Annotated in this window: 49 protein-coding genes and 4 tRNA genes; 30 read left to right on the top strand and 23 right to left on the bottom strand. The window is 65.5% G+C overall.

The window, feature by feature from the left end; genetic code table 11:
* The first annotated feature begins 15 nt into the window (after nt 1-15).
* Nucleotides 16-747 (top strand): M90 family metallopeptidase, encoded by a 732-nt coding sequence (locus ISO4_RS11500; protein ID WP_267254092.1) that lies wholly within the window; start codon nt 16-18, stop codon nt 745-747.
* Between the two features lies 1 nt (nt 748).
* Here the strand turns inward: ISO4_RS11500 and ISO4_RS11495 are convergent, their stop codons facing one another.
* Both ISO4_RS11495 and ISO4_RS11490 read right to left on the bottom strand, forming a co-directional pair.
* Nucleotides 749-1,036 (bottom strand): chaperone modulator CbpM, encoded by a 288-nt coding sequence (locus ISO4_RS11495; RefSeq protein ID WP_194856307.1) that lies wholly within the window; start codon nt 1,034-1,036, stop codon nt 749-751.
* Nucleotides 1,033-1,947 carry a DnaJ C-terminal domain-containing protein gene (locus ISO4_RS11490; protein WP_194856306.1) on the bottom strand — a complete coding sequence of 305 codons (915 nt, stop codon included), beginning with the start codon at nt 1,945-1,947 and terminating at the stop codon, nt 1,033-1,035. Before ISO4_RS11490 ends, ISO4_RS11495 begins: the two co-directional genes overlap by 4 nt.
* 191 nt (nt 1,948-2,138) lie before the next feature.
* Between ISO4_RS11490 and ISO4_RS11485 the strand changes: the two genes are divergently transcribed.
* From ISO4_RS11485 to ISO4_RS11475, 3 genes are read left to right on the top strand one after another with little or no spacing between them, the layout of a single operon-like run.
* The gene (locus ISO4_RS11485; protein WP_194856305.1) at nt 2,139-3,272 is read left to right on the top strand and encodes a glycosyltransferase family 4 protein; all 1,134 of its coding nucleotides are present in this window, start codon (nt 2,139-2,141) and stop codon (nt 3,270-3,272) included.
* The gene (locus ISO4_RS11480) at nt 3,256-4,041 is read left to right on the top strand and encodes a DUF2334 domain-containing protein (protein WP_194856304.1); all 786 of its coding nucleotides are present in this window, start codon (nt 3,256-3,258) and stop codon (nt 4,039-4,041) included. Before ISO4_RS11485 ends, ISO4_RS11480 begins: the two co-directional genes overlap by 17 nt.
* Nucleotides 4,038-5,030, top strand: coding sequence for a lysylphosphatidylglycerol synthase transmembrane domain-containing protein (locus ISO4_RS11475; protein ID WP_194856303.1), 993 nt, complete (start codon nt 4,038-4,040; stop codon nt 5,028-5,030). The genes ISO4_RS11480 and ISO4_RS11475 overlap by 4 nt, the downstream gene beginning before the upstream one ends.
* A gap of 85 nt (nt 5,031-5,115) precedes the next feature.
* On the opposite strand, the gene ISO4_RS11470 is transcribed toward ISO4_RS11475, so the two are convergent.
* Nucleotides 5,116-6,825 carry a sulfatase-like hydrolase/transferase gene (locus ISO4_RS11470; protein WP_194856302.1) on the bottom strand — a complete coding sequence of 570 codons (1,710 nt, stop codon included), beginning with the start codon at nt 6,823-6,825 and terminating at the stop codon, nt 5,116-5,118.
* A gap of 134 nt (nt 6,826-6,959) precedes the next feature.
* Here ISO4_RS11470 and ISO4_RS11465 point away from each other — a divergent pair, with 134 nt between their 5' ends.
* On the top strand, nt 6,960-7,904 hold the full coding sequence (locus tag ISO4_RS11465) for a LysR family transcriptional regulator (protein ID WP_194856301.1): 945 nt from the start codon (nt 6,960-6,962) through the stop codon (nt 7,902-7,904).
* Here the strand turns inward: ISO4_RS11465 and thpD are convergent.
* The 4 genes from thpD to ISO4_RS11445 form a co-directional block, all read right to left on the bottom strand.
* A complete protein-coding gene (thpD, locus tag ISO4_RS11460) occupies nt 7,901-8,821 on the bottom strand; it encodes an ectoine hydroxylase (RefSeq protein WP_142949989.1) in 921 nt (306 codons plus the stop codon). The genes ISO4_RS11465 and thpD overlap by 4 nt on opposite strands.
* 160 nt (nt 8,822-8,981) lie before the next feature.
* Complete coding sequence (locus ISO4_RS11455; protein ID WP_194856300.1) at nt 8,982-9,509, bottom strand: isochorismatase family protein; 528 nt, start codon at nt 9,507-9,509, stop codon at nt 8,982-8,984.
* A 573-nt stretch (nt 9,510-10,082) separates the two neighbouring features.
* Nucleotides 10,083-12,677 carry a bifunctional aconitate hydratase 2/2-methylisocitrate dehydratase gene (gene acnB, locus ISO4_RS11450; protein WP_194856299.1) on the bottom strand — a complete coding sequence of 865 codons (2,595 nt, stop codon included), beginning with the start codon at nt 12,675-12,677 and terminating at the stop codon, nt 10,083-10,085.
* A 691-nt stretch (nt 12,678-13,368) separates the two neighbouring features.
* Complete coding sequence (locus tag ISO4_RS11445) at nt 13,369-14,271, bottom strand: lysophospholipid acyltransferase family protein (protein ID WP_194856298.1); 903 nt, start codon at nt 14,269-14,271, stop codon at nt 13,369-13,371.
* 75 nt (nt 14,272-14,346) lie between these two features.
* Here ISO4_RS11445 and miaE point away from each other — a divergent pair, with 75 nt between their 5' ends.
* Nucleotides 14,347-14,961, top strand: coding sequence for a tRNA-(ms[2]io[6]A)-hydroxylase (miaE, locus tag ISO4_RS11440; protein WP_194856297.1), 615 nt, complete (start codon nt 14,347-14,349; stop codon nt 14,959-14,961).
* Between the two features lie 150 nt (nt 14,962-15,111).
* Here the strand turns inward: miaE and ISO4_RS11435 are convergent, their stop codons facing one another.
* Genes ISO4_RS11435 through ISO4_RS11425 form a run of 3 tightly spaced genes read right to left on the bottom strand, consistent with a single transcriptional unit; the run spans nt 15,112 to nt 16,932 of the window.
* Nucleotides 15,112-15,840, bottom strand: coding sequence for a UDP-2,3-diacylglucosamine diphosphatase (locus ISO4_RS11435; RefSeq protein WP_194856296.1), 729 nt, complete (start codon nt 15,838-15,840; stop codon nt 15,112-15,114).
* 4 nt (nt 15,841-15,844) lie between these two features.
* Nucleotides 15,845-16,432 carry a peptidylprolyl isomerase gene (locus ISO4_RS11430; protein ID WP_194856295.1) on the bottom strand — a complete coding sequence of 196 codons (588 nt, stop codon included), beginning with the start codon at nt 16,430-16,432 and terminating at the stop codon, nt 15,845-15,847.
* 2 nt (nt 16,433-16,434) lie between these two features.
* The gene (locus ISO4_RS11425; RefSeq protein WP_142949995.1) at nt 16,435-16,932 is read right to left on the bottom strand and encodes a peptidylprolyl isomerase; all 498 of its coding nucleotides are present in this window, start codon (nt 16,930-16,932) and stop codon (nt 16,435-16,437) included.
* A gap of 85 nt (nt 16,933-17,017) precedes the next feature.
* On the opposite strand from ISO4_RS11425, the gene ISO4_RS11420 reads away from it, so the two are divergent.
* The 4 genes from ISO4_RS11420 to ISO4_RS11405 are packed head-to-tail and all read left to right on the top strand — an operon-like array spanning nt 17,018 to nt 21,907.
* Nucleotides 17,018-18,700 (top strand): glutamine--tRNA ligase/YqeY domain fusion protein, encoded by a 1,683-nt coding sequence (locus tag ISO4_RS11420; protein WP_194856294.1) that lies wholly within the window; start codon nt 17,018-17,020, stop codon nt 18,698-18,700.
* Nucleotides 18,701-18,706: 6 nt separating this feature from the next.
* Entirely contained in the window at nt 18,707-20,815 is a 2,109-nt protein-coding gene (locus ISO4_RS11415) for an FUSC family protein (protein ID WP_194856293.1), read from the top strand.
* On the top strand, nt 20,805-21,017 hold the full coding sequence (locus ISO4_RS11410) for a DUF1656 domain-containing protein (protein WP_142949998.1): 213 nt from the start codon (nt 20,805-20,807) through the stop codon (nt 21,015-21,017). Before ISO4_RS11415 ends, ISO4_RS11410 begins: the two co-directional genes overlap by 11 nt.
* Complete coding sequence (locus tag ISO4_RS11405; RefSeq protein WP_194856292.1) at nt 21,017-21,907, top strand: efflux RND transporter periplasmic adaptor subunit; 891 nt, start codon at nt 21,017-21,019, stop codon at nt 21,905-21,907. The genes ISO4_RS11410 and ISO4_RS11405 overlap by 1 nt, the downstream gene beginning before the upstream one ends.
* On the opposite strand, the gene folD is transcribed toward ISO4_RS11405, so the two are convergent.
* Nucleotides 21,904-22,752, bottom strand: coding sequence for a bifunctional methylenetetrahydrofolate dehydrogenase/methenyltetrahydrofolate cyclohydrolase FolD (gene folD / locus ISO4_RS11400; protein ID WP_142950000.1), 849 nt, complete (start codon nt 22,750-22,752; stop codon nt 21,904-21,906). The two genes, ISO4_RS11405 and folD, sit on opposite strands and share 4 nt — an antisense overlap.
* 189 nt (nt 22,753-22,941) lie before the next feature.
* Here folD and ISO4_RS11395 point away from each other — a divergent pair.
* From ISO4_RS11395 to ISO4_RS11350, 10 genes are all read left to right on the top strand, one after another.
* Nucleotides 22,942-23,018: transfer RNA gene (locus ISO4_RS11395), tRNA-Pro, on the top strand.
* Nucleotides 23,019-23,045: 27 nt separating this feature from the next.
* Nucleotides 23,046-23,122: transfer RNA gene (locus ISO4_RS11390), tRNA-Arg, on the top strand.
* A gap of 43 nt (nt 23,123-23,165) precedes the next feature.
* Nucleotides 23,166-23,241 (top strand) — tRNA-His (locus tag ISO4_RS11385).
* Nucleotides 23,242-23,392: 151 nt separating this feature from the next.
* Nucleotides 23,393-24,703 (top strand): trigger factor, encoded by a 1,311-nt coding sequence (gene tig, locus ISO4_RS11380; RefSeq protein ID WP_194856291.1) that lies wholly within the window; start codon nt 23,393-23,395, stop codon nt 24,701-24,703.
* A 313-nt stretch (nt 24,704-25,016) separates the two neighbouring features.
* Nucleotides 25,017-25,667 carry an ATP-dependent Clp endopeptidase proteolytic subunit ClpP gene (clpP, locus tag ISO4_RS11375; protein WP_083209708.1) on the top strand — a complete coding sequence of 217 codons (651 nt, stop codon included), beginning with the start codon at nt 25,017-25,019 and terminating at the stop codon, nt 25,665-25,667.
* Nucleotides 25,668-25,785: 118 nt separating this feature from the next.
* Nucleotides 25,786-27,066, top strand: a complete 1,281-nt coding sequence (clpX, locus tag ISO4_RS11370; RefSeq protein ID WP_142950002.1) for an ATP-dependent Clp protease ATP-binding subunit ClpX — start codon at nt 25,786-25,788, stop codon at nt 27,064-27,066.
* Nucleotides 27,067-27,111: 45 nt separating this feature from the next.
* On the top strand, nt 27,112-29,508 hold the full coding sequence (gene lon, locus ISO4_RS11365; protein WP_194856290.1) for an endopeptidase La: 2,397 nt from the start codon (nt 27,112-27,114) through the stop codon (nt 29,506-29,508).
* Between the two features lie 219 nt (nt 29,509-29,727).
* Nucleotides 29,728-30,000, top strand: a complete 273-nt coding sequence (locus tag ISO4_RS11360) for an HU family DNA-binding protein (RefSeq protein ID WP_142950004.1) — start codon at nt 29,728-29,730, stop codon at nt 29,998-30,000.
* A 10-nt stretch (nt 30,001-30,010) separates the two neighbouring features.
* Nucleotides 30,011-30,087 (top strand) — tRNA-Asp (locus tag ISO4_RS11355).
* An 82-nt stretch (nt 30,088-30,169) separates the two neighbouring features.
* Nucleotides 30,170-32,125 (top strand): SurA N-terminal domain-containing protein, encoded by a 1,956-nt coding sequence (locus ISO4_RS11350; protein WP_194856289.1) that lies wholly within the window; start codon nt 30,170-30,172, stop codon nt 32,123-32,125.
* Nucleotides 32,126-32,619: 494 nt separating this feature from the next.
* Here the strand turns inward: ISO4_RS11350 and ISO4_RS11345 are convergent, their stop codons facing one another.
* The 7 genes from ISO4_RS11345 to gloB all read right to left on the bottom strand — a co-directional run bounded on the left by ISO4_RS11345 (nt 32,620) and on the right by gloB (nt 41,641).
* Nucleotides 32,620-33,426: an enoyl-ACP reductase FabI gene (locus tag ISO4_RS11345; protein ID WP_142949887.1), complete on the bottom strand. Its 807-nt coding sequence runs from the start codon at nt 33,424-33,426 to the stop codon at nt 32,620-32,622.
* Between the two features lie 76 nt (nt 33,427-33,502).
* Nucleotides 33,503-35,140 carry an ABC transporter ATP-binding protein gene (locus ISO4_RS11340; RefSeq protein ID WP_194856288.1) on the bottom strand — a complete coding sequence of 546 codons (1,638 nt, stop codon included), beginning with the start codon at nt 35,138-35,140 and terminating at the stop codon, nt 33,503-33,505.
* Nucleotides 35,124-36,161 (bottom strand): ABC transporter permease, encoded by a 1,038-nt coding sequence (locus ISO4_RS11335; protein WP_142949885.1) that lies wholly within the window; start codon nt 36,159-36,161, stop codon nt 35,124-35,126. The genes ISO4_RS11340 and ISO4_RS11335 overlap by 17 nt, the downstream gene beginning before the upstream one ends.
* Nucleotides 36,161-37,243 carry a microcin C ABC transporter permease YejB gene (locus ISO4_RS11330; protein ID WP_142949884.1) on the bottom strand — a complete coding sequence of 361 codons (1,083 nt, stop codon included), beginning with the start codon at nt 37,241-37,243 and terminating at the stop codon, nt 36,161-36,163. Before ISO4_RS11330 ends, ISO4_RS11335 begins: the two co-directional genes overlap by 1 nt.
* A complete protein-coding gene (locus ISO4_RS11325; protein ID WP_228548077.1) occupies nt 37,243-39,039 on the bottom strand; it encodes an extracellular solute-binding protein in 1,797 nt (598 codons plus the stop codon). The genes ISO4_RS11330 and ISO4_RS11325 overlap by 1 nt, the downstream gene beginning before the upstream one ends.
* A gap of 150 nt (nt 39,040-39,189) precedes the next feature.
* Nucleotides 39,190-40,710 carry a lytic transglycosylase gene (locus tag ISO4_RS11320; protein ID WP_323745374.1) on the bottom strand — a complete coding sequence of 507 codons (1,521 nt, stop codon included), beginning with the start codon at nt 40,708-40,710 and terminating at the stop codon, nt 39,190-39,192.
* Nucleotides 40,711-40,867: 157 nt separating this feature from the next.
* A complete protein-coding gene (gene gloB / locus ISO4_RS11315) occupies nt 40,868-41,641 on the bottom strand; it encodes a hydroxyacylglutathione hydrolase (protein ID WP_194856285.1) in 774 nt (257 codons plus the stop codon).
* Between the two features lie 65 nt (nt 41,642-41,706).
* Here gloB and ISO4_RS11310 point away from each other — a divergent pair, with 65 nt between their 5' ends.
* From ISO4_RS11310 to dnaQ, 3 genes are read left to right on the top strand one after another with little or no spacing between them, the layout of a single operon-like run.
* Nucleotides 41,707-42,513 (top strand): class I SAM-dependent methyltransferase, encoded by an 807-nt coding sequence (locus ISO4_RS11310; RefSeq protein WP_142949880.1) that lies wholly within the window; start codon nt 41,707-41,709, stop codon nt 42,511-42,513.
* A gap of 6 nt (nt 42,514-42,519) precedes the next feature.
* Nucleotides 42,520-42,963, top strand: a complete 444-nt coding sequence (gene rnhA, locus ISO4_RS11305; RefSeq protein ID WP_142949879.1) for a ribonuclease HI — start codon at nt 42,520-42,522, stop codon at nt 42,961-42,963.
* Nucleotides 42,960-43,679: a DNA polymerase III subunit epsilon gene (dnaQ, locus tag ISO4_RS11300; protein WP_142949878.1), complete on the top strand. Its 720-nt coding sequence runs from the start codon at nt 42,960-42,962 to the stop codon at nt 43,677-43,679. The genes rnhA and dnaQ overlap by 4 nt, the downstream gene beginning before the upstream one ends.
* Nucleotides 43,680-43,704: 25 nt before the next feature.
* On the opposite strand, the gene nhaB is transcribed toward dnaQ, so the two are convergent.
* Nucleotides 43,705-45,297, bottom strand: a complete 1,593-nt coding sequence (gene nhaB / locus ISO4_RS11295) for a sodium/proton antiporter NhaB (RefSeq protein WP_142949877.1) — start codon at nt 45,295-45,297, stop codon at nt 43,705-43,707.
* 250 nt (nt 45,298-45,547) lie between these two features.
* Here nhaB and ISO4_RS11290 point away from each other — a divergent pair, with 250 nt between their 5' ends.
* Genes ISO4_RS11290 through ISO4_RS11265 form a run of 6 tightly spaced genes read left to right on the top strand, consistent with a single transcriptional unit; the run spans nt 45,548 to nt 51,832 of the window.
* Nucleotides 45,548-47,230 (top strand): hypothetical protein, encoded by a 1,683-nt coding sequence (locus ISO4_RS11290; protein WP_194856284.1) that lies wholly within the window; start codon nt 45,548-45,550, stop codon nt 47,228-47,230.
* Nucleotides 47,223-48,062, top strand: a complete 840-nt coding sequence (gene nudC / locus ISO4_RS11285; protein WP_194856283.1) for an NAD(+) diphosphatase — start codon at nt 47,223-47,225, stop codon at nt 48,060-48,062. The genes ISO4_RS11290 and nudC overlap by 8 nt, the downstream gene beginning before the upstream one ends.
* 14 nt (nt 48,063-48,076) lie before the next feature.
* The gene (locus ISO4_RS11280) at nt 48,077-48,727 is read left to right on the top strand and encodes a hypothetical protein (protein WP_142949874.1); all 651 of its coding nucleotides are present in this window, start codon (nt 48,077-48,079) and stop codon (nt 48,725-48,727) included.
* 40 nt (nt 48,728-48,767) lie between these two features.
* On the top strand, nt 48,768-49,820 hold the full coding sequence (gene sohB, locus ISO4_RS11275) for a protease SohB (RefSeq protein ID WP_221929778.1): 1,053 nt from the start codon (nt 48,768-48,770) through the stop codon (nt 49,818-49,820).
* Between the two features lie 41 nt (nt 49,821-49,861).
* Nucleotides 49,862-50,854, top strand: a complete 993-nt coding sequence (locus ISO4_RS11270) for a YhdH/YhfP family quinone oxidoreductase (RefSeq protein ID WP_142949873.1) — start codon at nt 49,862-49,864, stop codon at nt 50,852-50,854.
* Between the two features lie 15 nt (nt 50,855-50,869).
* Nucleotides 50,870-51,832, top strand: a complete 963-nt coding sequence (locus tag ISO4_RS11265) for a zinc transporter ZntB (protein ID WP_142949872.1) — start codon at nt 50,870-50,872, stop codon at nt 51,830-51,832.
* A gap of 13 nt (nt 51,833-51,845) precedes the next feature.
* On the opposite strand, the gene ISO4_RS11260 is transcribed toward ISO4_RS11265, so the two are convergent.
* The 4 genes from ISO4_RS11260 to ISO4_RS11245 form a co-directional block, all read right to left on the bottom strand.
* On the bottom strand, nt 51,846-52,370 hold the full coding sequence (locus ISO4_RS11260) for a DUF934 domain-containing protein (RefSeq protein ID WP_194856282.1): 525 nt from the start codon (nt 52,368-52,370) through the stop codon (nt 51,846-51,848).
* Nucleotides 52,363-54,012, bottom strand: coding sequence for a nitrite/sulfite reductase (locus ISO4_RS11255; RefSeq protein WP_194856281.1), 1,650 nt, complete (start codon nt 54,010-54,012; stop codon nt 52,363-52,365). The genes ISO4_RS11260 and ISO4_RS11255 overlap by 8 nt, the downstream gene beginning before the upstream one ends.
* A gap of 133 nt (nt 54,013-54,145) precedes the next feature.
* Nucleotides 54,146-54,397: a DUF2970 domain-containing protein gene (locus ISO4_RS11250; protein WP_142949869.1), complete on the bottom strand. Its 252-nt coding sequence runs from the start codon at nt 54,395-54,397 to the stop codon at nt 54,146-54,148.
* Between the two features lie 7 nt (nt 54,398-54,404).
* Nucleotides 54,405-55,730: an MATE family efflux transporter gene (locus ISO4_RS11245; protein WP_194856280.1), complete on the bottom strand. Its 1,326-nt coding sequence runs from the start codon at nt 55,728-55,730 to the stop codon at nt 54,405-54,407.
* 149 nt (nt 55,731-55,879) lie between these two features.
* Here ISO4_RS11245 and nfuA point away from each other — a divergent pair, with 149 nt between their 5' ends.
* Nucleotides 55,880-56,473: a Fe-S biogenesis protein NfuA gene (gene nfuA, locus ISO4_RS11240; RefSeq protein WP_142949867.1), complete on the top strand. Its 594-nt coding sequence runs from the start codon at nt 55,880-55,882 to the stop codon at nt 56,471-56,473.
* Nucleotides 56,474-56,533 lie beyond the last annotated feature (60 nt).

The following is a 56,533-nucleotide window of genomic DNA, read 5'->3' as shown; positions in this document are numbered from 1 at the left end:
CGGGTTCGAGACTGGTTGGAAGATCGCAAGCTGGCGCGTTTGCCGGTGACGCGGGCGCAATGGGAAAACGCCATTGCCGGCTGGCCGGTGGCGGCCCGGTATCAGGGCGCCGACCGGGAGCGGTTGTTCGATCTCACCCGCCGTTTTCTGGTGCGCAAGGAGTTCGCCGCCGGCGGCGAGTTCACCGTCACCGACGACATGCAGCTTCTGATCGCCACCATGGCGGTGGTGCCGGTGTTCGGGCTGGGCCTGGACTGGTACGACGGCTGGTACACGTTGATCGTTTACGAGGACACCTTCGTCACCCCGGACAACGAAATGGACGAGTTCGGTATCGTGCACGACGCCGGGCGGGAACTGGCCGGTGAAGCCTGGCTGCAGGGGCCGGTGATTCTGTCCTGGGGCGACGTGCTCGAGTCCGGCGGCGAGGACGGCTACAACGTGGTGCTGCACGAGCTGGCCCATAAGCTGGATATGCGCCGCGAGGGGCCCAACGGCGCGCCGCCGCTGCACGCCGGCATGGATCCGCAGCGCTGGCACGATGTCTTCACCGAGGCCTGGCAGGCTTTGGAGCGGGCGGAGCAGGGCGGTGAACCTTTTATCGACCCTTATGCGCTGGAAGATCCCGGCGAGTTTTTTGCCGTGGCCACGGAAAGTTTTTTTGAATCCCCCGCGCATCTGCGCCAGGTGCTGCCGGCGCTGTACGAGCAGCTGAGTCTGTTTTACCGGCAGGATCCGGCCGCCTGAGTCAGTCCAGAAAGCGGTTTAACCGTTGTCGCAATTGTTCGTTCTCGCGGCGCAGGGTGTCGATTTCCTCAAGCAGTTCCAGGGCCAGGGCGACGCCGTGCCAATCCAGGGCCAGGTCCTCGTGCAGGCGCGCCGCGCGGCTGAGCACAATCAGGGTTTGATCGTCGAAACGCCAGGCGCGCGCCGAACCGGCCACCGGTGTAACGATACCCACTTCAACGATTTCAATGACCGCGTGCTCCGGCAAGGACACCCGGCGGCACACTTCGGTGAGGGTCAGCGTGTTCATTTTCGGGGCTCCTTGTCATGGCGCCGGCCGTCGCCGGCCCAGTTCGCCCGCGGATCAAAATCGGACTGCTCGGCCAGCGCCCGCCACAGTTCACGGTCCCGATCGGAAATCCGCTCGGGCATGACGATTTTGATAATTGCGTAAAGATCACCCTGCGTCTTCTTGCCGGCGAGACCCTTGCCCTTGACCCGAAGGCGGCGGCCGGTCTGGCTGCCCGCCGGCAGGGTCAGGCTGATGCGTCCGCTGAGCGTGGGCACCTGCAGTTTGGCGCCCAGGGCTGCTTCCCAGGGCGCCACCGGCACGGTGACGAGCAGATCGTGGCCCTCCACATCGAATACCGGGTGGGGCACCAGTCGCACGCGCAGGTAGAGGTCGCCGGAGGGCGCGCCGTCGCTACCCGGTTCCCCTTTGCCTTTCAGACGAATGCGCTCGTTGTCCGCGGTGCCGGCGGGAATCGTGACATTGAGGGTGCGACCGTGGACGCTGATCGGTTTACGGGTATCCGCCACCGTGTCTTCAAGGAACAACGGCAGATCCATTTCCAGATCACGGCCGGGGCGCGGACCGCCGCGTCGGGAGAATCCGCCACCGAACAGGGATTCAAAAAAGTCGGAGAAATCCGCTTCCCGGCCGCCACCGGACGCGGCGCCGGCACTCTGCCAGCCCGGCGGTGGCTGGAAGCCGCCGCGGGCGTCACGGAACTGGCGCAGCTGATCGTACTCGGCGCGCTTTTCGGCGTCCTTGAGCACCTTGTAGGCTTCCGCTACTTCCTTGAATTTACTTTCCGCGTCGGCGTCGGCATTGACGTCCGGATGATACTTGCGCGCCAGCTTCCGGTAGGCGGCTTTGATCTCTTTATCGTCCGCTTCCGGTGGTACGCCGAGAATCTTGTAATAGTCCTTGAATTCCATTGCTGCCGTGCTCCCGTTGGCGGCCTTTCTGACCGCTTAATGGCGGCGGGCCGCGCTTTTACAAGCCTTTACCAAGGTCGGCGGTGAGCTTTCCGTTGCCAATGCTATCTTAGGCTTATTCACCCGCTATTGACGATGATCAGGGTCGTCGGTAACGGCGGCACCGCACCAAGTGGGAAAGGGAGAACCGCTTGAGAATTCTTGATACCACGCTTTTTTACACCCAGGCCAGCGGTGGCGTGCGTACCTACATTGACGGCAAGCGCCAGGCGTTGCTGCGACGTGGGGACACCAGCCACAAAGTGGTGATGCCCGGCTCGCGCGTGTTCTTCGACGGCGACTTCGTGTCCCTGCCGGCGATGCCCCTGCCGTTGGCGCCGGGCTTTCGTTTCCCGCTGCGTCTGGGTTTGTGGAGCAGCATCATCGCCGGCCTGCAGCCGGACGTGATCGAAGCCGGCGACCCGTACACGCCCGCCTGGGCGGCCCAGCGGGCGGCCAGATTGCTGGACGTGCCGTCGGTGGGTTTCTACCACTCCGATCTGTTCACTCTGGTTCATCATCGCGTCGGCCGCTTTCTCGATCCGGGCACCCGGGCCTATATAAAACGCCTCTACGAAGGCTTTGATATGGTCCTCAGCCCGAGCCGGGTGATGGCGGAGCAGTTGCACCGCTGCGGTATCGGTGAGGTCGAGGTGCAGCCGCTGGGCGTGGACCTGGAAGCCTTCCAGCCACAGCGCGCCAAGCCCAACGCCCGCCGCGCGCTGGGCCTCTCCGAGGACCAGCACCTGCTGGTGTTCGCCGGACGCGGCACCCAGGAGAAGAATATTCCGGTGTTGCTCGAAGCGATGCGCAGGCTGGGGCCCGACTACCATCTGCTGCTGATCGGTACCGGCCTGCAACCGGACGCGCCGTCCAATGTGTCGGTGATCCATGAGTTTTGCCAGACGCCGGAAGTGGCCGGCTGGATGGCGGCCGCCGACGCGCTTGTGCACGCCGGCGATCAGGAGACCTTCGGCCTGGTCGCGCTGGAAGGCATGGCCAGCGGCCTGCCGGTGGTGTGCGTGGACGCCGGCGCCTTGCCGGAAGTGGTGCCCGGTGACTGTGGGCGCCATGTGCGCCCCAACGACGGCGCCGCCATGGCCGCCGGTGTGCGCGACCTGTTTGAACATGACGATCCCGCGGCCCTGGGACGGCGCGCCCGTGCCCATGTGGAAACGCGGCACAGTTGGGATGCGGTGGCGGAGAGCCTGGTCGGTCACTACCGGCGCGTCCTTGGCGATCACGAGCAGCCGGTATTAGCATCCACCCATGAATCGCATTCCTGATACCCAACGGGCCTTTATATTATCGCTGCACGATGTGGCCCCGCACAGCTGGCCGCTGTACCAGTCGTTTCTGCGCGAGTTGCAACGCCCGGCGTCGCTGGTCAGCACCCTGCTGGTGGTGCCGGATTTCCACCGCCATGATGCCGCCGAGCGTTCACCGGCGTTTTGCCGGGCCATGGCCGAGCGCCAGGCCGCCGGTGACGAGCTGGTGCTGCACGGCTGGTCGCACAGCGACGACGGCCCCACCCCCAGGGGCCCGCGGGAATGGGTCCGCCGCCGGATACTGACCCACGAAGGGGAATTCTCCGCCCTCAACGAGGCTGCCGCCTACGCCCGCATACGCGACGGCCTGGCGCTTTGCCGCCGCCAGGATTGGCGGGTCAGCGGCTTCGTGCCGCCGGGCTGGCTGAGCAATGAAGCCAGCCGCCGCGCGATCCGTGACGCCGGTTTCGACTACCGCACCGACGCCGGCGCCCTGTACCGCCTGGCCGACGGCGAGCGGCTGCCGCTGCCCACGGTGGTGATGTCGTCCCGTTCGTCCTGGCGCCGGCGCTGGTTCGAGCGCTTGAACCAGGCCCGGCTGCGCCGCTTCCAGCACCGTCCGGTGATCCGGCTGGCGTTGCATCCGGTGGACCTGCGTCACCCGGAAAGCCGCGCTTTCTGGCGGCGCACCATCGATGCACTCAGCGAACAGCGCCGTTGTGTCAGCAAGGCCCAGTGGCTGATGGAGAATGAGCGCCTGCCGGCGAGCGGATCCGAATCGCTATGACGCGGCATTGGCGCTGGTTGTTCGCGGTGGCATTGCTGGTCGGCGCGGCGGTGCCGTTTGTGCTGGGCGGCCAGCAGGTGCTGGCACGGCTGGTAACCGTGCCGGTGGGCTGGCTGGCGCTGCTGGTGGCGATGATCGCGGTGTGCTGGAACCTCAACGCCTGGCGGCTGCGGCTGATGCTCAATGGCCGGGCGCCGGGCCTGGGCCACGGCGCCGCCGTGGCCACGGTGATGGCCACCGAGTTCACCCTGAACGCCACGCCCGGCGGCAGCGGCGCGCCTTTCACCCTGGCCGCGCTGCTGCGCCGGCACGGTGTGGCACCGGCGCAGGCCACGGCGGTCCTGGCGGTGGATCAGCTCACCGACTTGCTGGTGTTCGCGGCCCTGTTGCCCACCGTGGCCCTGTACGGGCTGGCCCGCTATCTGGATCTGGCCGCCTGGTGGCAGGTGGCGGTGCCGTTCGCGCTGATGCTGGCCGCCCTGGTCGGGGTCGGGCTTTTGGCCCGTTTCCAGCGCCGGGTGCTGATCGGGTCCGGGGACTTTCTTGCCTGGCTGGGGCTGCGCCGGCGCCGGCGTCTGCGTCTGGCGCGGGCGGTGCTGCGTTTCCGGCGCGGCCTGGAAGAAACCCTGGCGGTGCCGCGCCGCCGCCTGTTGCTGATGTTTTCCCTCTGCCTCTGCCACTGGCTGCTGCGCTATTCGGTGATCTACGTCGCGGTGCTGGCGCTGGGCGAGCATCTGGATTGGGTGTACGGCTTCTTCGTGCAGATGGTGGCGATGGGGGCCGGCCATTTGACCCTGCTGCCCGGTGGCGCCGGCGGCGCCGAGGTGGCCGGCGCGGCCCTGTTGAACCCCTGGCTGACGTCGGTGACCACCGCCACCACCATCGTGGTGTGGCGGTTTTTCACCTTCTACTGGTATCTGCTCGCCGGTGGCGCGGTGATGCTGTGGCTGGCGGCCCGCACCGGGGAGCCGCTGCTCGACGGCAAATAGCCCGAACAGGTGGTGAATAAGGTGCCCCGGACACCGGCGTCGCCGGGCCGGGGCGGATTGCCCCCCAAGGGCAAAGCAAAAAGGGTTACAGCCGGTACATGAACTCCGGCCCGGGGTATTCGCCGCCGTAGTCGTCGCCGATTTCCTGCTCGATCAGCTGGTTGGTCCGGTCGTTGAGGGCCAGCAGGCGCTCTTTCGCCGCCTCCGGGCCCTCCGGGCGCGCCGCCAGGTTGACCAGTTCGTCCGGGTCCTGGTGGGTGTCGTAGAGCTCCAGGTCGTTGTGGGCGAGCAGGGTGTCCCAGTCCCGGGGCAGGTGATGGCTGTCCGGGCTGAAGTAGCGGGTGAACTTGTAGCGGCCGTCAAAGACACCCCGGTGCAGGCCGCGGTTGCCCAGCTCCGGGCCCAGCCGCAGCTGCTTGAGGAAATCGCCCATCAGTTTCACCGGCGTGATCTCGTCGCCTTCCCGGGCCAGCCGCTGGGTGGCTTCCGGGTCGGTGTAGAGCAGCACGCCGTAGGCGAACAGGATGCCGTCCCGGTCGCGCTGCGTGGTCTGCCCGCTGAGCGCCGGGCTCAGGTCCACGCCGGGGGTGTCGGTGGTGGTTTTACCCTCGGTGGCCAGGCCCACCAGGGTCGGCACCAGGTCCAGCGCCGAGCCCAGGTTGTCCACGGTGCGGCCGCCGCTCACGTCCGGGTGGCTGACGATCAGCGGCACCCGGCTGTTTTCCTTGTAGGTCACCGGGCCTTTTTGCCGCAGGCCGTGGGCGCCGGCCATTTCGCCGTGGTCGGCGGTGTAGACGATGATGGTGTTGTCGAGCTGGCCGCTGTCCTCCAGGGCCTGCAGCACATGGTCCACCTGCCGTGACACATCGCGGATGCAGTTGAAATAGTAGCTCTGGTTGGCCAGCCAGGCGGCTTCGTCGTTCTTGTCCATGTGGCCGTAGATGCTGTCGATCACCTGGGCGTAGGAGCGGTGGCACCAGGGCTTGTCGCGCAGCGTTTCCTTGGCGAAGGAGGCGGGCAGCGGCAGGTGCGACCAGTCTTTCCTGTAGATCGGATCGTTCGGCGGCGGCCGCAGCGGCGCCATGAAACGCGGGTTGGCCCGTGACTGCTCCTGCTTCTCGCCGGAGGAGAAGAACATGATGTCGTGGGGGTTCACGAAGTTCACCGCCAGCAGCCAGGGCTTGTCCAGCTTCTGGCTGTCGCGCACCAGCCACTGGCTGGCTTCGCCGGCCACCATGCGGTCGGCGATGTAGCCCTGCCACACCGAGCCGTGCACGTCGCCGGTCAGGTTGTAGTCGCTGAAGCCGTAGGGCTCCAGCGCCTTGCCCCGGCTGGGGTAGCTGCCGTACATCAGACCCGGGCCGTCCTCGATATCCGACAGATGCCATTTGCCCTTGTAGGCGGTGTGGTAGCCCAGCTCCTGGAACAGGTGGCCGAGGGTCGGCAATGCCTGATTGAAGCTGGGAAACGGCGGCGCGTGCAGATTGGCGGTCATGCCGGTGCGCATGGTGTGCTGGCCGCTGTACATCACCGAGCGCGAGGGCGAGCAGGGCGAGGTATTCACATAGTACTGGTTGAAGCCGGTGCCGCGATTCAGCAGCTTGTCATGGGCCGGCAGATCCAGGCTGCCGGGCAGGTCCATCCAGGAGCGTTCCTGGTCGGACACCAGCAGCAGCACATTCGGCCGGCCCTGCTTGCGCAGGTTGATCCTGGCGTTCAATGAAGGCGCGGTGGCCAGGGCGGCGCCGCCCAGGGCCAGGTTTTTCAGCACGGTGCGCCGGGTCATTTCGGTCATCGGGGCTCTCCGGTGGTAGGCGGTTTTTGTTGTTGGCCGGTCATGGCGGGAAGTATGCGCCGGGGATTCATTACTGTGTTGCATGAGTCTATGCTTAATGGGTTGATGATCCCGACCGAGTCAAGGAGCCCGCCGTGTGGCAATTACAGGAGCTGACCCGTTTCCGGGCAGTGTATGAGCACGGCAGCCTGTCGGCGGCGGCGCGCGCCTTGGGGCTGTCGCAGCCGGCGTTGACCCGCAGCCTGCAGCGGCTGGAGCAGAGCGCCGGGGCACCGCTTTTCGAGCGCCATACCCGTTCGTTGCGTCCCACCGAGCTGGCGCGGACCCTGCACCGCCAGGTAAATCGGATTCTTGATGAGGCCGCCGGCCTGGACCGCCTGGTGGAGGCGTTCCACGACGGCCGCAGCGGGCTGGTGCGCATCGGCTGCGGGCCGTTCGTGCCGGACCTGCTGGCCCAGCGCCTGGCCGGGCCGCTGCAACGGTCCCGGGCCACCATGGACGCCGGCGTGCGGCTGGAGATGCACAGCGATCACTTCCAATCACTGTGCGAAGGGTTGTACGCCTACCGCTATGATTTTCTGGTGTACGACGGGCGCAAAGGCTCGGCGTTGCCGGACCGGGACGACGTGGAGGAACTGCCGCTGGTGGAGCTGCCTTTGCAAGTGGTGGCGCCGGCCTCCTGGCTGGTGGGTAAGGCGGCGGCCGCCCTTGAGGACGGCGACGCCGCCGTTGCGTTTATGAGGGGCCGGCCCCTGGCGCTGCCCCGGGTGCCCCCGGAGTACCGCCGTCAGATCGCGCCCTGGTTCCGTGAGTTGCTGCTGGCCCGTCGCGGCGCCGAGTTTCAGATGGCCACCATCAGCTCTTGTCTGGCGTTGTGCCGGGAGGGGCGGGCGGTGACGGTGGCACCGCGCAACCTGCTTGAGGACGACCTGCGAGCAGGCCGCCTCAAGCCGTTGCCGCTGGATCCGGGGGTGACGGTGTCGGCGTGCGCGTACCGATTGCGCTCGCATCCGCTGTCGCAGGCCGCCAGCGAAGTGTGGCGGCTGCTCAGGCGGGGCGCGCTGCGGCAACCGGGTTAGAGCGGTTCCAGGTGGTCGTGCATGGCGAGCGCCTCGGTGTTGTCTCGGTTGGCGAGAAAATCCGGGCGCGGCTGATGGCCGCAGTAGGGGTCTTCCAGGGTGTTGTCCACGCTGTTGTAAACGAAGAACAGGTTGGAGCGCGGCCAGGGCGACAGGTTCTTGTTGGACGCGTGCAGGGTGTTGCACTCGAACAACAGCAATGAACCCGGCGGGCCCTTGGGCGCCTGGATACCACCCTGTTCGACCAGCTCGGCCAGGTTCTCCTGGCTGGGCACGCCCAGGCGCTGGCTTTTCAGCGAGTCCTTCCAGTTGTCCTTGGGCGTGACCCCCTGGCAAGGCACGAAGTAATGGTGCGAGCCGGGTATCAGCATCAGCGGCCCGTTGAACTCGTTGTTGTCGGTGAGCATGATCGAGGCGCTGATGGCCCGCATGCGCGGCATGCCGTCCTCGGAGTGCCAGGTTTCAAAGTCGGAATGCCAGTTGAAACCGCTGCCCTGGAAACCGAACTTGTCGTTGATGCGCGACTGATGAATATAGACGTCGCCACCCAACAGCTGACGCACCATGCCGAGGATGCGCGGGTCCCGGGTCAGTTCATCGAACCGGCGGGAAATCTCATGCATCTGAAACACCGAGCGCAGATCGCCGGAATCCGGGTCCGTGATCGACTGGTCGGATTTCATCAGCTCGCTGTCCTTGGCCATTTCCTTGAGTTCATCGAAGAACGGCCGCATCCGCTCCTGGGAAAAGAACCCCTCGAACCAGAGAAAGCCGTCGCGCTCGTAATGCGACAGGGCCACTTCGTCCAGGGGGCCGTCCCAGCGCGCCTGGTTGCGGGCATGGACCACCGGGTCCAGTCGGGGGAAGCGGTCATGATGCTGTTCATGCCGCGTCGGGAAAAGATCTTCACTGGTCATGTTGTGCTCCTGCGAGAATCCATTTTCGAAGGTACTGCCACGACGTGACCGGCTCGGCCGGGGCGCGGCGGGCATCGGCGGCATTGTCTCGACCACCGGCGTCCGCCGTCATCCGCATTCAATGTTTCTTTACAGCGAGGATGTAAAAATCAGGTGAAGGCTATTTGATCAGGGCCTGGACCTCCCGGAAGCGCGGGTGATCCGCGTCACGGAGCCATTCGAAAGCAACCATCTCAAGCGTTACCAGGGTGACGCCGGCCTGACTCAGGCGCGCGAGCGCCGCGCTCTTGTCGCCCTGGCGGCGGGCGCCGACCGCGTCTTCCACCACGAACACCTGGAAGCCCAGCGCGTGCAGGCCAAGCGCGGTCTGCAGCACGCACACGTGCGCCTCGCAGCCGCACAGCACCACCTGGCGGCGCTCGGCCAGCGCCGTGGCGCGTAGCGCCTCGCTGGCGTCGAAACGGCGCTTGGCCACCGTTTCCGCGCACAGCCGTCGGATCGACGGCACGTTCTCGCCCAGTTTGTCCGGGCTCTGCTCGGTGCCGATCACGGGTACGCCGAGCAGCGCGGCGATACGACCCAGCGTCACCGACCGCGCCACCAGCTTCTGACCGTGGCGGATCGCCGGCAGCAGCCGTGGCTGATAATCGATCATCACCAGGGAGGCGTTCTTCGCATCCATCATCATGGTGGTCTCCGCTTGTGGGAGCGGGCCCAGCCCGCGAAAGGGTGGCTCTAGCCACCCGGCAGGATACCAGAGACCCGATTGGTCAGGTGTTCGGTGCTTCCGGGACATGGTGGATCCCTCCATCCGGGGGCGCGGGTCTGTGTTATGCCCTTCCGGGAACGCCGCGAGTACGTCCCTGTAGGCTCCCTGTCGAACGTCCTGTTCTCCAGGGTCCCGGAAGGACATAACACAGACCCGCTCCGGTGGAAGATTCCAGCGCCTCGGGTTATCGCTGGCGCCGAACCTTTCTGCGAGCCTTGGCGGCTTGCCCCCAAGGGAGGTTAGGTCTCGGTGCCAGTGTCCAGGACTGTGTGAGGCAGGGAGCCGAACACAAGGCTCCAGGGATGGATTCACGGCGGGTCCTGGGCACTGGCACCGAGACCTAACCGGGCTACGGAGTCACAGCACTGGCCGTCCCGGAAGGCACCACCATTGCACCACGTCTCGGATACGGAGCGCCGAACATCGGAACAAAAAAAGCCCCGCCGAAGCGGGGCTTTTTATCGCCGTGCGCCGGGAGGCGCCGACACCGGATCAGCTCGCTTGAGCCACCGGAATCTTCACGGTATCCGCCACGTTCTGATATTCGTCCATGCGGTCGAAGTTCAGGTAGCGGTAGATCTCACCGGACATGGCGTCGATGGTGCCGGCGTACTCCATGTACTCCTCGGCGGTGGGCAGCCGGCCGATCACCGCGGCGATGGCCGCCAGTTCCGCCGACGCCAGGTAGACGTCCGCGCCCTGGCCGAGGCGGTTGGGGAAGTTCCGGGTGGAGGTGGAGACCACCGTGGACTTCGCCGCCACCCGTGCCTGGTTACCCATGCACAGGGAGCAGCCCGGCATTTCGGTGCGCGCACCGGCGCGGCCGAAGATGTTGTAGTAACCCTCTTCGGTGAGCTGGTGCTGGTCCATCTTGGTGGGCGGTGCCACCCACAGACGGGTGGTCAGGCCTTCCACTTTCTCCAGCAGCTTGCCGGCGGCGCGGAAGTGACCGATGTTGGTCATGCAGGAGCCGATGAACACCTCGTCGATGTTGGCGCCGGCCACCTCGGACAGGGTCTTGGCATCGTCCGGGTCGTTCGGGCAGCACAGTACCGGTTCCTTGATCTGATCCATGTCGATCTCGATCACGGTGTGGTACTCGGCGTCCGCGTCGGCGCGCATCAGGCTGGGGTTGGCGAGCCACTCTTCCATGCCCTGAATGCGGCGCTCCAGGGTACGGGCGTCGCCGTAGCCGTTGCCGATCATCCACTTGAGCAGGGTGATGTTGGACTTCAGGTACTCGCTGACGCTGTCCTCGGACAGGGTGATGGTGCAGCCGGCGGCGGAGCGCTCGGCGGAGGCGTCGGACAGTTCGAACGCCTGCTCCACGGTCAGATCGTCGAGGCCTTCGATCTCCAGCACGCGGCCGGAGAAGACGTTCTTCTTGCCGGCCTTGGCGACGGTCAGGTGATCGTCCTTGATCGCCTGCATCGGGATGGCGTGCACCAGGTCACGCAGGGTGACGCCGGGCTGGCGCTTGCCCTTGAAGCGCACCAGCACGGATTCCGGCATGTCCAGCGGCATCACGCCGGTGGCGGCGGCGAACGCCACCAGGCCGGAGCCCGCCGGGAAGGAGATGCCCATCGGGAAGCGGGTGTGGGAGTCGCCGCCGGTGCCCACGGTGTCGGGCAGCAGCATGCGGTTCAGCCAGGAGTGGATGATGCCGTCACCCGGACGCAGGGAGACGCCGCCGCGGTTCATGATGAAGTCGGGCAGGGTGTGCTGGGTTTCCACGTCCACCGGCTTGGGGTACGCGGCGGTGTGGCAGAACGACTGCATCACCAGGTCCGCCTGGAAGCCCAGGCAGGCCAGGTCCTTCAGCTCGTCGCGGGTCATCGGGCCGGTGGTGTCCTGGGAGCCGACGGTGGTCATCTTCGGTTCGCAGTACATGCCCGGGCGCACACCTTCCAGGCCGCAGGCCTTGCCGACCATCTTCTGCGCCAGGGTGAAACCGGCGTTGGAATCGCCCGGCTGCTCCGGCTTACGGAACAGGGTGGACTCTTCCAGGCCCAGGGCGGTGCGCGCCTTGGTGGTCAGGCCACGGCCGATGATCAGGTTGATGCGGCCGCCGGCGCGGACTTCGTCCAGCAGCACCTGGGAGCGCAGCTCGAACTCGGCGATCACTTCGCCGTCTTTCTCCACGCGGCCTTCGAACGGGTAGATGTCGATCACATCACCGGTGTTCATTTTTTCCACGTCGCACTCGAAGGGCAGGGCGCCGGAGTCTTCCATGGTGTTGAAGAAGATCGGTGCGATCTTGCCGCCGATGCAGACGCCGCCGGCGCGCTTGTTGGGCACGTAGGGGATGTCTTCGCCGAAGTGCCAGAGCACGGAGTTGGTGGCGGACTTACGGCTGGAGCCGGTGCCGACCACGTCGCCCACGTAGGCCACCGGGTGGCCTTTGGCCTTGAGCTCTTCCATCTGCTTGAGCGGGCCGATCTCGCCGTCCTTCTCGGGCACGATGCCTTCGCGGGCGTTCTTCAGCATGGCGTTGCCGTGCAGCGGAATGTCCGGGCGGCTCCAGGCGTCCTGGGCCGGGGACAGGTCGTCGGTGTTGGTCTCGCCGGGCACCTTGAACACGGTCACGGTGAACTTCTCGGAGAGGTCCTTGCGGTTGGTGAACCACTCGCCCTCGGCCCAGGATTCGATCACTTCCTTGGCCTTGGCGTTGCCGGCTTTCATTTTGTCTTCCACGTCGTGGAAGGCATCGAACACCAGCAGGGTGTGCTTGAGTTCCTGGGCGGCCACGTCGGCCAGCTCTTCATCGTCGAGCAGCTCGATCAGCGGCGCCACGTTGTAACCGCCCTGCATAGTGCCGAGCAGTTCGGTGGCACGCTTGCGGTCGATCAGAGGGGAGCTGGCTTCGCCTTTCACGATGGCGGTGAGGAAGGCGGCCTTCACGTAGGCGGCCTGGTCCACGCCCGGCGGGACCCGGTTCACGAACAGGTCCTGAATGAATTCTTCTTCGCCAGCGGGCGGGTTCTTCAGCAGTTCCACCAGTTCGGCGGTCTGCACTTCGTCCAGCGGCTTGGGCGGAACGCCCTGGGCGGCGCGCTCTTCTACGTGTTTGCGATAGGCTTCTAGCACAGCGAATCCCTCGTTTCGTCTGACTGATTTCTTTTGGAAATCAGTTGTTTGGGGTATGTCTGGGGGTGGAAATGCGCGCGGAGTATAGCGGAAACGGTATCCACTGTTAAATCAAACAGGCCTCACAGTCATTCATGACATGAATGTTCGTAATAACGAAGGCTGCAGACCGTGGGCTTTAGCAAGGTTCATAGCGCTTTAGCGGGAACGGTCTCTCCAGCCGGGTCTGTGTTCTGCCCTTCCGGGACCCTGGAGAACAGGACGTTCGACAGGGAGCGTACAGGGACGTATTCACAGCGTTCCCGGAAGGGCAGAACACAGACTCGCTCACTGGGTAGATTCCAATGCCCCGGGTTATCGCTGACGCCCAACCTTTCTTCAGAGCTTTGCTGGGCAGCTGGCACCTTCGGGAGGTTCGGTCTCGGTGCCCAGGACCCGCCGTGAATCCGTCCCTGGAGGATTGTGGGAGCGGGCCATGCCTGCGAAAGGGTGGCTTTAGCCACCCGGCAGGATCCCAGAGACCTTGTTGGTGCTGCCGTTTGAAATGTCTCTGGAATCCTGCCGGCCGGCTTTGCCGGCCTTTCGCTTGCAAGGCAAGCTCCCACAATCCGAGCTTCATCGACAGGTTCAGCGCCATCTATAACCCGCGTCCCGGCTGGAGAGAACGTTTCGGCTAAAGCGAGATGCGCCTTTAATAGGGCAGGGTGCCGCCGGGCGGCTGGCGGCGGAAGCGCTTGTAGCTCCAGAGGTACTGGCTCGGGTCCTCGAGGATCAGCGCTTCGATGGAGCGGTTCATCGCTTTCAGGGCGTGGTCCAGGTCCTCGTCGTGGATGTCCGGGTCGGCGGGCCGCACGCGGATCTCGAAGCCTTCGTCGCCGGGCAGCCGGCGCGCCCAGGCCATGAACACCCGGGCGTTGGTCTGCTTGACCAGCTTGCAGCTCAGCGTGCCGGTGTAGGCGGGCTGGCCGAAGAAGGGCGCGAAGCGGCCGCTGCGCCGGTCCGCCACCTGGTCCGGCAGGATCGCGGTGAGCGCGCCCTTGCGCATGGCGCGCACCAGGCCGGCGACGCCGCGGGCGGTGGCCGGGTACATGGTGGTGCCGAAGTGTTCCCGGCCCTGCTTCACCAGCGCGTCCAGTTCCGGCAGGCCGGAGGGCGCGAACATGGCGTGCAGGCCGAATTCGCGGGCCAGCCAGAAGTTGAGCACCTCCCAGCAGCCCAGGTGCGGCGCCAGGATCAGGATCGGTTCCTTGTTGGCCACCGCCTCGCGCAGCGGCCCGTCGCCCTGTTCGGACACCACCCGTTGCAGGCCGTCTTCCGGTTTGCTCCAGAAGCGGGCGATTTCGAAGGTGTTCTTGACGCTTTCCACCAGGGATTCGCGCACCAGGGCTTCCCGGTCCGGATGGTCGGGCAGGCACAGAGACAGGTTGATCCGCGTCACTTCACGGGCTTCGGTGGAGAGCCGTGCCAGCAGCCCGCCCAGCGCGGTGGCCAGCGCCCGGTTCAGCCGGAACGGCAGCAGGCCGAGCAGGCGCAGCGCGCCCACGGCGGCGCGGCCTTTCAGCGTTTGGATATAAGGATTGGTTCGACGACCCATGGCCGGCGATTATACGGGGGTGTGGGTATAACGCCAGCCGTCGCCTATAATGGCCGCCCGATTTTCGAGGTGCCCATGACCGACATTGCCCCGCTGCTCGAGTTTTTACCCTGCCGGACGCCGCAAGCGTGGATCGGCTGGGCGCTGGACAACGAGACGCTGCTGCTGATCGACCACGCGCACTGCGAGAAGAAAGCGGCCTCCACCGCGCTCAACCTGATGTTCCGCTACGTGGACCGCCCGGAACTGCTCGACAACCTGAGCCAGCTGGCCCGGGAAGAACTGCTGCACTTCGAACAGGTGGTCGGCCTGATGCGCGAGCGCGGCATCCGCTACGACCATTTATCGCCGTCCCGCTACGCCGGCGCCCTGCGCGCCGAGGTCCGCACCTCGGAACCGCAGCGCTTGGTGGACACCCTGATCGTCGGCGCCCTGATCGAAGCCCGCTCCTGCGAACGCTTCGCCGCGCTCGCGCCCCACGTCGACGCCGAACTGGGCCTCTACTACCGCTACCTGCTGAAAAGCGAATCCCGCCACTTCGAGGACTACCTGAACCTCGCCCGGCGCTACGCCGAGGAACCCATCGACGCACGTGTGGCGTTCTTCAAGGAAAAGGAGAGGGCGTTGATCGAGTCACCGGACAGCGAATTCCGGTTTCACTCCGGAACACCGGAAGCAGTTAATAGTTAACAGTTAATAGTTAATAGTTAACAGCGGAAGAGGGGGCGGGGTTGCGGGAACGCAAGGGCTCCGTTGCGATACCGCAAGAAGCGCGGGCAGCAAGGCCGACGAATCCACCAAGCCCTCCCCGCGCAACTATTAACTGTTCACTGTTAACTATTAACTGATTTCCCAGTTTTCGAGGCGGAGCCCATCGCTATCCGCCACGATCCACCAACCTAGTTCCCCCCAATCGCCGAGCACCCAGCGGGTGCCTGTGCCGTCTTTGAGGGCCACGTCGTGGACGGCGGGGCGGTGGGTGTGGCCGTGGATCAGGTGGCGGACGCCGGCCTCTTCCATGACGCGCACCACCTCCGCCGGGGTCACGTCCATGATGTTTTCCGGTTTGTTGGCGTTGTTGCCCTGGCTCTGCATGCGCATGCCCTGGGCGAGGGCGCGGCGTTCTTCCAGGGGTTTGGCGAGCATGCCTTGCTGCCATTGGGGGTCGCGGGCCATGGCGCGGAATTGCTGGTAGGCGTGGTCTTCGGTGCACAGGCTGTCGCCGTGCATCAGCAGGGCGCGGGTGCCGTACAGGTCGGCCACGGTGCCTTCGTCCAGCAGCACGCCGCCGCAGTCGTCGGCGAACTTGTCGCCGAGCAGAAAGTCCCGGTTGCCGTGCATGAAGAACAGTTCGGACCCGGCGTCGGAAAAGCGTCGGAAGGCGTCGATCGCCTGGCGGTTGAAGGGGCTGTCATCGTCGTCGCCGATCCAGGCTTCGAACAGATCCCCCAACACATAGAGGCGGTCGGCCTTGCCGGCGTGGTTGTCGAGCAGGGTTTCCAGCGCGGCCAGGTGTTCCGGGCGGGCCGGATCCAGATGCAGATCGGAAATAAGCAGGCTGTAAGTCATAGGCTTAGGGGTTGTCAGCACGGCGGGCGGTTTCGATCACCACCGGTTCCTTGGGCACGTCCCGGGCGGGCTGCCCGTTCAGGCGCTGGCTGCCGGTGGCGACGCCGGCGATCCGGTCCACGGTGTCCATGCCTTCGACCACTTCGCCGAACACCGTATAGCCCCAGCCGCGCGGGGTTTTGCCGCTGTGGTTGAGGCTGCGGTTGTCGACCAGGTTAATAAAGAACTGGGCGGTGGCGGAGTGCGGGTTGCCGGTGCGGGCCATGGCGATGGTGCCGCGCCGGTTCTCCAGGCCGTTGTCCGCCTCGTTGCGGATCGGGGCGCGGGTCTTTTTCTGTTGTAGACCGTTCCGTTCGCCGTCCAGGGTGAAACCGCCGCCCTGGATCATGAAGCCGCGGATCACCCGGTGGAACACGGTGCCGTCATAAAAGCCGGCGTCCACGTACTCGAGGAAGTTGGCGGTGGTGGCCGGCGCCTGTTCCTGGTTGAGCTCGATGACGATCTCGCCCTGGGAGGTGTTCAGGGTCACGCGCGGCCCTTCGGCCAGCGCCAGCGCCGGCAACAGCGCCAGCAGGGGAAGCAGCCAGCGCATCCTTACTCCTCCAGCACTTGGGCGGATTCGATCATCACGTCTTCACGGGGCACGTCCTGGTGGAAGCCCTTGTTGCCGGTGGGCACGCCCTTGATGCGCTCCACGGTTTCCATGCCTTCCACCACCTTGCCGAACACCGCGTAGCCCCAACCGTCCGGGGAGCGGGCCTGGTCCAGGAAGTGGTTATCGGCCACGTTGACGAAGAACTGGGCACTGGCGGAGTGCGGGTCCGAGGTGCGGGCCATGGCCACGGTACCGGTCTCGTTGGAGAGGCCGTTGCCGGCTTCGTTCTCGATCGGGGGGCGGGTCGGTTTCTGCTCCATGTCCGGGGTGAAACCACCACCCTGGATCATGAAGTTACTGATCACCCGGTGAAAAATGGTGCCGTCATAATGCCCGTCCCTGACGTATTGCACGAAGTTCTCGGTGGTGGCGGGGGCGCGCACCGTATCCAGTTGCAGAACGATCTTTCCATAGGTGGTGGTCAACAGCACTTTCATGGGGTCTCCGGGTCCTGGGAGTCTTTGACTTTAGGGGGGCGCACTTTACACTAGCCAACCCCGTATTTCAGCCGCAGGCGGCTCAATGAGTGAAGCAAAAGCGCCCAGTAACTTTATCAGACAGATCATCGATCGTGACCTGGCCGAAGGAAAAAACAATGGCCGGGTGGTGACCCGGTTCCCGCCGGAGCCGAACGGCTACCTGCATATCGGTCACGCCAAGTCGATTTGCCTGAATTTCGGCATCGCCGAATCCTACGGCGGCGCCTGTCATCTGCGCTTTGACGACACCAACCCGGAAAAGGAAGAGGACGAGTACATCCACTCCATCAAGAAGGACGTGGAATGGCTCGGCTTCCAGTGGGCCGGCCCGGTGCGCTTCGCCAGCGACTATTTCGACCAGCTTTACGATCTGGCGGTGGCCCTGATCCGCAAGGGCCTGGCCTATGTGGACACCCAGTCGCCGGAGCAGATCGCGGAGATGCGCGGTAACTTCACCACCCCGGGGCGTAACAGCCCGCACCGGGACCGCTCCGTGGAAGAGAACCTGGCGCTGTTCGCCGACATGCGCGACAACAAGTTCGACGAGGGCGCCGCGGTGCTGCGCGCCCGCATCGACATGCAGAGCCCCAACCTGAACATGCGCGACCCGGTGCTCTACCGGATACGCAAAAAGGCGCATCACCAGACCGGTGACAAGTGGGTGATCTACCCGATGTACGATTTCACCCATCCGCTCTCGGACGCGCTGGAAGGCATCACCCACAGTCTCTGCACCCTGGAGTTCGAGGATCACCGGCCGCTGTACGACTGGCTGGTGGAGAACGTGGACCTCCCTGATGAGCCGCGCCAGTACGAGTTCGCCCGCCTCAATCTGAATTTTACCGTGACCAGCAAACGCCGCCTCAAGCTGCTGGTGGACGAAGGCCACGTGGACGGCTGGGACGATCCGCGCCTGCCCACCCTGAGCGGCCTGCGCCGGCGCGGCTACACGCCCGCCGCGATCCGCCATTTCTGCGAGAACCTGGGCGTCAGCCGCGCAGACTCGGTGATCGACATGAGCATCCTGGAAGCCTCGGTGCGCGATGATCTTAACCACAACGCGCCGCGCGCCTTCTGCGTGCTCAACCCACTCAAGCTGGTGATCGAGAACTGGCCGGAAGACCGGGAAGAGTGGCTGGACGCGCCCGTGCACCCGCAGAACGAAGACATGGGCACCCGCCGCATGCCGCTCACCCGCGAGGTGTACATCGACCGGGAGGACTTCCGCGAGGAGGCCAACAAAAAGTACAAGCGGCTGGTGCTCGGCGACCGGGTGCGGCTGCGCTACGGCTATGTGATCCAGGCGGAGGACATCGTCCGCGACGCCGACGGTGAGATCGTCGAAGTGCGCTGCAGCTACGACCCGGACACCCTGGGCAAGAACCCGGAGCCGGCGGAAGGGCAGGGCAAAATGCGCGGCGTCATCCACTGGGTCAGCGCCGATCGGGGCCTGCCCTGCGAGGTGCGCCTGTACGACCGCCTGTTCCAGACCGCCAACCCGTCGAAAGTGGCCGAGGGCGAGAGCTTCCTGGACAACATCAACCCGGAGTCGCTGCGCGTGCTGCAAGGCTGCGTGGTGGAGCCGGGCCTGCGCGACGCCGGGCCGGAAAGCCGCTTTCAGTTCGAGCGCGAAGGCTACTTCTGCGTCGACCGGGACAGCGTTGACGGCCGGCTGGTGTTCAACCGCACCGTGGGTCTGCGCGAGTCCTGGCCCCGCGAGGCCTGAGCCACGATGGTCTTCGCCGCCGTCAGGCTCCCCGCGTTCCTGCGCGAGGCCGGGCGGCGGGAGTGGCAATTCACCCTGCGTACCTTCAGCGCCGGCATGCTGGCGCTCTATATTGCTCTGGCCCTGGGCCTGGACGAGCCCAAATGGGCCTTGATGACGGTCTATATCGTCGCCCAGCCGCTGGGCGGCATGGTGCTGGCCAAGGGCATTTACCGCTTGCTCGGCACCCTGGCCGGCGCCGCCATGGCGGTGGTGCTGGTGGCCACCCTGGCCCAGTTGCATACCCTGTTTTTCGTCGCCCTGGCGGTGTGGCTGGGGCTTTGCACCCTGTGCGCCAGCCTGCTGCGTAACTTCCGCTCCTACGCCTTCGTGCTGGCCGGTTACAGCGCCCTGATCGTGGGCGTGCCGGCGGTGCTGCAGCCGGACCAGGCGTTCACCATGGCGGTGGCGCGGGTCACCGAGATCGGCCTGGGCATTCTCTGCGTGAGCCTGATGAGCGTGCTGGTGTGGCCCCGGTCCGCCGGGCGCAGCTACCTACAACAGAGCCGCGAACAGCTGGTGGGACTGATCCGCCTGGTGGCGGACAGCGCCGGCGGCCGGCTCGACGCGCCGGCGCTGCAGCGGCGCCGCCAGGCGCTGATCACCAGCGGCATGGCGCTGGAGGCCCAGCGCGAGCACGCCCTGTTCGATTCCGCCCGGCTGCGCCGCCACGCCGGTCTTTGCCGCCGGCTGGGCCACGAGATGCTGGCGCTGATCTCCTCGGTGGGGCCGCTGAACACCTATGTGAACCGCTACGCGGAGCGCCACCACCAGGACCAGGTGGCGCTGCTGCTCGCCGACATCGCGCGCCTGGATCCGGAGGCGTCCCCGGCGGCCCTTCGGGAGACCCTGTCGGCGCTCTACCAGCGCGCCCGGGAACTGGCCCGCTCGCTGCGCGGCGAACTGCTCAGCCATGACGAGCAACGCTTCTACGCGCTGCAACTGGTGCTGGAGCACAGCGCCGAATTGTGCGACCGGCTGCGCTCCAGCGTGGCGCTCTACGCCATGCTCACCGATCAGGCCACGCCGGTGCGCTGGCGCGCCGGTACCTCGCGCCTGCATCTGGATTATGGGCAGGCCTGGCGCAACGGCGCCCGGGCGGCGCTGGCGCTGGGCGCCACGGTGGCGCTGTGGTTCTGGAGCGCGGCGCCCCAGGGGGCGGCCATGGAGATCCAGGTGGGGGTGATCTGCGCGCTGTTTTCCACCCGCGACGACCCGCTGGCGGCGGTGAAAGGCTTTATCAAGGGCGCCTTGCTGGCCACCGTGCTGGCCACGCTCTACCGGCTGGTGCTGTTGCCCGCCAGCGACGGCTTTCCGGCCCTGGTGCTGTGGCTGGCGCCGCTGTATCTGCTGGCCGGGCTGGCGATGGCGCGGCCGGCCACGGTGGCCACCGGCACCGCGCTGACCATCTTCTTCCCGCTGTTGCTGGACCTGCGCCCGGTGCAGGACTTTTCCGCCGCGCCGCTGTTCAACAATATGATCGGTCTGGGGCTGGGCATGGGCTTCGCGGTGTTGGCGTTCCTGTTGCTGTGGCCCGGCGACGACGCCGCCCGGGCCCGGTGCCGGCTGTGCCGGGATCTGTGCCGGACCCTGGGGCGCTGGCCGATCCGGCGGCGGCGCCCCCGCCATGAAATGGAAAGCCAGCTCTACGACCGCATCAGCCGTACGCTGCCCAGGCTCGATCCGGACCACCCCCGCGACGGCGAGCTGCTGCAGGGCGCGCTGGCCGCGGTGACCCTGGGGCTCGGGCTGCTTTATATGGACGCGCTGTGCCGGCGCGGCGTGCCGGCCCCGGTGCGGCTGGCGCTGGCCCGCCTGATCCGCGACACCCAGCGCGCCCTGCGGGATGGCGACCAGGACCGCTGGCTGGCCTTGGCGGCCCGCGCCGACACCGTGGCCGGCCAGTGCCGGCGCGCCTACGACAGCGCCGCCAGCGACGGCGAGCGCCGCCGGCTGGTGCGGGCGGTGGTGCGCCTGCGCATGCAGATCAATATTATCCGTGGCAACGCGGGCTTTTTCCTGAGCGGGTCCGGCGACGGCCCCTGGCGGGGACTGGAGGCGAACGGTGCTGCATGAGATCAATCTGGCCGGTGTGCTGCTGCCGCCGCTGATTCCGGTGGTGGTGTTGGGGTTGCTGATATTCTGGCCCGTTAACGGGCTGATCAGCCGCTACGACGGCTACCGGTTTGTCTGGCATCCGGCCCTGGCGGGCCTGTGTGTGCTGGTGATGAGTCTGGCCCTGGCGCTGGGCCTGCTGATGCTTATAGGGAGAGTGTGATGGCTGAATCCCGCGCGGACGAAGGCCGGCGCCGCCGCTGGCGCCCGTTTTTAATCACCCTGGTGCTGGTGGCCGGCGCGGCCCTGGCGGTGTGGTTTTTCTGGCATCAGTACATGCACACCCTGTGGACCCGCGACGCCCGGGTGCGCGCGGCGGTGATTCAGGTGGCGCCGGATGTGTCCGGGCCGATTACCGGGCTGAACGTGAGCAACAACGCCCGGGTGGCGCAGGGCGACCCGCTGTTCGTGGTGGATCCGGAACGCTACCGGCTGGCCCTGCACCAGGCCCGGGCCGAACTGGAGCACCGCCGGCTGGAGTCGAAACTGCGCAGCGACGAAGCCGCCCGCCGTGACCGCCTGGGGCGGGCAGTGTCCGCCGAGGAGCGCGAGGAGGCCACCAGCCTGGCGGACGTGGCGCGGGCCGACCTGCAGGCCGCCCAGGCGGCGCTGCAAAAAGCCGAGCTGGACCTGGCGCGCACCCGGGTGAGCGCGCCCGCCGACGGCCATGTGACCCATCTTCTGGCCCACGCCGGCGATTACGCCCGTGCCGGCGAGCCGGTGCTGACCCTGGTGGACGGCGATTCGTTCTGGGTGGAGGCGTATTTTCGGGAAACCCAGGTGCACCGGATCCGGGTGGGCGACCCGGCGCGGGTGCGATTGCTGGGCGTGGATCGGCCGCTGGAAGGGCGGGTGGCCGGCATCGCCCGGGGCATCGGCAACGCTAACGCGGTGGCCGGTGGCGACCAGGGTCTGGCGGAGGTGGCGCCGACCTTTGAATGGGTGCGGCTGGCCCAGCGGATTCCGGTGCAGATCGAGCTGCGGGCGGTGCCCGAGTCGCTGACGCTGGCGGCGGGCATGACCGCCAGCGTCAGGATCCTGGACCGCGATTAGACGCCGAACGCCTTTTCGCCCGCTTCCAGGGTCTGGAAGATCAGGGTGTTGATGGTCATCGGCCCGACGCCGCCGGGCACCGGCGTGTAGGCGGCCACCCGGTCGGCGAGCGGCGCCAGTTCGATGTCGCCGCATTTTTCCGGGTGGAAGCCGGCGTCCACCACCACGGCGCCGTCCTTGATCCAGTCCGCCTTGATGAATTCCGGGCGGCCCACGGCGCCCACCACGATGTCCGCCTGCTTGACCAACTCCGGCAGGTTTTGGGTGCGGCTGTGGCAGATGGTGACGGTGGCGTTGGCGCCCAGCAGCATCAGCGCCATGGGTTTGCCGAGAATGGCGCTGCGGCCCACCACCACGGCGTGCTTGCCCTCCAGCGGAATCTGGTAGTGCTCCAGGATGCGCATGATGCCCTTGGGGGTGGCGCAGCCGTAGGCCGGCTCGCCCATGGCCATGCGGCCGAAGCCCAGGCAGGTGACGCCGTCCACGTCCTTCTCCAGGCTGATGGCGTCGAAACAGCGGCGCTCGTCGATCTGCTCCGGCACCGGGTGCTGCAGGAGAATGCCGTGCACGTCCGGGTTGTTGTTGAGCTCTTCGATCTGCGCGAGCAACTGCTCGGTGGTGGTGTCCTCGGGCAGTTCGATGGCCCGGGAGTCCATGCCGACCCGGCGGCAGGCGTTGCCCTTCATCTTTACGTAGGTGGCGGAAGCCGGGTCGGCGCCCACCAGCAGGGTCGCCAAAATAGGGGTGCGTCCGTCGGCTTTCGCCTTGAGAGCGTCCACGCGACGGCGCATTTCCTCTTCGAAATGCTGGGCCAGTGCCTTGCCATCCAGAATCTGCGCGCTCATTGAGTGTCTCTTGGTCGGGAATCGGGAGGCGCGGATTTTCGCACGCCGGCCGCGGTGGGGCAAAGGGGCGCGCGGACCGGTTCGCGGCGCGGCTGGCGAATAATCCAGCGAACGGTTCCGGCGCCGGGCGCGCGGCGTTGACGCTCCCGGGGGCGGCGAGTATTATGCCGCCTCGCTCGACCTGCTCGGCGGGGTGTAGCGCAGCCTGGTAGCGCGCCTGCTTTGGGAGCAGGATGTCGGGGGTTCGAATCCCTCCACCCCGACCAGTCAAGCGAAGACGTTTTACCGGTTCAGCGCCTGTAGCTCAATTGGATAGAGCAACGGCCTTCTAAGCCGTAGGTTGCAGGTTCGAGCCCTGCCAGGCGCGCCAAAGCGCGCCGACAGGCACACAAAGTACCAAACCAGTTTTGCTGGTGGCTGTAGCTCAGTTGGTAGAGCCCCGGATTGTGACTCCGGTGGTCGTGGGTTCAAATCCCATCAGCCACCCCAACATTGAAGCCTCCGGGGGTAATCCCCGGGGGCTTTTTTCGTATCGGTGTTCATGGCGGCGGGCATTGACTATAATTGCCGCCCTTCAAAGTATGCGGTCCGGGCCGGCACGGTCGGCCGTGGACCAAAAAGTCTTTATAAAGAGGATGTTATGCAGGTTTCCGTAGAAACGACATCAGGTCTGGAACGGCGTTTGACCGTGGGCGTACCCGCGGAAAAAGTGGATTCGGCGGTCGACACCAAGCTGCGCGAGGCCCAGAAAAGCGTCCGCCTGAACGGCTTCCGCCCGGGCAAGGTGCCGATGCGGGAAGTGAAACGTCGCTTCGGTGATGCGGTGCGTAACGAGGTCCTCGCCGACGTGATGCGCGAATCCTTTATTGAGGCGGTGGAGCAGGAATCCCTGCAGCCGGCCGGCATGCCCGGTTTCGAGGCCACCAAGAACGAGGCCGGCCAGGATCTGGAGTTCGTCGCCACCTTCGAGGTGTACCCGGACGTGGAACTGGCGCCGCTGGACAGCGTGGAAGTGGAAAAGCCGGTGGCCGAGATCAGCGACGCCGACGTGGAGCAGATGATCGAGACGCTGCGCGAGCAGCGCTCCGAGTACGAAGCCGTGGAGCGCGCCGCGCAGACCGGCGACCGCGTCAACATCGACTTCAAGGGCCTGAAGGACGGTGAAGCCTTCGAAGGCGGCAGCGCCGAAGGCCAGAACCTGGAGCTGGGCTCCGGCCAGATGATCCCCGGTTTCGAGGACGGCATCGTCGGCATGAAGCCCGGCGAAGAGAAGGACATCGAGGTGACCTTCCCGGAGGACTACCAGTCCGAGGAGCTGAAAGGCCAGGCGGTGGTGTTCCAGATCAAGGTGAACAGCGTCGAAGCCAAGCAGCTGCCGGAAGTGGACGCCGAGTTCATGAAGGCGTTCGGCGTCGAGGACGGCGACCTGGAGCAGTTCAAGGCGGAAGTGCGCAAGAACATGGAGCGCGAGCTGAAGAACGCGGTGTCCGGCAAGGTGAAGGAACAGGTCATGGACGGTCTTGCCCAGGCCCACGACTTCGATCTGCCGGAAGCGCTGGTGAAGCAGGAAATCGACCGCATGCGTCAGCAGATGATGCAGCAGTTCGGTGGCGGCCAGCAGTTCGACGCGTCGATGCTGCCCGAAGAGCTGTTCCGCGAGCAGGCGCAGCGCTCCGCGCGGCTCGGCCTGGTGGTGCGCGCGATCCTCGAGAAGCACGAGATCAAGCCGGACGCGGATCGCGTCAAGGCGCGGGTGGAAGAGATCGCCTCTCAGTACGAGCAGCCCGAGGAACTGGTTAACTGGGTGTACAGCAACCCGCAGCAACTTCAGCAGATCGAAGGCGCGGTGCTGGAAGACCAGGTGGTGGACTTCGTACTGGAATCCGCCAAGGTGGAAGAGAAGAGCATGTCCTACCAGGACGCGGTCAAGCCGCGCGACCAGCAGGGCTGATCACAACGCCAGGCGTTGCCCCGGACCCGCCGACAGGGTCCGGGCGGAAGACCTCCGACGTACCGGAAAACGGTATTTCGGAGGTTTTTTTGTTCTAAAAGGCCGCTTTTGTGCAACTTTTGCGCAGTTGAACGCCATATTGCCCCGCCTTTATAGACGCCCCACGGGGGCCACCTTACTATCAGGTGACCGCTATCGGGCGAACACCTTGTAACAGGGCCGGTTCGCCCCAATACCCGTTCACAGGCCGCGGCGCCGGAACAGCAGGTTGCGGACACGCCGGAGCGGGACACGCAGATATAGGAAGCGCTAGATGATAGACCTGAGCCGGATCACCTCCGTAACGCCGGAGATGAAGACTTTGATGCAGGACCCGACCAACGTGGGTCTGGTGCCCGTGGTGATCGAGCAGACCTCACGGGGCGAGCGTTCCTTCGACATTTATTCCCGTCTGCTGAAAGAGCGGGTTATTTTCATGGTCGGCCAGGTTGAGGACTACATGGCCAACCTGATCGTCGCCCAGATGTTGTTCCTGGAGTCGGAAAACCCGGACAAGGACATCAACCTGTACATCAACAGCCCGGGCGGTTCGGTGACCGCCGGCATGTCGATCTACGACACCATGCAGTTCGTGAAGCCCGCGGTGTCCACCATGTGCATCGGCCAGGCGGCCAGCATGGGCGCCTTCCTGCTCGCCGCCGGCGAGAAGGGCAAGCGCTACGCGCTGCCCAACGCCCGGGTGATGATCCACCAGCCGCTGGGCGGCTTCCAGGGTCAGGCTTCCGACATCGAGATCCATGCCCGCGAAATCCTCAAGATCAAAGAGGATCTCAACCGCATGCTCTCCCACCACACCGGCCAGCCGCTGGAAGTGGTGGAGCGCGACACCGATCGCGATAACTTCATGGACGCCACCCAGGCCAAGGAATACGGTCTGGTCGACGAGGTGCTCAGCCGCCGCTGAGCCCGCCGGAACGGCGTATGAAAGCGGCCGAATGGCGGTCGCCGGGGCCTGAGCGGGCTTGAAAAAGCCGCGCTCTCCCTGCATCTTCAAAGTGACTACCAGGTTCAGAGGCGATTCGATGACCGATAACACCGGAAAGGGCGACGACGGCAAACTGCTGTACTGCTCGTTCTGCGGCAAGAGCCAGCACGAAGTTCGCAAACTGATCGCGGGCCCGTCGGTCTTTATCTGCGACGAGTGTGTGGATCTCTGTAACGACATCATCCGCGAAGAGGTCCAGGAAGAGACCGGTGACAGCGGCGACGAGCGTCTGCCCAAGCCCCAGGAAATCAAGACCACGCTGGATGATTACGTGATCGGTCAGGAGCGCGCCAAGCGGGTGCTTTCCGTGGCCGTGTACAACCACTACAAGCGCCTGGGCAGCCAGGGCCGCAGCCGCGAGGAAGTGGAACTGGGCAAGAGCAACATCTTGCTTATCGGTCCCACCGGCAGTGGTAAAACGCTGCTCGCGGAAACGCTGGCGCGCCTGCTCAACGTGCCGTTCACGATCGCCGACGCCACCACGCTCACCGAAGCGGGCTATGTGGGCGAGGACGTGGAAAACATAATCCAGAAGCTGTTGCAGAAGTGTGACTACGACGTGGACAAGGCCCAGCGCGGCATCGTCTACATCGACGAAATCGACAAGATTTCCCGCAAGTCGGACAACCCGTCGATCACCCGCGACGTGAGCGGCGAGGGTGTGCAGCAGGCGCTGCTCAAGCTGATCGAGGGCACCGTGGCCTCGGTGCCGCCCCAGGGCGGCCGCAAGCATCCGCAACAGGAGTTCCTGCAGGTCGACACCTCCAACATTCTGTTCATCTGCGGCGGCGCCTTCGCCGGTCTGGACAAGGTGATCCGCGACCGTTCCGACAAGGGCGGCATCGGCTTCTCCGCCGAGGTGAAGAGCAAGGAAACCGTGCTGTCCATGGGCGAAACCCTGGCCGGCGTGGAGCCGGAGGATCTGGTCAAGTACGGCCTGATTCCCGAATTCATCGGCCGCTTGCCGGTGATCGCCACCCTGGAGGAGCTCTCCGAGGAGGCGCTGGTACAGATTCTTACCGAACCGCGCAACGCACTGACCAAACAGTACGTCCGCCTGTTCGAGATGGAAGGCGTGGAACTCGACTTCCGCGACGACGCCCTGCGAGCGGTGGCGCGCAAGGCCATGGAGCGCAAATCCGGCGCCCGGGGCCTGCGTTCGATCCTCGAGGCGGTGCTGCTGGATACCATGTATCAGGTGCCGTCGCTGGATGGCGTCGCCAAGGTGGTGATCGACAGTGCCACCATCGACGGTGAGTCCGAACCGCTTCTGATTTACGAGAACAGCGAGCAAACGTCCAGGGTCGCGCCGGATTGATCCGCGCGACCGGTTGATGGTCGTAAACCAACAAAGGGGCGATACGTGCTGAAAGATATTCCGTTGCTGCCACTGCGTGACGTGGTGGTCTACCCGCATATGGTGATCCCGCTGTTCGTCGGCCGGGAGAAGTCCATTGCGGCCCTGGAAGCCGCCATGGCCAGCGACAAGCAGATCATGCTGGTGGCGCAGCGCAACGCGTCCGATGACGATCCCGCGGAAAGCGATATTTACCGGGTGGGCACCGTGTCCACCATCCTGCAGATGCTCAAGCTCCCCGACGGCACCGTCAAAGTGCTGGTCGAGGGCGGCGCCCGCGGCCACATCAGCAAGGCCCGCTTCGGCGAGGAGGGCGGCGTCGCCGATGTCCGCGAACTGGACAATCAGATGCCGTCGGAAAGCGAGCAGGACGCCTTGTCCCGCTCGTTGCTCGCCAAGTTCGAGGAATACGTCAAGCTGTCCAAAAAAGTGGCGCCGGAGATCATGAATTCGGTGTCCTCCATCGACGAGGTCAGCCGCCTGGCCGACACCATCTCCGCCCACCTCCAGCTCAAGCTCGAAGAGAAGCAGGACGTCCTGGAAATGGTCGACGTGCGCGAGCGTGTCGAGCATCTGGTGGCGCTGATGGAATCCGACATGGATGTGCTGAAGGTGGAAAAGCGCATCCGTGGCCGGGTCAAGAAACAGATGGAGAAGAGCCAGCGCGAGTACTATCTGAATGAGCAGATGAAGGCGATTCAGAAAGAACTCGGCGACCTGGACGACAGCGGCAACGAGCTGGAGGATCTGGAAAAAAAGATCGACAACTCCGGCATGCCCAAGGACGCCAAGGAAAAGTCCAAGAACGAATTGAACAAGCTGCGCATGATGTCGCCGATGTCCGCCGAGGCGACGGTGGTGCGCAGTTACCTGGATTGGATGACCTCGGTGCCGTGGAAGAAGCGCAGCCGGGTGCGTCACGATCTGGCCCACGCCAAGGAAATTCTCGACCAGGATCACTACGGCCTGGAAGAAGTGAAAGAGCGCATTCTGGAATTTCTCGCCGTGCAAAGCCGGGTCGGCAAGGTAAAAGGTCCGGTACTGTGTCTGGTGGGCCCGCCCGGGGTGGGCAAAACCTCCCTGGGGCAGTCGGTGGCGCGCGCCACCAACCGCAAGTTCGTGCGCATGGCCCTGGGCGGCGTCCGTGATGAGGCGGAGATTCGCGGTCACCGGCGCACCTACATCGGCTCGCTGCCGGGCAAGGTGATTCAGAAGCTGTCCAAGGTGGGCGTGCGCAACCCGCTGTTCCTGCTCGACGAAGTCGACAAGATGGGCATGGACATGCGTGGCGACCCGGCGTCGGCGTTGCTGGAAGTGCTGGATCCGGAACAGAACCACACCTTCAGCGATCACTACCTGGAAGTGGACTACAACCTGTCCGAAACCCTGTTTATCTGCACCTCCAATTCCATGAATATTCCGGCGCCGTTGCTGGACCGCATGGAAGTGATTCGTCTGCCCGGTTACACCGAGGACGAGAAGATCAACATCGCCTCCCAGTACCTGATTCCCAAGCAGATCAAGTCCAACGGTCTGCGCGAGAACGAACTGGTGCTGGATGACAAGGCGCTGCAGTTCATCGTGCGTCATTACACCCGGGAATCCGGGGTGCGTGGCCTGGAGCGGGAAATCAGCAAGATCTGCCGTAAGGTGGTGAAGGAAAATCTGCTGGAAAAAGAGAACCGCACCATTACCCTTACGCCGGAAAACATTGATCATTATCTGGGCGTGCGCAAGTACGATTACGGGCGCGCCGAAGAGAAGGATCAGATCGGTCAGGTCACCGGCCTGGCGTGGACTTCGGTGGGCGGTGAACTGCTCACCATCGAAGGCGTGTCCACCCCCGGCAAGGGCCGTGTCACCACCACCGGCTCGCTCGGTGATGTGATGCAGGAGTCCATCCAGGCGGCCTGGACGGTGGTGAAAAGCCGCTCCGGCAACCTGGGTATCCGCCGCCGGCAACTGGAACGCAACGACGTCCATATCCACGTGCCCGAGGGCGCCACGCCGAAGGATGGGCCCAGTGCCGGCATCGGCATGTGCACCGCCATGGTGTCGGTACTGACCGGCATTCCGGTGCGCGCCGACGTGGCGATGACCGGTGAGATCACCCTGCGCGGCCAGGTGCTGGCCATCGGTGGGCTCAAGGAAAAACTGCTCGCCGCCCATCGCGGCGGCATTAAAACCGTGCTGATTCCGCAGGAAAATGAGCGGGACCTCAAGGAAATTCCGGACAAGATCAAAGAGGCTCTGGATATCCGGCCGGTAAAATGGATCGACCAGGTGTTGGAGTTGGCGTTAACGCACACTCCCACGCCGCTGAGCGAGGCGGAAGTGGAAGAAGACCTCGCTCTGGCCGAAGAAAAAGCGCGGAAAGGTTCGGAACGGCCCAGCACCCATTGAACCAAATGGGTGGCGGGCCGTCTCAAGAGCTCTTCCGTGACTTTGTTGTTCGTCTTTAAATGATTGATCAAAAAGGTTTTTTACTTTTATCCAAGCTGGTGTGACTGCACTTATCCTTCCTTGACGCCCCCTAGGCCCATTGGTATAAAGGCGGCTTCGTCATACGGAGAGTGCATCGCGCCTCGACCATAAAACCGGGAAATAGAAAAGGGGAATTTTGTGAATAAATCCGAACTGATTGACGCCATCGCCGCGGCTTCCGATATCTCCAAGGCCGATGCGGGCCGCGCGCTGGACGCCACTCTGGATGCCGTGACCGGCGCTCTGAAGAAAGGCGACAGCGTTTCTCTGGTGGGCTTCGGTACTTTTTCCGTGAAGCAGCGCGCTGCGCGCGAAGGTCGCAATCCGCAGACCGGCGAAACCATCAAGATCGCCGCTGCCAACGTACCGGGCTTCAAGGCGGGCAAGGCGTTGAAAGACGCCGTGAACTGATCTGGCTTCAGGAGCGGTAGTTCAGCTGGTTAGAATACCGGCCTGTCACGCCGGGGGTCGCGGGTTCGAGTCCCGTCCGCTCCGCCAGCGCATAAGCGTATCCGTCTTGGGTGCGCTTTTTTGCTTTCCGGTACCCTATAAAAAGATTAGAGATTCCTTGGAGTAAACCATGCAGGAGTTCAGACGATTTGTCCGCGGGCCCGTGGGCAAGGTTCTGCTCGCCGCGATCATTCTTCCCTTTATCATTTCCGGGTTTTACGGGTATTTCACCGGAGGGGGTAGTGACAGCGCTGTTGCCGAAGTGGAAGGCAACAAAATCAGCCGCGGGTACGTCAGTTCGCGCACTCAGCAACTGCGTCAGATGCTGCGCCAGCAGAGCCCGGATATTAATGAATCAATGCTCGATTCGTTTATTCGCCCTGAGATGGTGCTGCAGGGAATCGTGAACGAGCAATTGATGATCGCCGCCGCGCGCAACGCGGACATGGCGTTCAGCGACGCCCAGGCGGCCGTGTTGATCCGCAATAACGACATGTTCTACGAGAACGGTCGCTTTTCGGAAACCCAGTTCGAGCGCATGGTGCGCGCCCAGGGCATGACCCCGCAGGGCTATCTGGAATCGCTGCGCCAGGAGCGCATCAGCCAGCAGTACCGCAACGCGTTCGCGGCCACCGATTTCGCCCTGGAAGGCGAGCTCGCCGAGCAACGCCGCCTGGGTGAACAGCGCCGCGACATTCGCTATGTGCGCCTCAGCGTGGACAGCCTGCGTGGCGATACCCAGGTTTCCGATCAGGAAGTGTCGGATTTCTACGACCAGAACACGTCCGAGTTCATGCGCCCCGAACAGCTGCGCGTGCGCTATATCGAGTTGACCCCGGAGCGCTACCGGGATCGCGTGGAGATCTCCGACGAGCAGATCCGCGCCGAATACGAAGCGCGCAAGCAGATGCGTGACAGCGCCGCCACCCGCCGGGAAGTGGCCCACGTGCTGATCAGCGTCAACGACGAGCGTGACGAAAACGCCGCCGTGGAGCGGGCCCGCGAGGCGCGCCAGGCGCTGGAGCAGGGCAGCAGCTTCGCCGAGGTGGCGCGGGAATATTCCGACGACGCCGCCACCGCGCGCAGCGGCGGTAACCTGGGCCGGGTCGGTCAGGGTTCCCTGCCGGACTCCCTGGACGAGGCGCTGGCCGACATGGACGTGGGCGACGTCTCCGAACCGGTAATTTCCGACGCCGGCGTACACCTGCTCAAGGTGATCGAGGAAGAGCGCGCCGAAATGCCGCCGCTGGAGGATATGCGCGACGAGATCGTCACCGATCTGCAGAGCGCCCAGTCCGATTCCCTGCTCGCCGAGGATCTGGTGACCCTCGAAGAGCTGGTCTACGAGCACAGCGACCTGCAGGTGCCCGCCGAGCAGCTGGGCCTGGAACTGCAGACCACCGACTGGGTCTCCATGCAGGAACTGCCCACGGCGCTCAACAACGCCCGCGTCCGCGAAGCGCTCAACAGCGAAAGCGTGCGCGAGCAGGGCCGCAACAGCGACCTGCTGGAAGTGGCCCCGGGCCGCTTCCTGGCCCTGCGCCTGGAAGAGGTGAAGGACGCCGAGCCGCTGCCGCTGGCGGAAGTGAGCGAGGACATCCGCGCCCAGCTGCGCCTGCGCAAGGCCCGCGCCCGCGCCGAGGCGCTGGCCGAAGAGGCCCGCGCAGCGGTGGAGCAGGGCGCCGACCTGGCGGCCGTGGCCGAGCAACTCGACGCCGAGGTGCAGGAAGAAGCGGATCTGCAGCGCGGCGCCTCCGAGCCGGCCATGGAAGTGGTGGATGCCGTGTTCGCCACGCCCCGGCCCGCCGAAGGCGAAAGCAGCCCGATCCGTTTCACCAGCCTGCGCAACGGTGATCTGGTGGCGTTCCAGCTGACCGCCGTGGAAGACGGTTCCGTGGACGCCCTGGAGCCGGAGCAGCAGCGCCAGGCCCTGCAGGAGCTGGCGCGCGTGGAAGGCGAGCGCGGCTTCCGCCAGGTGATGGCGTTCCTGCGCGACAGCCTGGACGTGGAACTGCACCCGGATCGCCTCAGCCAGCCCCGCGAACAGCCGCAGCCCCAGCCCCAGCCGGCGGCCCCGCCGCTCTAAGCGGCTCGCCGGCCAGCCGAAAAGCCCGCCATCCCGGCGGGTTTTTTTATGGGTGCGTGGCCGCGACCAGAAAGGTTCGCACCCTCGAAGATGCCCGAATTGCGGGAGCGGGCCTTGTGGGAGCTTGCTTGCAAGCGAAAGGCCGGCAAAGCCGGCCGGCAGGATACCAGAGACCTGGGTTCTCCGATGTCCGGTGCTCCGTATCGGAGACGCGGGGCAATGGTGAGGCCTTCCGGGACCGCTCAAGCCATCCCTGGCCGCTGTTAGTTTGGCCATCCCTGGCCAAACAGCTCCCTCCAGGCCTCACCATTGCCCCGATCCCGGTGCGGGCTCTCTGGAGAGACGGGCTTTCTGGAGAGAAAGGCCTCTGGAATCCTGCCGGCAAGCTCCGCTTGCCTTTCGCGGGCTTGGCCCGCTCCTACCAGCCCCCCTCCCGCTGAACGAAAAAACCCGCCATTTCGGCGGGCTTTTCGGTGGGGCTTGGCGAGGGGAAATCAGCTTTCCTCGCCGGGCTCCTCGAACGGCATGGACACGGTGGCGGCGCCGCCGTCCACGTAGGTGATCTCGGAACTGATGCCGGAGGCCAGATCCGAGCACAGGAAGGCGGCGGTGTTGCCCACTTCCTCGATGGTCACGTTGCGGCGCAGCGGTGCCTTGGCGGCGTTGTAGTCCAGCATGCTGCGGAATTTCTTGATCCCGGACGCCGCCAGGGTGCGAATCGGGCCGGCGGAAATGCCGTTCACGCGGGTGCCTTCCGGGCCCAGGCTGGACGCCAGATAGCGCACCGACGCCTCCAGGCTGGCCTTGGCCAGGCCCATCACGTTGTAGTTGGGCACGGTTTGCCGGGAGGCGTGGTAGGTGAGGGTGAGCAGGGCGCCGTTGCGGCCCTTCATCAGCGGGCGGGCCGCCTGGGCCAGGGCCACGAAGCTGTAGGAGGAAATCTCGTGGGCGATGCGGAAACCTTCGCGGGTGGCCACGTCGGCGAAGTTGCCGTCCAGCTCGTTGCCCGGGGCGAAGCCCACCGCGTGGACCACGCCGTCGAGGCCGTCCCACTGCTTGCCGAGCCCTTCGAATACCTGCTGGATCTGCTCATCGGAGGCCACGTCGCAGGGAAAGCACAGCGCCTCGTTGCTGCCGTAGCGCTCGGCGGCTTTCAGCACCCGGCTTTTCAGTTTGTCGTTCTGGTAGGTAAAGGCCAGCTCGGCACCTTCGCGGTGCATGGCTTCGGCGATACCGGTGGCGATCGACCGGTCACTGGCGACGCCGACAATCAGAAATCGCTTACCTGCGAGAAAACCCATGATATGTCCTCGATTCGACGGTTCGATGTGGCCCTAGTATAGGGAAATGGCAAGGGGGTGAAAGACGCCCCGGAATTCAATGTGCAACCGCTTGTTTCTCGCCGCCGGCGTTGACGGTGCGGTTGTAGGCGGCGTCGATCAGGCGCCGTGTGTAGGCCTGCTGGGGCTCACGGAACACCCGCTCGGTGTCGCCGTGCTCCACCACCTGGCCGTGGCGCATGACCAGCAGCCGGTGGCTGATCGCGCGCACCACCTTGAGGTCGTGGCTGATGAACAGGTAGCTGAGGCCGTGGCGGCGCTGCAGGGTTTTCAGCAGCTCCAGCACCTGGGCCTGCACGCTGCGGTCGAGCGCCGAGGTGGGCTCGTCGAGGATCAACAAATCCGGCTCCACGATCAGCGCCCGGGCGATGGCGATGCGCTGGCGCTGGCCGCCGGAGAATTCGTGCGGATAGCGCTCGGCGGCGTCCGCCGCCAGGCCCACCTCCTCGAGCAGGGCGCGGGTGCGCTCGGCCCGCTGGGCGGCGTCCAGGTCTTTGTGGTGCACGCGCAGGCCCTCGTCCACGGCGCGGCCCACGCTGAGGCGCGGGTTAAGGCTGCCGAACGGGTCCTGGAACACCACCTGCATATGGCGGCGCCAGGGGCGCAGGGCGGCGCCGCTGAGGCGGTCCAGCGGCTGATCCAGCAGCCTCACCGTGCCGGCGGCGGGGATCAGCCGCAGCAGGGCCAGCGCCAGGGTCGATTTGCCGGAGCCGGATTCGCCCACCACGCCCAGGGTTTCGCCGCGGCGCAGGGTCAGGGAGAGGTCGTCCACCGCCGCCAGCGGCGCGGCGCGGCCGAACCAGCCCCGGCGCGGGCCTTTGAAGTGCACCGACAGGCCCTGGGCGTTGAGCAGCTCCGGGGCCTCGTCGGTCAGCGGCTCCGGGTGGCCGGCGGGCTCCGCCGCCAGCAGGTGGCGGGTGTAATCGTGTTCCGGCTGCTCCAGCACCCGCGCGGTGGCGCCGGTTTCGACGATGCGCCCCTGGTGCATCACCGCCACGTCGTCGGCGTAGCGGGCCACCAGGCCCAGGTCGTGGCTGATCAGCAGAATGCCCAGATTGCGCTCGCGCTGCAGGCGCCGCAGCAGGTCCAGGATGGTTTCCTGGATGGTCACGTCCAGGGCGGTGGTGGGCTCGTCGGCGATCAGCAGGGCCGGGTCGTTGGCCAGCGCCATGGCGATCATCACCCGCTGACGCTGACCGCCGCTGAGCTGATGCGGGTAGCGCTGCAGCATGTCCTCGGTGGCGGGCAGCTCCACCTGTTCCAGCAGATTCAGGCAACGCTGCCGGATGGCGGCACGGCCCAGGCCCTGATGAATGCGCATCGCCTCGCCGATCTGCCGCTCCACGCGGTGCAGCGGGTTGAGCGCGGTGAGCGGCTCCTGAAAGATGGTGCCGATACGGCCGCCGCGCAGCGCCCGGCGGCGATCGGCGGGCCAGTCCAGGATGTTGTCGCCGTCCAGCTCGATGGCGGCGGCACGGCGCCCGGCGCCGCCCGGCAGTAAGTCCAGCACCGACATGGCGGTGAGCGACTTGCCGGAACCGGATTCGCCCACCAGGGCCAGGGTGCGCCCGGCGTCCACGCTCAGGCTTACCCTGTCCACCGCCGGCCGGGCCGGGTCGTCGAACCAGACGCTCAGGTCGTCCAGGCGCAGCAGATGTCTAGGCAGCGGCGTCATTGTATTTCCTCGGATCGAAAGCGTCGCGTACCGCCTCGCCGGCGAACACCAGCAGCGAGAGCATCACCGCCAGGGTGACGAAGGCGCTCAAGCCCAGCCAGGGGGCGTGCAGGTTGGCCTTGCCCTGACCCAGCAGCTCCCCCAGCGACGGCGAGCCCGGCGGCAGGCCGAAGCCGATGAAGTCCAGCGAGGTGAGCAGGATCACCGACGCGTTGAGCACGAACGGCAGATAGGTGAGGGTGGCCACCATGGCGTTGGGCAACATGTGCCGGAACAGAATCACCGGGGTGCGCACCCCCATGGCCTGGGCGGCGCGCACGTACTCCAGGTTGCGGCAGCGCAGGAATTCGGCGCGCACCAGATCCACCAGGGTCATCCACGAGAACAGCAGCATGATCGCCAGCAGAACCCAGAATCCGGGCACCACGAAACTGGAGATCACGATGATCAGGTAGAGAATCGGCATGCTCGACCAGATTTCCACGAAGCGCTGGCCGCCCAGGTCCAGCCAGCCGCCGTAGTAACCCTGCACCGCGCCCACCACGATGCCGATCAGGCTGGACGTGACGGTCAGGATCAGGCCGAACAGCACCGACAGGCGGAAGCCGTAAATCAGGCGGGCCAGCACGTCCCGGCCCTGGTCGTCGGTGCCCAGCCAGTTTTCCGCCGAGGGGGGCGCCGGCGCCGGCACGGTGAGCTCGTAGTTGATGGTGTCGTGGCTGTAGCGGATCGGCGGCCACAGCATCCAGCCGTCGTCCTCGATCAGCTCCGCCACATAGGGGTCGCGGTAGTTGGCTTCGGTTTCGAACAGGCCGCCGAAGGTGGTTTCCGGGTAGGTCTTGAACACCGGGAAATAGAGGTCGCCCTGGTACTGCACCATGATCGGCCTGTCGTTGGCGACGAATTCCGCCCCCAGGCTGACCACGAACAGCACCAGGAACAGGCCCAGCGACCAGAAGCCGCGGCGGTTGCGACGGAAGGCGCGCCACTGGCGCCGCCAGATCGGATTGCCGCTGCCCATCAGCGTGCCCTCCGCTCAAAGTCGATACGCGGGTCCACCCACATATAGGTCAGGTCCGAAATCAGCTTCAGCAGCATGCCGATCAGGGTGAAGATGAACAGGGTGCCGAACACCACCGGGTAATCCCGGTTGATCACCGATTCGAAGCCAAGCAGGCCCAGCCCGTCCAGCGAGAAGATGTATTCGATCAGCAGCACGCCGGTGAAGAACATGCCGACGAAGGCGGCCGGGAAGCCGGCGATGATGATCAGCATGGCGTTACGGAACACATGGCCGTAGAGCACGCCGTTTTCGTCCAGCCCCTTGGCGCGGGCGGTCTGCACGTATTGCTTGCTGATCTCGTCAAGAAAGGAGTTCTTGGTGAGCATGGTGAGGGTGGCGAAGTTGCCGATCACGATGGCCAGGGTGGGCAGCGTGATGTGGTGCAGGTAATCCAGCGCCTGGCGCCACCAGGGCAGTTGATCGAAATTGTCCGAAGTCAGCCCGCGCAACGGAAACCACTCCCAGTAGGAGCCGCCGGCGAACAGCACCACCAGCAGAATGGCGATCAGAAAGCTGGGGATCGCATAGCCGACGATGATCGCGGTGCTGCTCCACACGTCGAAGCGGCTGCCGTCGCGCACCGCCTTTTTGATGCCCAGCGGCACCGCCACCAGATAAGTGATCAGCGTGCTCCACAGCCCCAGGGAGATGGACACCGGCAGGCGTTCGGCGATCAGGGTGCTGACGTCCTTGTCGCGGTAGTAGGATTCGCCGAAGTCGAAGGTCAGATAGCGTTTGATCATCAGCCAGAAACGTTCCGGCGCCGGCTTGTCGAAGCCGTAGAGCTTTTCGATACGCTCGAGCAGCTCCGGCGGCATCCCCCGTGAGCCCCGGTAGTCGCCGCCGCCGCTGTTGACCAGATCCTGGGTGGTGCCGGCGAAACCGCCGCCGGCGCCGCCTCCGCCGATGCCCTGCAGCTGGGCGATGGCTTTCTCCACCGGGCCGCCGGGGGCCGCCTGCACGATCACGAAGTTAAGCAGCAGAATGCCCAGCAGGGTGGGCACGATCAGCAGCAGGCGCTTGAGAATATAGATCAGCATTATTGCGCGCTTTTATCCCACCAGAGTTCGGTGGCGCCGTCGAAGCCCACATAGGGCGGCAGCGGCGGATGGGCGAGCCGTGACTGATAGGCGAAGCGGTGGTAATCCAGATACCAGTTGGGCACCACGTAGAAGCCCCACTGCAGCGCCCGGTCCAGGGCGCGGGTGCGGGTGACCAGCTGCTCCCGGGTGTTGGCGGCGATCACCTTGCTGACCAGCTCATCGATGGCCGGATTGCTGACGCCGGCGTAGTTCTGGCTGCTGTCCCGCTCGGCGGCGGCGGAGCCCCAGTAGCCGCGCTGCTCATTGCCGGGGGAGGGCGACTGGCCCCAGCCGCCGACCATCATGTCGAAATTGAAATTACGCACCCGCTGCACGTACTGCGACTGGTCCACGCGCACCACGTCCGCGTCGATACCCAGGGTCTTCAGGTTGCGCGCGTAGGGCAGCACGATGCGCTCGAAGGCCGGCTGGTAGAGCAGGAATTCAAAGCTCACCGGCTCGCCGTCCGGGGTGTGCAGCTTGCCGTCCTTGACCTGGTAGCCGGCGTCCTTGAGCAGCGCCTGGGCCTGGCGCAGATTGTCGCGGGGGCGGCCGGAGCCGTCCGACACCGGCGGCTGGTAGGCCTCGGTGAACACCCGCGGCGGCAGGTCCTCGCGCAGCGGTTTCAGCAGTGCCAGCTCTTTCTCGTCGGGCAGGCCGGTGGCGGCCAGCTCGGAATTCTGGAAGTAGCTGCGGGTCCGCTTGTACTGACCGTAGAACAGATTCTTGTTGGACCACTCAAAATCAAAGGCGTAGGTCATCGCCTCGCGCAGCACCGGGTCCTGGAACAGCGGGCGGCGGGTATTGAAAATAAAGCCCTGCATGCCGGCCGGGTTCTGGTGGGTCACCTCTTCGGTGATGATCTCGCCGTCGCGGAACGCCTCGCCGGTGTAGGCGGTGGCCCAGTACTTGGAATTGTTTTCCGAGCGCCAGTCGTAGTCGCCGCGCTTGAACGCTTCCAGCGCCACGGTCTGGTCCAGATAGTATTCGTAGATGATGCGGCCGAAATTATGGTGCCCCCGGTTCACCGGCAGGTCCTTGGCCCAGTAGTCGTCGCGGCGCTGGTAGACGACCCGCTTGCCGGCCTTGAAGCTGTCCACCTTATAGGGCCCGGAGCCGGGCGGCGGCACCAGATTGGCGTCGTCGAAGGGTTTGTCGTCCCAGTAATGCTTGGGCATCACCGGCAGCTGGCCGACGATCATCACCAGCTCGCGGTTGTCGCCGGCCTTGAAGCTGAATTTCACCTTGCGCTCGGACAGCGCCTCGACCTTTTCCACGTCGCCGTAATAGTAGGCGTAGAAGGGCGCGCCTTTGTCGCGCAGCTGCTTGAAGCTCCACACCACGTCCTCGGCGCGCACCGGATGCCCGTCGGCGAAGCGGGCCTGCTCGCGCAGGGTGAAGGTGACCCAGCTGCGGTCCTCGGGCCATTCCATGGATTCGGCCAGCAACCCGTATTCGGTGAAGGGTTCGTCCTTGCTGCGCACCGTCAGGGTGTCGAACACCAGCCCCTGGGAGCCGGCCGCCGCCTGGCCCTTGGGCAGCCACGGCTGAAAATTATCGAAACCGCCCACCACGTGCAGGCTCAGGCTGCCGCCCTTGGGGGCGTCCGGCCGGACATAGTCGAAGTGCTTGAAGCCGGCGGGGTATTTGGGTTCGCCGTGCATGGTGATGGCGTGGGAGCGCTGGGTCTCCGCCAGCGCCGGGCCGCCAAACAGGGCGGCAACAAAGAACAAACAGCACACTAAGCAACGCATCGCGCCTTTCATCGTTATTGTGGACTCCTTGGTGGGGTCTTTGGCGTCACCATAGCCCAGGCGATGGGGATCGCCAAATGGCACTGCTTACTGTGACCCGCGCTCGCCGGCCGGGTTCACCGGCGAAGCGGGCCGTCGCGCCTGATCCGCTTAAGGCGCGTTGCGCACATCCACATACAGCGTCAGATTGTCGCCGGGTTGCAGATAGCGGCTTTTCTCCAGGCGGTCATTCCAGTCGCGAATCTGATTCACCGACACGTTAAAGCGGTTGGCGATAGCGTGCAGTGAATCCCCGCGACGCACGGAGTAGCGCACCTTGCGAATCATTTCCTCGCGCTCCTCGGCGCGCACCGTGGCCGCCGGGCCGTCTTCGCGCCACACCGCCAGGGTCTGGCCCACGCGCAGCGGGTCGCCGGGGGCCATATTGTTCCATTTCGCCAGCGCCCGCACGCTGACGTCGTTCTCCCGCGCGATCTGCCACAGCGTGTCCCCGGCGGCGACCCGGTGATCCACGCGCTGGCGCTTGCCGCGCTGCCGGCCCTGGTTGTCCGCCAGCCGCTGGTCGGCGCTCAGTTTGTACTGATCCTGGGAGGGTTCCGGAATCAACAGGGTGCGGCCGGCGATAATGGTGTTGCCGGACAGATCGTTGATGTCGCGGAGCACCGCCGGGGTGGTGCGGTGGGCGCGGGCGATGCGGCTCAGCGAATCGCCGCTGCGAATGGTGTAGCGGTGCCAGCGCATGCGTTCTTCCTGCGGTAGGTCCGCCACCCGCTCGCGGAAGGCGTCGGCGCTGCCCACCGGCACCAGCAGGGTGTGCGGGCCTTCCGGGGCGGTCGCCCAGCGGTTGAACGCCGGATTCAGCAGGTAGAGCTCTTCGGTGGAGATCTCCGCCAGGCTGGCGGCCTGGGCCAGGTCGATCTGGCCGCCCACGTCCACTTCTTCAAAGTAGGGCTGGTCGGCCATTGGGTGCAGGGTGACGCCGTAGCGCCGCGGGTCGCGGACGATCTCCGCCACCGCCAGCAGCTTGGGCACATAGGCGGTGGTTTCGCGGGGCAGGTCCAGGTGCCAGAAATCGGTGGGGCGGCCGGCTTCCTCGTTGCGGCGCCGGGCTCGGGAGACGGTGCCGCCGCCGGCGTTGTAGGACGCCAGGGCCAGCAGCCAGTCGCCGTCGAAGCGCTCGGAAAGCTGCTGCAGGTAGTCCAGGGCGGCGCGGGTGGAAAGGGTGATGTCGCGGCGGCCGTCGTACCACCAGGTCTGGTCGAGCCCGAAATACTTGCCGGTGGACGGAATGAACTGCCAGGGGCCGGCGGCGCGGCCGTGGGAGTAGGCGAACGGGTCGAAGGCGCTTTCCACCACCGGCAGCATCACCAGCTCCAGCGGCATGTCGCGGCGCTCCGCTTCCTCGACGATAAAGTGCAGATAGCGCTCGGCGCGCTCCGTGACGCGGGTGAAATAGCTCGGGTGGCGGGCGTACCACTTGCGCTGCAGGCGCACGCGCTCCCGGTCCTGATGCAGGTCCAGCGCGTAGCCGTCGCGAATCCGCGCCCACAGATCCTGCTGCGTGCTTTCTTCCTGGTCGGCGGCGGGCTCAACCGGTTCCGGCATGCCGTTGGCGAGCCCCGGGTCTTTGACGGAGGGCTCCGCCGGCGGCATGGGAGGCAGGTCGTCCACCTCGGGTTTCGTGGCACAAGCGCCTACCATCAGCGCGAGCCCCAGGGCTGCACAACCAAGAAGTTTATTCATAACAATAATATACGATTCGAATTTTAAGTTGATTCTAGGCAGGGGCGGCGATCCCGGCAAGGAGAAATCGCCGCCGGACCGCGCTTCAGGCGGAGTCCTTCCAGCGGCGCAGGGCCGCAAAACTGTCCACGTTGGTTTCCGGCGCTTTCCCGAAACGGGCTTCGCACGCTTGGCGCAGTTGCGGGTCCGCCGCGCGCAGAAACGGGTTGGTGCGCTTCTCCTCGCCGATGGTGGAGGGCACCGTGATGCGGTCCTGTTCGCGCAGGGCGCTGACCCGGGCAAGCCGGTCGCTTACCGCCGGATCCTCGGGGGATACGGTGGCCGCGAAGCGCAGGTTGGCCAGGGTGTACTCATGGGCGCAGAACACCTGGGTGTCCTCGGGCAGGCCGGCCAGCCGCGTTAGGGAGTGGTGCATCTGCTCCGGGGTGCCTTCGAACAGCCGCCCGCAGCCGCCGGCGAACAGGGTGTCGCCGCAGAACAACCAGCCCTGGCGGGGGGCGTAGAAAGCAATGTGCCCCAGGGTGTGGCCGGGCACTTCCAGCACGTCCAGTTCCAGGTCCGGCGTGGCCAGACGAACGCGGTCGCCGTCGCCCAGCGGGTGGTCCATTTCCGGAATGGTTTCCCGGGCCGGGCCGTACACCGGAATATCCCGATCCCGGCACAGGGCGGAGACCCCGCCCACGTGATCCGGGTGGTGATGGGTAATCAGCAGCGCGCTCAGGGCCAGGCCCTGGTCGCTCAGCCAGGCCTCCACCGGGGCGGCGTCGCCCGGGTCCACGATCACGCATTGATCGCCGTCGCGAATCGCCCAAATGTAGTTGTCATTGAAGGCCGGGATGGCCGTAGGGGCTTGCAGCATGACGTGTTACCCTTCGCTTGAATGCTTGGATGTAACCCTACAGTTCCAAGGGAGAAATGTCAGCGATGCAGTTACCCCCGCTGTCGAGATCACCGTTCCGCCGCCAGCCGGCGGACATGCTGGAACGGTTCAATGAGTGGCAGGACACCCAGGCCGGCCAGGCGGTGCTGGAGGCGGAACGCGCCATCGTCGCCGAATGGACCCCCCGGCTGGTGGGCCAGCGCGCGGTGGAAGTCAGCGGCGGCCGTTGCCAGGACATGCTGCGCGACATTCGTCTGCCGTGGCGCTGTTCGGTGACACCGATGCCGGTGGAAGGCGGGCGCCAGGCCACCAGCCGGGTGGCCCTGGAAGCCTGCCCGCAGTCGCTGCCGATCGCCAAGAACAGCGTCGACGTGGTGCTGCTGCACCATTGTCTGGAATTCCACGACGCCCCCCATCAGGTGCTGCGCGAGGCGGCCCGCTGCGTGGCCCCGGGCGGCGTGCTCGCGGTGGTCGGCTTCCACCCCCTGAGCATTATGGGGCTGGCGCGCTGGTTCCGGCGCGGCGGCCAGCGGCCCGGCTGGAACGGCCGCTATTTCCGTCCTTACCGGGTCAGCGACTGGCTGAACGTACTGGGTTTTGAAGTGGAGGGCGTGGCCAGCGGGTTCTACAATCTGCCCGTCGGCGACCGGGGCCGCGCCCGTTTGCGCTGGCTGGACTGGCTGGGGCGGCGCTTCTGGTGGCGCAACGGCGGCGTGTATCTGCTGGTGGCCCGCAAACGCGCCGCCATGATGCGTCCCTTGCCGGCGACCGCCGGCTTCAGCCGCCAGCAGGGCCCCACGGTGGTATCGGTGCCGGTGGCGCGCTGGCGACAACAACGAAATACGGAGTAACGGCTTTTGAAGCAGGTGGATATTTTTACCGACGGCGCCTGCCGTGGTAACCCGGGCCCCGGGGGATGGGGCGCGATCTTGCGTTACGGCGACAAGGAAAAGGAACTGTTCGGCGGCGAGCCCCATACCACCAACAACCGCATGGAGCTGATGGCCGCGATCCAGGCCCTGGAAGCGCTCAAGGACCCCTGCGAGGTCAATCTGACCACCGACTCCCAGTATGTCCGCAAGGGCATTACCGAGTGGCTGGCCAACTGGAAAAAGCGCAACTGGCAAACCGCCGCCAAGAAGCCGGTGGTCAACAAGGACCTCTGGCAGCGCCTGGAGACCGCCGCCGAACGGCACCGGGTCAAATGGCACTGGGTGCGCGGCCACAGCGGCCACAGCGAGAATGAGCGCGCCGACCGGCTCGCCAACCGGGGTATCGACGAAGCGGAGATCGGCGCATGAGACAGATCGTTCTGGATACCGAGACCACCGGCCTGGACCCGCTGTCCGGGCACCGGATCATCGAAATCGGCTGCGTGGAGCTGCGCAACCGGCGGCTCACCGGCAACAACCTGCACCTGTACATCAACCCGGAGCGGGATATCGATGAGGGCGCCCTGGAGGTGCACGGCATTACCCGGGAGTTCCTCGCCGACAAGCCCACCTTCGAGCAGATCGCCGAAGAGTTCATGACCTTCGTGGACGGCGCCGAGCTGGTGATTCACAACGCGCCGTTCGACGTCGGGTTCCTCGACCACGAATTGCGGCGCCTGGGCGGCAAATGGGGCGCCGTCGCCGAACGCTGCCGGATTCTGGATACCCTGAAAATGGCCCGGGATCTGCACCCGGGCCAGAAGAACAGCCTGGACGCCCTGTGCCGCCGTTACGATGTGGAGAACGCCCACCGGGAGCTGCACGGCGCGCTGCTGGACGCGGAGATTCTCGCCGACGTCTACCTGGCGATGACCGGCGGCCAGACCAAGCTGTCCCTGGGCGGCGCGGACGCCGGCGAGCAGGGCAGCGAGCAGGCCGAAGCGATTCGCCGCCTGACGGCGGACCGGCCGCGTCTGGCGGTGGTGCGGGCCTCGGACACGGACCTGGAGCGCCACCGCAAGAAGCTGGAAGCGATGGCCGAGAGCCGGGGTCAGATGACCCTGTGGCAGGAACTGGAGCAGTAACCGCCGCCGGCGGCGAGCCGCGCCCTTAGTGGGCGGAAGGCTCGGCGTCCATTTTCAGATCGCTGGGCTCGTGGTGGGTGATCCAGCCGTGCTCGTACATGTACTCGGTGGCGGGCTCGAGAAGCGTGGCGGTCATGATCAGACCGGTCAGCGTCATGACGATGGTGTAGGGCAGGGCCATGATCACCATGCGGCCGTAGGACAGCCGCACCAGCGGCGCCAGGGCGGAGGTGAGCAGGAACAGGAACGCCGCCTGCCCGTTGGGGGTGGCCACCGAAGGAATATTGGTGCCGGTGTTGATCGCCACCGCCAGCAGATCGAAGGTGTCCCGGTCGATTTCCCCGTTGACCAGCGCCTTGGCCACCTCGTCCACGTACACCGAGGCCACGAACACGTTGTCCGACACCGCCGACAGCACGCCGTTGGCCATATAGAAGGCGGAGCCCTGGACGCCGCGGTCGAGGCTCAGCACATAGTCGATCACCGGGGTGAACAGCTGCTGGTCGGCGATCACCGCCACCACCGCGAAGAACACGGTGAGCAGGGCGGCGAACGGCAGCGCCTCCTCGAACGCCTGGCCCAGGCGGTGCTCCTCGATGATGCCGCAGAACGCGGTGGCGAGGATGATCACGCTCAGACCCACCAGACCCACGGACGCGGCGTGGGTGGCGAGCCCCACCACCAGCCACAGCGCGATGAAGCCCTGCACCACCAGATTGACCTTGTCCCGGGTGGTGCGGCGGTCGTCCTGCTCGCGGGCGTACTGGCGCATGATCCCCTCGACCTTCTCGGGAATCTCCTCGCCGTAGCCGAAGCTGCCGCTCCATTCCAGAAACAGGCAGGTGAGCAGGCCCATGGCCAGCACCGGCAGGCTCACCGGCGCCATGCGCAGGAAGAACTCGCCGAACTCCCACTGCGCCTTGGTGGCGATCAGCAGGTTCTGGGGCTCGCCCACCAGGGTGCAGACGCCGCCCAGGGCGGTGCCCACGGCGGCGTGCATCAGCAGGCTGCGCAGGAAGGCGCGGAAACGGCGCAGGTCTTCCCGGTGCAGATCCTCCACCGTGGTGTCGTCGCCGTGGTCGTGCTTTTGCTGGAAGGTCTTGCCCGACGCCACCTTGTGGTAGATGCCGAAGAAGCCGGTGCACACCGCGATCACCACCGCGGTCACGGTCAGCGCGTCCAGGAACGCGGACAGGAAGGCCGCCGCCAGAGCGAACAGCAGGCTCAGGCGGATCTTCGATTTCACGCCCAGCAGAATTCGGGTAAAGGTATATAGAAGAAGGTCCTTCAGGAAGAAGATGCCCGCCACCATGAAAATCAACAGCAGCAGCACTTCCAGGTTGCCTTCGACTTTATGCAGGACGGTGTCCGGCGAGGTGAGGCCGATCAGCAGGGCTTCGATCGCCAGCAGGCCGCCCGGCTGCAGCGGGTAGCACTTCAGCGCCATGGCCAGGGTGAAGATGAACTCCGCCAGCAACAGCCAGCCTGCCGTTGCTTCGCCCAGGGTCCAGGCGACCAGCGGGTTGATCAGCAAAAACACCACGATGGTGTACTTGTACCAGGCGGGGGCTTGCCCCAGGAAATTCTGACCGAAGGCGCGGCCGAACTGGGCGTACATGGCACTACTTCCTGCTAAATGTAAGGAGAACGGATGGGCGGCGCAATCATAAGCACTTCCGATGCCGGGGTACAGTCGACGAGCCGGGGATGAACGCCTTCACGCCACGGCGGAAACCGGCGCCGGCCTGTGTGCCTGTTAACAATATGCCGCCAAATCAGTTGCTTACGTTTGAAAGTTGACGCATTGTTGAACGCCGTGAGAAAGTTCAAAACGCTTTTAATAATCAGCAGGGGTTTCCGGAGAGTTCATGGTCGCCATCACCAACACCACCTCCCTGACGTTTCTCAAGGAGTCCATCGACGCCACGTTGAGCGAGGCGGAAGCCAGCCTTGAGGCGTTCGCCGAGGAACGGGACGAGGGAACCTCGCTGGATCGTTGCGGTGAAGCCTTTCACCAATTGCGCGGCATCTCGCAGATGCTGGAGCTGTCGGCGGCCACCCTGATGAGCGAGGAAATGGAACTGGCCGTGGAAGGCCTCAAGCGCCACGGCGGCTGGGCGCTGGTGCAGGCCCTGGGCAACGCCATCGTACTGCTGGGCCGCTATTTCGAGTACGTCCAGCTCAAGGACCGCACCCTGCCCGAAATGCTGATCGGCGGCATCAACGAACTGCGCCGCGCCGGCGGCAAGCCGCTGATCCAGGAAAGCCATTTCTTCAGCGTCGACCTGTCGCGGGCGCGCAGCCCGGAGCCGGAGGAGGGCGACCCGGCGGCCCTGCTGGCACAGGGGCGGCGTCTGCGTCATATGTACCAGGTCGGCCTGCTGGGGCTGCTGCGCGGCGATAACCGCGACGCGCACCTGCGGCTGATGGCGCGGGCCCTGGCCCGGGTCGACAATCTCTGCGGCCGCTGCGCCAACAGCCGCTTCTGGTGGGTGGCGCGGGCCGCCACCGAATCCCTGGCGGAAGACCGCATGGTGATCACGCCGGCGCGCAAGGCGCTGCTGGCGCAGTACGACCGGCAACTGAAGAAGCTGGTCTACGACGGCGAGCGGGCCCTGGCCCAGGAAGCGCCGCTGCTGCTGATCAAGGAAAGCCTGTACCTGGCCAGTCTCGGTTCCGGGACCGGCACCGCCGCCGCCGAGGTGCGCGGCGTGTTCGGGCTGGAGCGCGGCGTCAGCGACACCGTGCTGCAGAGCGAGCTGGCGTTGATGGCCGGCGCCCGGGGTTCGGTGATCCGCTCGGTGGCGGGCGCGCTCAAGGACGAAATCAACCAGGTGAAGGAAACCCTGGATCTGGCCTCCCAGGGGGTGGCGGACACCGACTACGCCGGCGTCGCCGGCGGTCTGCGCCGGATCGCCAGCACCCTGGAAATGGTCAGCAAGGAGCACGAAGCCAACCTGCTGCGCGAGCGCGCCGACAAGGTGGCCGACTGGCCCTCGGACGTGGACGCGGACAGCCCGGATTTCCACGCCCTGGTGGACGACCTGCTGGCCGCCGAGAACACCGTGGCCAGCCTGGAACGCAGCCTGGCGCCCTCCGACGATGTGCGCCGGGACGCCACCAACACCCGTATTTCCCTCTACCAGCTCGACGACGCCCGCATGACCGTGGTGGGTGAGTGCCGGGCCGGGCTGGCGCTGGCCAAACGGTCGCTGGCCAGCTACATGGAGAACAACTGGGACCCCATGCACCTGACCAATCTGCCCGGCACCTTCGCCAGCGTCTCCGGCGGTCTGATGTTCCTGGAGCTGGAGCGGGCCTGCGCGGTGATCCGCGCCTGCCGCACCCATATCGAAACCCGTCTGATCGGCGGTGACGAACCGCCCGGCCAGCCGGCCATGGAGACCCTGGCCGACGCCCTCACCGGGGTCGACTACTATCTGGAAAGCATGGAAGAGCAGAAGCCGATCGGCGAGGGCGTGCTGGACGTGTCCGAGCAGGCGATGGCGGAGCTGGGCTACCCGCTGGCGGAGCGAGGCACGCATGGATAATGACTTTTTTCCCATGGACCTGTCCGCGCCGGAGCCCCGCGACGCCGACGAGGCCTGGCTGTTCGTGATCCACGACCAGCAGCTGTGCGTGGACACCGACCAGGCGCCGGCGCCGGGCCTTCCCCGCGCACCGTCGTTTCTGCTGCGCGGCCACCCGGATTACCGCTTTATCGGCCTGCTGCACGGCGAACCCTGCTATGTGTGCCGCCAGGCGGACCATGAGCTGGCGGACCGGCCGCTTTACCCGATGCCCCTGCGGGAACTGATGGGGCACCTGGACGAGACCCAGTTCACCATGGCGGCGCGCGCCCTGCAGGTGATCAGCTGGCGCCAGAATCATCGCTTCTGCAGCCGCTGCGGTGCCGAGACCCGGCCCCATCCCACCGAGCTGGCGATGCTGTGCAGCGCCTGCGATTACCGCCAGTACCCGCGCATCACCCCGTGCATCATCGCGCTGGTCACCGACGGTGAATACGCCCTGCTGGGGCACTCCGCCCGTTTCCCGGAAGGTTTCTATTCCTGCCTGGCCGGCTTCATGGAGGCCGGTGAAACCGCCGAGCAGGCGGTGCACCGGGAAATCATGGAAGAGACCGGCGTCCGGGTGAAGGACCTGCGTTATTTCTCCAGCCAGTCCTGGCCGTTCCCGCACTCCCTGATGCTGGGCTTCCACGCCGCCTTCGCCGGCGGCGAGATCCGTATCGACGATGACGAGATCACCGACGCCCGCTGGTTCCACCACACTGAATTGCCGCACATCCCACCGCCGGGCAGCATCGCCCGGACTCTGATCGATCACTGGCGCGGCGCCTGTCAGGCGGCCACCGGTTCCTGAAGGGAGACACCCCAATGAGTTTCAGCGTTGCTCCGTTTCTGATCATGGCCGTGAGCCTGGTCCTGATTCTGGTGGGCGCCTGGATCCTGCTGCGCCAGAAGTGGCTGTGGCAGTGGATCAAGGGCAGCCTGGGCCTGGCGGTGGTGGGCCTGGCGGTCTACCTGGTGCTGGTGGCCCTGAACCTGTACAGCTTCCACGAGCTCACCGAGGAAACGCCGGTGGCCACGGTGAGCTTCCGCGCCATCGGCGAGCAGAGCTACATCGCCACGGTGACCCGCAATGACGGCAGCACCGAGGACTTCCGCCTGAACGGCGACCAGTGGCAACTGGACGCGCGGATCGTCAAATGGAAGACGCCGTTTTCCCTGCTGGGCCTGAAGCCCGGTTACCAGCTAGACCGCATTCAGGGCCGTTACTTCGCCCTTGAGGACGAGCGCTCCAAGGAACGCACCCTGTACAGCCTCAGCCGCGACCCCCTGGGCATGGATATCTGGCGCCAGGCCAGGGAGGGGTGGAGTTTTCTGGTGGATGCGCGCTATGGTAGCGCGGCCTATCTGCCGATGGCGGACGGGGCTATTTTCGAAGTAACCGTGCCGCCCTCCGGGGGCTTGATCGGGCGACCGCTTAACGGCAGCGCTCAGCAGGCCGTGGCGGGCTGGCAATAACCTGGAGCCATGACGGCCCCTGAACAGGTGAGCGTACAAGGTGATCGATTTTCTTTACCAATATGGCATGTTTCTGGCCCAGGTCGTCACCCTCGTGGTGGCGATTTTGGTTGTGATCGGCGGCATCGTTTCGGCGGCGGCCCGTAACCGGCACCGCACCAGCCGCGACGGCGAACTGCGCGTCAAGCACCTCAACGAAGAGTTCGACGACCTGCGCGAAAGCATCGTCGACCAGGTGCTGCCCGAGGCGGAGCGCAAGGCCGAGCACAAGAAAAAGCGCAAGGAAGAGAAGGCCCGTAACAAGCAGCGCAAAAAGGCCGGCGCCGAAGCGAAGAGCAAGCCGCGCATGTTCGTGCTCGATTTCAACGGCGACATTCAGGCCAGCGACGTGGCGCGGCTGCGCCGCGAGATCACCGCGGTGCTGGAAGTGGCCACCGGCGACGACGAAGTGCTGCTGCGCCTCGAAAGCCCCGGCGGCCTGGTGCACAGCTACGGCCTGGCGGCCTCCCAGCTCAAGCGCCTGCGCGGCCGTGGCGTGAAACTGACGGTGGCGGTGGATCAGGTGGCGGCCAGCGGCGGCTACATGATGGCGTGTATCGCCGACCGTATTCTGGCGGCGCCGTTCGCGGTGATCGGCTCCATCGGCGTGGTCGCCCAGGTGCCCAATTTCCACCGGCTGCTGAAGAAGAACGACATCGACGTGGAGTTGATGACCGCCGGCGAATACAAGCGCACCCTGACCATGCTCGGCGAGAACACCGACAAGGGCCGGGAAAAATTCCAGCAGGAGCTGGAAGAGACCCACCAGCTGTTCAAGGGATTCGTGCGCGAACACCGCCGCACCCTGGACATGGACGCGGTGGCCACCGGCGAGCACTGGTTCGGCACCCGCGCCAAGGAGCTGGGCCTGGTGGACGACATCATGACCAGCGATGAATACCTGCAGGGCCGCAAGGAGCACCTGGATCTGTACGAATTGAACTGGGAATACAAGCGCAAGCTGGCCGAGCGTCTGGGCGTTTCCGTGGAGAACGCCGGGGTGCGTCTGATCGACCGGTTCTGGCACCGGGGCAGCCAGCGTCAGTTTCACTAACCCCGGTGGCGACACCGGCGGGCTTTCAACGGAGCGAGGCAATGACTTTCAAGGCACTGATCACCGAGAAAACCGACGACGGCTACCAGAGCCGGGTAGGGGACAAGAACCTGGAAGATCTGCCCGAAGGCGATGTGCTGGTACGCGTCGCCTGGTCGTCCCTGAACTATAAGGACGCGCTGTCCGCCAGCGGCAACAAGGGCGTCACCCGCTCCTTCCCGCACACCCCCGGCATCGACGCCGCCGGCGTGGTGGAGGAGGCCGGCGACGGCCCCTTCAGCGTCGGCGACGCGGTGATCTGCACCGGTTACGACCTGGGCATGAACACCTCCGGCGGCTACGGCGATTACATCCGCGTGCCCGCCGAATGGCTGGCGCCGCTGCCCGCCGGGCTGTCCGCCCGTGACGCCATGGTGCTGGGCACCGCCGGCCTCACCGCCGCGCTCTGCGTGGAAGCGCTGATCGACACCGGTCTGCAGCCGGAGCAGGGCGAGGTGCTGGTCACCGGCGCCACCGGCGGCGTCGGCAGCGTGGCGGTGTCGATCCTCTCCAATCTGGGCTTCAAGGTGGTGGCCGCCACCGGCAAACAGGACGCCCACGACTGGCTGCGTGATCTCGGCGCCGCCGACATCATCGGCCGTGACGCCTTGCTGGAAGGCATCGAGAAGCCGGTGCTCAAGCCGCGCTGGGCCGGGGTGGTCGATTGCGTGGGCGGCGATATTCTGGTCAACGCGCTGAAAAGCCTGCAGTACGGCGGCAGCGCGGCCTGCTGCGGCCTGACCGCCTCGCCCAAGCTGGAAAACGCCACCGTGTTCCCGTTTATCCTGCGCGGCGTCAATCTGCTCGGCGTGGACAGCGTCGAGCTGCCCTGCGAAGTGAAGCAGCAGATGTGGCAATTGCTGGCCAGCGACTGGCGCCCGGCGCTGGACAAGCTGGAGAGCCGCGAAGTCACCCGCGAGCAACTGCCGGACTGCTTCACCGAGATTCTGGCCGGCAAGCTGCGCGGCCGGGTGGTGGTTAAGATCAACCCCTGACGGGCACCCTGAATCATGGCCAACGCTCCCTGGGTCAAGCTGGCGCTGCAGTTGAACGGCGCCGGCGGTGCCACGCCCATTTCATTGTCGGCGCCGCTGCCGAGCCAGGGCGGGCCGCTCTGGATCCATCTCGATTACACCGTCGACGAGGCCTATGAGTGGCTGCAAAACCGGCCGGATGTGCCGGTTTCCGTGCTCGAGGCGCTGTTCGCCACCGACACCCGGCCACGGGCGGCGGACGTGGGCGGCGGCCTGCTGATCTACCTGCGCGGCGTCAATCTGGCGCCGGGCGCGCGCCCGGAAGACATGATCGCGGTGCGGTTGTGGATCCGTAACGGCCTGATCATCAGCACCCAGAAACGCCAGTTGCTGACGCTGTCGGAAATCGTCACGGAACTGGAGCAGGGCGAGGGCGCCCGCACCCCGTCGGACCTGGTGAAGCGGCTGGTGGACGGTCTCATCTGGCGCATGGAAGACGTCATCGAGCGCATCGAGGATCAGGTCGGCGACTGCGCCGATCTGCTGGAGACCCGGCCGGACAAGGCGCTCACCCACGAGATCAGCAGCCTGCGCCGCCGGGCGGTGACCCTGCGCCGTTATCTGGCGCCCCAGCGCGAGGCCATCGCGCGCCTGCAGAACGACGCCCGTATCGACCGCGATGACGCGGAGATCATCCGCGAGGCCGGCGAGCGCCTGCAGCGTCTCCTGGAAGATCTGGATGCGGCGCGGGACCACGCCACCTTGCTGCAGGAAGAGGTGTTCTCGGTGCAGAACGAGGCGATCAACGACCGCATGTACCTGCTCGCCATTATCAGCGCGCTGTTCCTGCCGCTGGGCTTTCTGACCGGTCTGTTCGGGATCAATGTGGGCGGGCTGCCCGGGGTCGATAACCCGGAAGCGTTCTGGTGGTTCGCGGGGTCCCTGGTGGTGATCGCCGCCGGCATCCTGGTGTGGATGGCCCGGCGGCGCTGGTTCTGAACAAGCCCGGGGATCAGGCCTGCTCGAGTTCCTGACGGCGGCGGTAGATCGGGCGCGGGTCGTGCACGTCGCCCTGGTAGGTCACCGAGAACGGCCGCAGGCCGTTTTCCAGCGCTTCATGGATGTCCCGGTCGGCACGCACTTCGAAGGCGTTGAAGCCGACGCGGTGCATGTAGAACAGCTGGTCCTGCAGCACGTCGCCCACCGCGCGCACCTCGCCGGTAAAGCGGTAGCGGCTGCGCAGCTCGCGGGCGTAGGAGTAACCGCGACCGTCCTTGAAGGCCGGGAAGTGAATCGCCACCAGCGGCAGGTGGGGCAGGTCCGCGGCCAGGTCGGCGGGCTCCTCGCCCGGTTCCAGACACACGCCCACCGGCGCCTCGCGCTCCAGCAGGGTGTCGCGGTGGGCCTGCCAGTAGGCCAGCGGCACGATCACCGGCTGGTTCTCCGGCAGGCTCTGGCCGTCTTCTTCCAGCTGGCCCGGTTCGAACCGCTGCCAGCCGTTGTCGACGATTTCACCGTCGAGAATCATCTTACCCATAGACGTGTTCCTTGAACGGTTCCATACCAATGCGCTCGTAGGTGTCGATGAACGGCTCGTTTTCCAGCCGCTTGTCCACGTACACATTGATGATCTTTTCGATCACGTCGGTGACTTCATAGGACTCGAAGGAGGGGCCCATCTTCTCGCCGATGCGCGACAGCTTGTCGCCGCGACCGCCGAGCGTGATCTGGTAGAACTCCTTGCCCTTCTTGTCCACGCCGAGAATGCCGATGTGGCCGATATGGTGATGGCCGCAGGCGTTCATGCACCCGGAGATATTGATGTCCAGCGGGCCCAGGTCATGGACATAGTCCATGTCGTCGAAGCGGCGCTGGATGCCCTCCGCCACCGGCACCGACTTGGCGTTGGCCAGGGCGCACAGGTCGCCGCCGGGGCAGGCGACGATGTCGGTGAGCAGGCCCAGATTGGGGGTGGCCATGCCCAGCGCGTCCAGTTTTTCCCACAGCTCGAACAGGTCATCGGTGGCCACGTCGGACAGCACCATGTTCTGCTGGTGGGTGTTGCGCAGTTCGCCGAAGCTGTAGCGGTCCGCCAGGTCGGCGATCGCTTCCAGCTGCTCGTCGCTCACGTCGCCGGGGATGCGGCCGGTCTTCTTCAGCGTCAGCGTCACGCTGCGGTAGCCGTCGCGCTTATGGGCGCGGGTGTTGGTGTGGTACCAACGGTTGAAGGCGCGGTTTTCCTGCAGCGCCTTGTCCAGCACGCCGCTGTCCACGTCGTCCCGGTAGGCCGGCTCGGTGAAGCAGCCCTGGATGCGCGCCACTTCCTCTTCGGTGAGCGTCATCGGCCCGTCCTTGAGCTCGGCGAATTCCGCTTCGGTCAGTTCGCGGTATTTCTCCGCGCCCAGTGCCTTGACCAGAATCTTGATGCGCGCCTTGAACTTGTTGTCGCGGTTGCCGTACTTGTTGTACACCCGCAGGATCGCTTCCAGGTAGGCGAGCAGATGCTGCCACGGCACGAACTCGCCGATCACCTGGCCGGTCATCGGGGTACGGCCCAGGCCGCCGCCGGCCCACACCTGGAAACCGGTTTCGCCGGCGTCGTTGTGGATCACCTTGACGCCGATGTCGTGCACACCGATCAACGCCGGATCGGCGTCCGGCACCGCGTTCACCGCGATCTTGAACTTGCGCGGCAGGTAGGCGAATTCCGGGTTGAAGGTGGCCCACTGACGGATGATCTCGCACCAGGGGCGCGGATCCTCGATTTCCTTGGGGTTCACGCCGGCGTATTCGTCGGTGGTGATGTTGCGGATGCAGTTACCGCTGGTCTGGATGGCGTGCATCTGCACGCTCGCCAGTTCCGCCAGGATATCCGGCACGTCCTGCACTTCCGGCCAGTTGAGCTGGATGTTCTGGCGGGTGCTGACGTGGCAGAAGCCCTTGTCGTATTCGCGCACCACCTTGGCCAGGGTGCGCACCTGTTCGCTGGAGAGCAGGCCGTAGGGCACCGAAATACGCAACATCGGCGCGTAACGCTGAATATAGAGGCCGTTCTGCAGCCGCAGCACCAGGAACTCGTCCTCGCTGAGCTGGCCGGCCAGATAGCGCCGGGTCTGGTCGCGGTACTGAGCTACCCGCTCTTCCAGAAGCCGTTGGTCATAGTCCTGATATACGTACATGATGCCGTTGCGCCGTGTTTAATTCGTTGATTTGTAAAGAATATTTCTCTTTACCACCATGATTTGGCGGGAAATGTAGCAAAGTGGGCTTATACATAAAAGAAATATATTGCTATATCGCTAGTTCCCGGGGCTATGAACCAGCGGCGCTGAGGACCATGTTCACCACCACGAACATGGCGATCACGATGGCGATCACGATCACCACGTAGACGCCGATATAGTCGCCGGCGCTGCCTTTCTTGAAGTCGCGCTCACGGTTGCCGCTGCTCTGCACGCCGAAAATCGCCGCCAGCACGCTGTGCAGCACCTGGAAAAAGCCCGGGCGCTCGTGGTCGTCCTGCCGGTCGTCGGTATCCGGGTCGTGCTTGTGTTGCTCGCTCATGGTCACCTCATAGCTCTATATGGGCCCAGCCGCGCTTAATCCATAGGCCGCTCAGCAATAAAGATGTAATCAGCCGCTGAAACGCCTGGGCCAGCCAGATGCCGAGCAGCCCGTAGCCCAGCACGGGGCCGATGATATAGGCCAGCGGCAGAAAGAAAAACCACTGCACGGCCAGCGTCACCACCATCACCGAGCGGGCCGCCCCGGCGCCCAGCAGCGCCTGGGTGAAAATGATCGCCACGCCGTCCAGGCAGATCGCCAGGCCGGTGATCATCAGCGGCGCGCGGCCCAGTTCCACCAGCGCCGGCTGTTTCAGGAACAGGCCGAGAATCAGGTCCGGCACCAGCCACATGGGCAGCGCCAGCACGAACAGCAGCGACACCGCCAGCCGGGTCACGTCCCAGCCCCAGCGGTAGGCGTCGTCGGCGTCCCGCCGCCCCAGCGCCTGGCCCACCAGCGACGCCGCCGACAGGCCCAGGCCGATGGCCGGCAGAATCAGGAACAGGATCAGCGTGATCAGGATGTGCGCCACCGCCACCTCGTCGGCGCCCACCCGGCCGATAATCCAGAACAGCACGGTCAGCCCGGTGGCGAAAAAGAACTGCTGCACGCCATTGGGCAGGCTGATGCGCAGAATATTGCGCAGGGTGGCGCGGCTGGGGCGGGCGCGCAGGAAGCCGTGTTCCCGGGCCGCTCGCCAGGTCTGAAGCAGGTAGAGCGCGCTGCCCAGGTAAAGCGCCAGGCTGGTGCCCAGGCCCGCGCCGGCGCCGCCCAGCGCCGGCAAGCCCCAGGCGCCGAAGATCAGGCCGTAGCTGAAGATCACGTTGGCGACATGGGTGATCACCAGGGTGCGCATGTAGACGCCGGAGCGGTTGATGCCGTTCCAATAGCCCCGGTAGCTGAAGTTCATCGCCACCGCCCAGACACTGAGCAGCCGCATGTCGAAATAGTCGCTGCCCACCTCGGCGACCCCGGCGGTGGGCGCCAGAAAGGCCATCATCGGCGCGCTGGCCAGGGCGAAAATCACTGAGATCGGAATCGCGAACGCCAGCCCCAGCACCAGGCCGGCGTTCAGCGGCACCGCGTAGTTGGCCCGGTCGCGCTCACCCTTGCGGCGCGCCACCATGGCCTGAACCCCGGCGCCCAGGCCGATCACCATGCTGATGGCGATAAAACTGGCGTAGCCGCCCAGGCCCACGCCGGCCAGCGCCTCGCCGCCCAGGCTGCCCACCATGGCGGCGTCCACCAGGTTCATCAGGCTCTGGCTGGCCATGGCGGCCATGATCGGTAGCGCCAGGGCGAGAATGCGCCGGCTGCGGGAAAGGTTAAGCACGCTGGATACTGCCCCACGTCGAGGAAGCGGGCACCTTAGCAGAAAGCCGGAATCGACCCCAGCGCCGGATCACGCCAGTTGCGTCACGGCCATTGCAACGCGCGAATACTTGACTAAAATAGTCAGGAAATTCGCAACCGAGAATCGGCATGACCGAACCCCTGATCCGAATCACAGATTCCGCTCAAGAGTACCTGCGCGACCTGCTGTCCCGGCAGGACCAGGGAGACATCGGCGTACGCATTTTCGTGGAACGCCCCGGCACCCCCCACGCGGAGTGCTGCATGGCCTACTGCCCCGAAGGCGAACAGGAAGAGGGCGACGAGCGCTACCAGTACGAAGGCTTCCACGCCTTCGTGGAAGGCAAGAGCGTGCGCTACCTGGAAGACGCGGTGATCGACTTCAAGAAAGACTCCATGGGCGGTCAGCTGACCTTCCGGGCGCCCAAGTCCCGGGTGCCGGACATCAGCGCGGACGCCACCCTGGAAGAGCGCATCAACTATGTGCTGTATTCCGAGATCAACCCGAACCTGGCCGCCCACGGCGGCAACGTGCAGCTGCTGGAGCTCACCGAGGACAACGTGGCGGTGCTGGAATTCGGCGGCGGCTGCCAGGGCTGCTCGGTGGTCGACGTGACCCTCAAGGACGGCGTCGAGCGCACCCTCATGGAGCAGCTGCCGGAACTCACCGGCATTCGCGACAAGACCGACCACAGCGTCACCGAGAACGCTTACTACCAGTAAGTGCTCGCGCTGCCAAAAAAAGGGCCCTTGAAGGGCCCTTTTTTTAGGTTCATCGCGCTT

Origin of the sequence: Alloalcanivorax venustensis ISO4 (genome assembly GCF_015356855.1) — a bacterium.
GTDB lineage: Bacteria > Pseudomonadota > Gammaproteobacteria > Pseudomonadales > Alcanivoracaceae > Alloalcanivorax > Alloalcanivorax venustensis.
Note: the sequence above shows the minus strand (reverse complement) of the source record. Positions and strands in the feature narration are given on the sequence as shown.

Bases quoted from the DNA above. Each gene is read 5' to 3' on its own strand.
- ISO4_RS11495 (WP_194856307.1), bottom strand. From the start codon at position 1,036: ATGAACACGCTGACCCTCACCGAAGTGTGCCGCCGGGTGTCCTTGCCG.
- ISO4_RS11490 (WP_194856306.1), bottom strand. From the start codon at position 1,947: ATGGAATTCAAGGACTATTACAAGATTCTCGGCGTACCACCGGAAGCG.
- ISO4_RS11480 (WP_194856304.1), top strand. From the start codon at position 3,256: ATGAATCGCATTCCTGATACCCAACGGGCCTTTATATTATCGCTGCAC.
- ISO4_RS11475 (WP_194856303.1), top strand. From the start codon at position 4,038: ATGACGCGGCATTGGCGCTGGTTGTTCGCGGTGGCATTGCTGGTCGGC.
- ISO4_RS11470 (WP_194856302.1), bottom strand. From the start codon at position 6,825: ATGACCGAAATGACCCGGCGCACCGTGCTGAAAAACCTGGCCCTGGGC.
- thpD (WP_142949989.1), bottom strand. From the start codon at position 8,821: ATGACCAGTGAAGATCTTTTCCCGACGCGGCATGAACAGCATCATGAC.
- ISO4_RS11455 (WP_194856300.1), bottom strand. From the start codon at position 9,509: ATGATGATGGATGCGAAGAACGCCTCCCTGGTGATGATCGATTATCAG.
- ISO4_RS11445 (WP_194856298.1), bottom strand. From the start codon at position 14,271: ATGGGTCGTCGAACCAATCCTTATATCCAAACGCTGAAAGGCCGCGCC.
- miaE (WP_194856297.1), top strand. From the start codon at position 14,347: ATGACCGACATTGCCCCGCTGCTCGAGTTTTTACCCTGCCGGACGCCG.
- ISO4_RS11435 (WP_194856296.1), bottom strand. From the start codon at position 15,840: ATGACTTACAGCCTGCTTATTTCCGATCTGCATCTGGATCCGGCCCGC.
- ISO4_RS11430 (WP_194856295.1), bottom strand. From the start codon at position 16,432: ATGCGCTGGCTGCTTCCCCTGCTGGCGCTGTTGCCGGCGCTGGCGCTG.
- ISO4_RS11425 (WP_142949995.1), bottom strand. From the start codon at position 16,932: ATGAAAGTGCTGTTGACCACCACCTATGGAAAGATCGTTCTGCAACTG.
- ISO4_RS11420 (WP_194856294.1), top strand. From the start codon at position 17,018: ATGAGTGAAGCAAAAGCGCCCAGTAACTTTATCAGACAGATCATCGAT.
- ISO4_RS11415 (WP_194856293.1), top strand. From the start codon at position 18,707: ATGGTCTTCGCCGCCGTCAGGCTCCCCGCGTTCCTGCGCGAGGCCGGG.
- ISO4_RS11405 (WP_194856292.1), top strand. From the start codon at position 21,017: ATGGCTGAATCCCGCGCGGACGAAGGCCGGCGCCGCCGCTGGCGCCCG.
- folD (WP_142950000.1), bottom strand. From the start codon at position 22,752: ATGAGCGCGCAGATTCTGGATGGCAAGGCACTGGCCCAGCATTTCGAA.
- tig (WP_194856291.1), top strand. From the start codon at position 23,393: ATGCAGGTTTCCGTAGAAACGACATCAGGTCTGGAACGGCGTTTGACC.
- clpP (WP_083209708.1), top strand. From the start codon at position 25,017: ATGATAGACCTGAGCCGGATCACCTCCGTAACGCCGGAGATGAAGACT.
- clpX (WP_142950002.1), top strand. From the start codon at position 25,786: ATGACCGATAACACCGGAAAGGGCGACGACGGCAAACTGCTGTACTGC.
- ISO4_RS11350 (WP_194856289.1), top strand. From the start codon at position 30,170: ATGCAGGAGTTCAGACGATTTGTCCGCGGGCCCGTGGGCAAGGTTCTG.
- ISO4_RS11345 (WP_142949887.1), bottom strand. From the start codon at position 33,426: ATGGGTTTTCTCGCAGGTAAGCGATTTCTGATTGTCGGCGTCGCCAGT.
- ISO4_RS11340 (WP_194856288.1), bottom strand. From the start codon at position 35,140: ATGACGCCGCTGCCTAGACATCTGCTGCGCCTGGACGACCTGAGCGTC.
- ISO4_RS11335 (WP_142949885.1), bottom strand. From the start codon at position 36,161: ATGGGCAGCGGCAATCCGATCTGGCGGCGCCAGTGGCGCGCCTTCCGT.
- ISO4_RS11330 (WP_142949884.1), bottom strand. From the start codon at position 37,243: ATGCTGATCTATATTCTCAAGCGCCTGCTGCTGATCGTGCCCACCCTG.
- ISO4_RS11325 (WP_228548077.1), bottom strand. From the start codon at position 39,039: ATGCGTTGCTTAGTGTGCTGTTTGTTCTTTGTTGCCGCCCTGTTTGGC.
- gloB (WP_194856285.1), bottom strand. From the start codon at position 41,641: ATGCTGCAAGCCCCTACGGCCATCCCGGCCTTCAATGACAACTACATT.
- ISO4_RS11310 (WP_142949880.1), top strand. From the start codon at position 41,707: ATGCAGTTACCCCCGCTGTCGAGATCACCGTTCCGCCGCCAGCCGGCG.
- dnaQ (WP_142949878.1), top strand. From the start codon at position 42,960: ATGAGACAGATCGTTCTGGATACCGAGACCACCGGCCTGGACCCGCTG.
- nhaB (WP_142949877.1), bottom strand. From the start codon at position 45,297: ATGTACGCCCAGTTCGGCCGCGCCTTCGGTCAGAATTTCCTGGGGCAA.
- ISO4_RS11290 (WP_194856284.1), top strand. From the start codon at position 45,548: ATGGTCGCCATCACCAACACCACCTCCCTGACGTTTCTCAAGGAGTCC.
- nudC (WP_194856283.1), top strand. From the start codon at position 47,223: ATGGATAATGACTTTTTTCCCATGGACCTGTCCGCGCCGGAGCCCCGC.
- ISO4_RS11280 (WP_142949874.1), top strand. From the start codon at position 48,077: ATGAGTTTCAGCGTTGCTCCGTTTCTGATCATGGCCGTGAGCCTGGTC.
- ISO4_RS11270 (WP_142949873.1), top strand. From the start codon at position 49,862: ATGACTTTCAAGGCACTGATCACCGAGAAAACCGACGACGGCTACCAG.
- ISO4_RS11265 (WP_142949872.1), top strand. From the start codon at position 50,870: ATGGCCAACGCTCCCTGGGTCAAGCTGGCGCTGCAGTTGAACGGCGCC.
- ISO4_RS11260 (WP_194856282.1), bottom strand. From the start codon at position 52,370: ATGGGTAAGATGATTCTCGACGGTGAAATCGTCGACAACGGCTGGCAG.
- ISO4_RS11255 (WP_194856281.1), bottom strand. From the start codon at position 54,012: ATGTACGTATATCAGGACTATGACCAACGGCTTCTGGAAGAGCGGGTA.
- ISO4_RS11250 (WP_142949869.1), bottom strand. From the start codon at position 54,397: ATGAGCGAGCAACACAAGCACGACCCGGATACCGACGACCGGCAGGAC.
- nfuA (WP_142949867.1), top strand. From the start codon at position 55,880: ATGACCGAACCCCTGATCCGAATCACAGATTCCGCTCAAGAGTACCTG.